Source organism: Granulicella arctica (assembly GCF_025685605.1).
Lineage (GTDB): Bacteria > Acidobacteriota > Terriglobia > Terriglobales > Acidobacteriaceae > Edaphobacter > Edaphobacter arcticus.
Window position 1 is genome coordinate 3,109,189 of record NZ_JAGTUT010000001.1, and the last position, 57,671, is coordinate 3,166,859.

At 57.1% G+C, this 57,671-nt stretch carries 47 protein-coding genes (2 of these 47 only partly in view); 29 read left to right on the forward strand and 18 right to left on the reverse strand.

All coding sequences use genetic code 11. From position 1 onward, the window contains the following. On the forward strand, positions 1-684 hold the 3' portion of the coding sequence (locus OHL20_RS13275) for a tetratricopeptide repeat protein (RefSeq protein ID WP_263383657.1). It extends 60 nt beyond the left edge of the window; 684 of the gene's 744 nt are visible here — the last part of the coding sequence; its start codon lies off the left edge, out of view; it ends in the stop codon at positions 682-684. 54 nt (positions 685-738) lie between these two features. Here the strand turns inward: OHL20_RS13275 and OHL20_RS13280 are convergent, their stop codons facing one another. Continuing rightward, positions 739-1,380, reverse strand: coding sequence for a hypothetical protein (locus OHL20_RS13280; RefSeq protein ID WP_263383658.1), 642 nt, complete (start codon positions 1,378-1,380; stop codon positions 739-741). 472 nt (positions 1,381-1,852) lie between these two features. Between OHL20_RS13280 and OHL20_RS13285 the strand changes: the two genes are divergently transcribed. Continuing rightward, the gene (locus OHL20_RS13285; RefSeq protein ID WP_263383659.1) at positions 1,853-2,200 is read left to right on the forward strand and encodes a VOC family protein; all 348 of its coding nucleotides are present in this window, start codon (positions 1,853-1,855) and stop codon (positions 2,198-2,200) included. Positions 2,201-2,490: 290 nt separating this feature from the next. Here OHL20_RS13285 and OHL20_RS13290 read toward each other — a convergent pair whose 3' ends face one another. Beyond that, complete coding sequence (locus OHL20_RS13290) at positions 2,491-2,928, reverse strand: cupin domain-containing protein (RefSeq protein ID WP_263383660.1); 438 nt, start codon at positions 2,926-2,928, stop codon at positions 2,491-2,493. 186 nt (positions 2,929-3,114) lie between these two features. Here OHL20_RS13290 and OHL20_RS13295 point away from each other — a divergent pair, with 186 nt between their 5' ends. Continuing rightward, on the forward strand, positions 3,115-4,362 hold the full coding sequence (locus OHL20_RS13295; protein WP_263383661.1) for a cation:proton antiporter: 1,248 nt from the start codon (positions 3,115-3,117) through the stop codon (positions 4,360-4,362). 296 nt (positions 4,363-4,658) lie between these two features. Here OHL20_RS13295 and OHL20_RS13300 read toward each other — a convergent pair whose 3' ends face one another. Next, positions 4,659-5,882, reverse strand: a complete 1,224-nt coding sequence (locus OHL20_RS13300; protein WP_263383662.1) for a potassium channel family protein — start codon at positions 5,880-5,882, stop codon at positions 4,659-4,661. A gap of 303 nt (positions 5,883-6,185) precedes the next feature. Here OHL20_RS13300 and OHL20_RS13305 point away from each other — a divergent pair, with 303 nt between their 5' ends. The 4 genes from OHL20_RS13305 to OHL20_RS13320 all read left to right on the forward strand — a co-directional run bounded on the left by OHL20_RS13305 (position 6,186) and on the right by OHL20_RS13320 (position 10,090). After that, positions 6,186-6,554, forward strand: a complete 369-nt coding sequence (locus tag OHL20_RS13305) for a response regulator transcription factor (RefSeq protein ID WP_263383663.1) — start codon at positions 6,186-6,188, stop codon at positions 6,552-6,554. A 46-nt stretch (positions 6,555-6,600) separates the two neighbouring features. Beyond that, the gene (gene xseA / locus OHL20_RS13310; protein WP_263383664.1) at positions 6,601-8,115 is read left to right on the forward strand and encodes an exodeoxyribonuclease VII large subunit; all 1,515 of its coding nucleotides are present in this window, start codon (positions 6,601-6,603) and stop codon (positions 8,113-8,115) included. Further along, positions 8,112-9,470, forward strand: coding sequence for a phosphoglucosamine mutase (gene glmM / locus OHL20_RS13315; RefSeq protein WP_263383665.1), 1,359 nt, complete (start codon positions 8,112-8,114; stop codon positions 9,468-9,470). Before xseA ends, glmM begins: the two co-directional genes overlap by 4 nt. A gap of 167 nt (positions 9,471-9,637) precedes the next feature. Then, positions 9,638-10,090: a rhodanese-like domain-containing protein gene (locus tag OHL20_RS13320; protein ID WP_263383666.1), complete on the forward strand. Its 453-nt coding sequence runs from the start codon at positions 9,638-9,640 to the stop codon at positions 10,088-10,090. Between the two features lie 136 nt (positions 10,091-10,226). Here OHL20_RS13320 and OHL20_RS13325 read toward each other — a convergent pair whose 3' ends face one another. After that, the gene (locus tag OHL20_RS13325; RefSeq protein WP_263383667.1) at positions 10,227-11,321 is read right to left on the reverse strand and encodes a hypothetical protein; all 1,095 of its coding nucleotides are present in this window, start codon (positions 11,319-11,321) and stop codon (positions 10,227-10,229) included. A 118-nt stretch (positions 11,322-11,439) separates the two neighbouring features. Further along, on the reverse strand, positions 11,440-13,506 hold the full coding sequence (locus OHL20_RS13330; protein WP_263383668.1) for a YncE family protein: 2,067 nt from the start codon (positions 13,504-13,506) through the stop codon (positions 11,440-11,442). Positions 13,507-13,740: 234 nt separating this feature from the next. Here OHL20_RS13330 and OHL20_RS13335 point away from each other — a divergent pair, with 234 nt between their 5' ends. Then, a complete protein-coding gene (locus OHL20_RS13335) occupies positions 13,741-14,202 on the forward strand; it encodes a hypothetical protein (protein ID WP_263383669.1) in 462 nt (153 codons plus the stop codon). 81 nt (positions 14,203-14,283) lie between these two features. Here OHL20_RS13335 and OHL20_RS13340 read toward each other — a convergent pair whose 3' ends face one another. The 4 genes from OHL20_RS13340 to OHL20_RS13355 all read right to left on the reverse strand — a co-directional run bounded on the left by OHL20_RS13340 (position 14,284) and on the right by OHL20_RS13355 (position 17,269). Next, complete coding sequence (locus OHL20_RS13340; RefSeq protein ID WP_263383670.1) at positions 14,284-15,327, reverse strand: NAD(P)-dependent alcohol dehydrogenase; 1,044 nt, start codon at positions 15,325-15,327, stop codon at positions 14,284-14,286. A 68-nt stretch (positions 15,328-15,395) separates the two neighbouring features. Further along, positions 15,396-16,406 carry an energy transducer TonB gene (locus OHL20_RS13345; protein WP_263383671.1) on the reverse strand — a complete coding sequence of 337 codons (1,011 nt, stop codon included), beginning with the start codon at positions 16,404-16,406 and terminating at the stop codon, positions 15,396-15,398. Positions 16,407-16,450: 44 nt separating this feature from the next. Continuing rightward, positions 16,451-16,987, reverse strand: a complete 537-nt coding sequence (locus OHL20_RS13350; RefSeq protein WP_263383672.1) for an adenine phosphoribosyltransferase — start codon at positions 16,985-16,987, stop codon at positions 16,451-16,453. Beyond that, positions 16,988-17,269 carry an acylphosphatase gene (locus OHL20_RS13355; protein WP_263383673.1) on the reverse strand — a complete coding sequence of 94 codons (282 nt, stop codon included), beginning with the start codon at positions 17,267-17,269 and terminating at the stop codon, positions 16,988-16,990. Positions 17,270-17,536: 267 nt separating this feature from the next. On the opposite strand from OHL20_RS13355, the gene OHL20_RS13360 reads away from it, so the two are divergent. Next, on the forward strand, positions 17,537-18,157 hold the full coding sequence (locus tag OHL20_RS13360; RefSeq protein ID WP_263383674.1) for a hypothetical protein: 621 nt from the start codon (positions 17,537-17,539) through the stop codon (positions 18,155-18,157). Positions 18,158-18,242: 85 nt separating this feature from the next. On the opposite strand, the gene OHL20_RS13365 is transcribed toward OHL20_RS13360, so the two are convergent. The 3 genes from OHL20_RS13365 to ald are packed head-to-tail and all read right to left on the reverse strand — an operon-like array spanning position 18,243 to position 23,194. Beyond that, complete coding sequence (locus OHL20_RS13365) at positions 18,243-19,616, reverse strand: sigma-54-dependent transcriptional regulator (protein ID WP_263383675.1); 1,374 nt, start codon at positions 19,614-19,616, stop codon at positions 18,243-18,245. Continuing rightward, positions 19,613-22,021: a sensor histidine kinase gene (locus OHL20_RS13370; protein ID WP_263383676.1), complete on the reverse strand. Its 2,409-nt coding sequence runs from the start codon at positions 22,019-22,021 to the stop codon at positions 19,613-19,615. Before OHL20_RS13370 ends, OHL20_RS13365 begins: the two co-directional genes overlap by 4 nt. Before the next feature lie 48 nt (positions 22,022-22,069). Further along, positions 22,070-23,194, reverse strand: coding sequence for an alanine dehydrogenase (ald, locus tag OHL20_RS13375; RefSeq protein ID WP_263383677.1), 1,125 nt, complete (start codon positions 23,192-23,194; stop codon positions 22,070-22,072). A gap of 120 nt (positions 23,195-23,314) precedes the next feature. On the opposite strand from ald, the gene OHL20_RS13380 reads away from it, so the two are divergent. The 5 genes from OHL20_RS13380 to OHL20_RS13400 all read left to right on the forward strand — a co-directional run bounded on the left by OHL20_RS13380 (position 23,315) and on the right by OHL20_RS13400 (position 34,408). Further along, on the forward strand, positions 23,315-24,508 hold the full coding sequence (locus OHL20_RS13380) for an acyltransferase family protein (RefSeq protein ID WP_263383678.1): 1,194 nt from the start codon (positions 23,315-23,317) through the stop codon (positions 24,506-24,508). Positions 24,509-24,513: 5 nt separating this feature from the next. Next, positions 24,514-25,707 (forward strand): acyltransferase family protein, encoded by a 1,194-nt coding sequence (locus tag OHL20_RS13385; protein ID WP_263383679.1) that lies wholly within the window; start codon positions 24,514-24,516, stop codon positions 25,705-25,707. A 96-nt stretch (positions 25,708-25,803) separates the two neighbouring features. Continuing rightward, positions 25,804-26,868 (forward strand): rod shape-determining protein, encoded by a 1,065-nt coding sequence (locus OHL20_RS13390; protein ID WP_317890960.1) that lies wholly within the window; start codon positions 25,804-25,806, stop codon positions 26,866-26,868. A 495-nt stretch (positions 26,869-27,363) separates the two neighbouring features. Next, a complete protein-coding gene (locus tag OHL20_RS13395) occupies positions 27,364-28,743 on the forward strand; it encodes a nucleotide sugar dehydrogenase (protein ID WP_263383680.1) in 1,380 nt (459 codons plus the stop codon). 175 nt (positions 28,744-28,918) lie between these two features. Next, a complete protein-coding gene (locus tag OHL20_RS13400) occupies positions 28,919-34,408 on the forward strand; it encodes a DUF4082 domain-containing protein (RefSeq protein WP_263383681.1) in 5,490 nt (1,829 codons plus the stop codon). 89 nt (positions 34,409-34,497) lie between these two features. Here OHL20_RS13400 and OHL20_RS13405 read toward each other — a convergent pair whose 3' ends face one another. The 6 genes from OHL20_RS13405 to OHL20_RS13430 form a co-directional block, all read right to left on the reverse strand. After that, positions 34,498-35,655 carry a DegT/DnrJ/EryC1/StrS family aminotransferase gene (locus tag OHL20_RS13405; RefSeq protein ID WP_263383682.1) on the reverse strand — a complete coding sequence of 386 codons (1,158 nt, stop codon included), beginning with the start codon at positions 35,653-35,655 and terminating at the stop codon, positions 34,498-34,500. Further along, positions 35,652-36,641: an NAD-dependent epimerase/dehydratase family protein gene (locus tag OHL20_RS13410; RefSeq protein WP_263383683.1), complete on the reverse strand. Its 990-nt coding sequence runs from the start codon at positions 36,639-36,641 to the stop codon at positions 35,652-35,654. The genes OHL20_RS13405 and OHL20_RS13410 overlap by 4 nt, the downstream gene beginning before the upstream one ends. Before the next feature lie 88 nt (positions 36,642-36,729). Further along, positions 36,730-37,410 carry an acyltransferase gene (locus OHL20_RS13415; RefSeq protein WP_263383684.1) on the reverse strand — a complete coding sequence of 227 codons (681 nt, stop codon included), beginning with the start codon at positions 37,408-37,410 and terminating at the stop codon, positions 36,730-36,732. After that, positions 37,400-38,506, reverse strand: a complete 1,107-nt coding sequence (locus tag OHL20_RS13420; protein WP_263383685.1) for a DegT/DnrJ/EryC1/StrS family aminotransferase — start codon at positions 38,504-38,506, stop codon at positions 37,400-37,402. The genes OHL20_RS13415 and OHL20_RS13420 overlap by 11 nt, the downstream gene beginning before the upstream one ends. Beyond that, positions 38,503-39,051, reverse strand: a complete 549-nt coding sequence (locus tag OHL20_RS13425) for an acyltransferase (protein WP_263383686.1) — start codon at positions 39,049-39,051, stop codon at positions 38,503-38,505. Before OHL20_RS13425 ends, OHL20_RS13420 begins: the two co-directional genes overlap by 4 nt. Further along, positions 39,052-40,095: a Gfo/Idh/MocA family protein gene (locus tag OHL20_RS13430; RefSeq protein WP_263383687.1), complete on the reverse strand. Its 1,044-nt coding sequence runs from the start codon at positions 40,093-40,095 to the stop codon at positions 39,052-39,054. Positions 40,096-40,448: 353 nt separating this feature from the next. On the opposite strand from OHL20_RS13430, the gene OHL20_RS13435 reads away from it, so the two are divergent. From OHL20_RS13435 to OHL20_RS13505, 15 genes are all read left to right on the forward strand, one after another. After that, complete coding sequence (locus OHL20_RS13435) at positions 40,449-41,132, forward strand: polysaccharide biosynthesis/export family protein (protein ID WP_263383688.1); 684 nt, start codon at positions 40,449-40,451, stop codon at positions 41,130-41,132. 74 nt (positions 41,133-41,206) lie between these two features. After that, on the forward strand, positions 41,207-42,475 hold the full coding sequence (locus OHL20_RS13440) for a hypothetical protein (protein WP_263383689.1): 1,269 nt from the start codon (positions 41,207-41,209) through the stop codon (positions 42,473-42,475). A gap of 24 nt (positions 42,476-42,499) precedes the next feature. Continuing rightward, positions 42,500-44,038, forward strand: coding sequence for a GumC family protein (locus OHL20_RS13445; protein ID WP_263383690.1), 1,539 nt, complete (start codon positions 42,500-42,502; stop codon positions 44,036-44,038). A gap of 26 nt (positions 44,039-44,064) precedes the next feature. Continuing rightward, positions 44,065-44,805 (forward strand): CpsD/CapB family tyrosine-protein kinase, encoded by a 741-nt coding sequence (locus tag OHL20_RS13450; RefSeq protein WP_263383691.1) that lies wholly within the window; start codon positions 44,065-44,067, stop codon positions 44,803-44,805. Positions 44,806-44,860: 55 nt separating this feature from the next. Then, the gene (locus tag OHL20_RS13455; RefSeq protein WP_263383692.1) at positions 44,861-46,036 is read left to right on the forward strand and encodes a multicopper oxidase domain-containing protein; all 1,176 of its coding nucleotides are present in this window, start codon (positions 44,861-44,863) and stop codon (positions 46,034-46,036) included. A gap of 323 nt (positions 46,037-46,359) precedes the next feature. Beyond that, the gene (gene nusG / locus OHL20_RS13460) at positions 46,360-46,929 is read left to right on the forward strand and encodes a transcription termination/antitermination protein NusG (RefSeq protein WP_263383693.1); all 570 of its coding nucleotides are present in this window, start codon (positions 46,360-46,362) and stop codon (positions 46,927-46,929) included. 447 nt (positions 46,930-47,376) lie between these two features. Beyond that, positions 47,377-48,183 (forward strand): sugar transferase, encoded by an 807-nt coding sequence (locus OHL20_RS13465; protein ID WP_263383694.1) that lies wholly within the window; start codon positions 47,377-47,379, stop codon positions 48,181-48,183. A 98-nt stretch (positions 48,184-48,281) separates the two neighbouring features. Next, complete coding sequence (locus tag OHL20_RS13470) at positions 48,282-49,877, forward strand: O-antigen translocase (RefSeq protein ID WP_263383695.1); 1,596 nt, start codon at positions 48,282-48,284, stop codon at positions 49,875-49,877. Then, the gene (locus OHL20_RS13475; protein ID WP_263383696.1) at positions 49,874-50,890 is read left to right on the forward strand and encodes a glycosyltransferase family 2 protein; all 1,017 of its coding nucleotides are present in this window, start codon (positions 49,874-49,876) and stop codon (positions 50,888-50,890) included. Before OHL20_RS13470 ends, OHL20_RS13475 begins: the two co-directional genes overlap by 4 nt. A 34-nt stretch (positions 50,891-50,924) precedes the next feature. Next, the gene (locus tag OHL20_RS13480) at positions 50,925-52,325 is read left to right on the forward strand and encodes an O-antigen ligase family protein (RefSeq protein ID WP_263383697.1); all 1,401 of its coding nucleotides are present in this window, start codon (positions 50,925-50,927) and stop codon (positions 52,323-52,325) included. After that, positions 52,315-53,577, forward strand: a complete 1,263-nt coding sequence (locus OHL20_RS13485; protein ID WP_263383698.1) for a glycosyltransferase family 4 protein — start codon at positions 52,315-52,317, stop codon at positions 53,575-53,577. Before OHL20_RS13480 ends, OHL20_RS13485 begins: the two co-directional genes overlap by 11 nt. Beyond that, positions 53,562-54,425 carry a glycosyltransferase family 2 protein gene (locus OHL20_RS13490; RefSeq protein ID WP_263383699.1) on the forward strand — a complete coding sequence of 288 codons (864 nt, stop codon included), beginning with the start codon at positions 53,562-53,564 and terminating at the stop codon, positions 54,423-54,425. Before OHL20_RS13485 ends, OHL20_RS13490 begins: the two co-directional genes overlap by 16 nt. A 60-nt stretch (positions 54,426-54,485) precedes the next feature. Then, a complete protein-coding gene (locus OHL20_RS13495; protein WP_263383700.1) occupies positions 54,486-55,253 on the forward strand; it encodes a class I SAM-dependent methyltransferase in 768 nt (255 codons plus the stop codon). Next, positions 55,250-56,347: a GNAT family N-acetyltransferase gene (locus OHL20_RS13500; RefSeq protein WP_263383701.1), complete on the forward strand. Its 1,098-nt coding sequence runs from the start codon at positions 55,250-55,252 to the stop codon at positions 56,345-56,347. The genes OHL20_RS13495 and OHL20_RS13500 overlap by 4 nt, the downstream gene beginning before the upstream one ends. A gap of 13 nt (positions 56,348-56,360) precedes the next feature. Then, positions 56,361-57,671, forward strand: the 5' portion of a protein-coding gene (locus OHL20_RS13505) for a polysaccharide deacetylase family protein (protein WP_263383702.1). Its footprint extends 39 nt past the window's final position; only the first 1,311 of its 1,350 coding nucleotides appear in the window; it begins with the start codon at positions 56,361-56,363; its stop codon lies beyond the right edge, outside the window.

A 57,671-nucleotide genomic window follows, 5' to 3' on the forward strand; every position in this document is an offset into this window, starting at 1 on the left:
CATGGCCTGGAATGGGCGAGCGAAAACCGCAAGTCCGTTATTGTGACGGTTTCGTTGCTACTGCTGGTGATTGTGATCATCGTGCTTGCCGGCGTGTTCTACAACAAGCGTTCGAATGCTGCTTCGGTGGCGTTTGGTTCGGCGATGCAGGCGTATCAGACGCCAATTGCGGCTCCTGGGCAGCAGGTTCCCCCCGGCGTGAAGACCTTCGCTTCGGTTCCGGATCGCGCGAAGGCTGCAAACGACCTCTTTATGGCTTGCGCGAACCAGTACAACATGACGCCCGATGGTAAGGTTTGCCGGTATTTTGGCGGCTTGACGTACATTGAGCAGGGGCAGAATGGACCTGCTGAAGATGCGTTGAAGTCGGTTGCGAGCGGCTGGAACAGCGATCTCGGCGCGTTGGCGAAGCTCTCGCTGGCTCAGCTTTACCGTGGATCGAACCGTGATCCGCAGGCAATCGAGATCTATAACCAGCTTGCCGCGAAGCCGACAACGACGGTTCCTGCCGGACTTGCGAAGCTGCAGCTTGCTGATCTTTACACGTCTGAAGGCAAGGTCGATCAGGCGAAGAAGATCTACGCAGAGTTGAAGGATAAGGACGCTAAAGGCGCAGCAGGGCTGATCGCGGCTCAGAAGCTTAATCCAACGGCGCCTGCTGGTCCGGGGGCTCAGCAGCAGTAGTTTTCCTTTCGATTTTCAGATAGAGAGCGCTCCTTCGGGGGCGCTTTTCTGCGTTCAGCCGTGTGATTCGTAGTCGGGTTCGATGTTGGGTGGGCAGAGGGTGAGGAGTCGGTTGAGTTCGTAGGGGTTGTGGTTGACGGAGGTTCGTTTTCTGGCGGCTCTGGCGTCGATTTCTGCGGTGGCTTTGTCGTATTGGTCGTGTTGTTCCTGCTGGAGGGCGAGGTCCTGGGTGTGGCGGAAGCGGGCGGGGGAGGTGCGTGCCTGGCCTGGTTCGAGGGGTGCTTCGGGGTCTTCGGCGGGGGCGAGGGGGCCGTGGACGGGGTCCATGACGACGTGCTGGACGGGAGTCTTGGTGAGGTCGGGGGTGGTGAGCGGTTCGGGGTCGGGGGGCAGGTTGGAGCCGACGACCTGGAGGCCGTAGAGGAGGAGTCCTGCGGTTTTGGTGTCGATGCGGCCGGCGGCGAGGCGGCGGAGGACTTCGCCGAGGGCGCGGCGGAGGGCGGGGCGGTCCTCGGGGATGTCGAGGTGGAAGTCTTCGGTCTCGCAGGGGGTGCGGCGGGGTGGGCGCGGGGCGGGGATGCGGCTGGTGTGGTGGTAGTAGCAGAAGTTCTCTTCGCGGAGGCTGGGGCTGCCGCACTGGTGGCCCTGGGTGAAGAGGTGGCGGCAGCGGTGGGTGCGGGCTTCGGGCAGACTCATGTGGTACTCCTATCCCCCCGTACCTGAGTACGAAAGTGTTCAAACGAAAGGACTTGGTGGGGTACCTGTCGGTACGTGGCTGGGGTGCATGTTTTGGGGCACGCAAAAAGGCCCGGCTGGTGGCCGGGCCTTTTGCTTTTTACCTCTATTAACAGAATAGCAGGTTGGGGGGTATCTCCCTGCCAACTTTGTTGGCTACATTCTAAAGGGGTTAGGAGGTCTGGGGCTTGACACGCTTTTTGCTGGTGTTTTTGGAGGTTCATTCTTTTCAGGGGCGGAAAGGCCAATGAATATGGGCGAATGCTGGGTCGTTCGGAATGACAGATTTCGCCGACGATTTCCAAGTGTCGCGCATTACACTGTTGTGCCACGAAGTTGCTCAGATCTACGATGAACGTCGGCCGGGTTCTCGCCCCGGCCAAACTTCCGATTTGTGCGAGACCTGGAAACGTCCGTTATCGAAGGTGGACCTATGAAAAGCACTAGCGATATTCGAGTTACTACAATTCCGGCCATTCGGTATACCGATCCTGATCGAGCGATCGAATGGCTTAAGACTGCGCTCGGGTTTACGGAGAAGGTGGTTTATCGCAACACGGCGGGCATCGTCGAGCATGCAGAACTCGCGTTTGGCAACGGCATGGTCATGATCGGGACTGCGGGACGCAACGAACAAACGGCCCACTGGTTTGTGCAGCCGCACTCGGTTGGCGCGGTAACGGCTTCTGTCTACCTGATCGTGGCGGATTGTGGTCCGGCGTGGGTCTCGGCAAAGGGAGCCGGAGCCGAGATACTGCAGGAGATGGAGACCAAGAGCTAGGGAGGAAAATCCTTCATCGTCCGTGACCCTGAGGGGCAGATATGGTCGGTGGGGGAGTATGACCCGTGGTCTTCTGAGAGTGCCTGAGCAGGGGGCTACGGTTGCCTTCTGGAGAGCCCGCTTGCGTGCCAGTCCGTGACCAAGGTCGTGTGCGGCTTTGAGGGAAACGCTGGGATGAGTGGCTTCACGATGAGGTGTCGGCGCATGTTGCTGGACTATCAGCAGGCTCCTGCGCCGGCCGCCGAACGGATCCGACGCAGAAGATAGTTGCTGCACCTTGAGAGGGTGAGTTATCTGAGGATGGGAGGGCCGAGGGGGGTGACATGGAAGCGGGCCGTCAAGGCAGCGAAGTCGATGTCGCCACCTTTCGCGATGATGACCAAGGCCTCTTCGCAGCCGCCGGGCGTGGCGGTGAACAGGAGCCGGACCGGCTTGTCGCTTGCATTGCCCCAGGCGTGCGGGATGCCGCGCTTCATCTCTACGGTTTGACCTGCTGTAGCCTCGAGAGTTGTTTCGCCGAGGACGACTCGGGCAGAGCCTTCGAGGACGAGGAGGTACTCGTCTTCCCGCTCATGAACATGCAAGGGCGTGCTGTCGCCGGGATCGGCTACGATCTCAACGACTGAATACGCTCCGTCGGTCGATGCTGCAGGGACGCGAACACAGAAACGCTCGCCGGGTCTTGCCGTGAGCCACTTGGCTTCGTTGTTATTGGTCGTTTGTTGCATGTCGATTTCAACTTCCTGTTTCGTCAAAAAACCGCCTTTTAGGTACTGGACCAGCCCTTTAAAGTTGCTCGATCCTTGCAAAGGATACCAACCGCCGCTGGTGGAAGGTGTCTTTTGCTTGTCATGGATGCGTTTCGAACGAACAGCTCTCGATGGGTTGGAATCGGGTAGGCTCGGGTTGTAGCTATGACGACGCTTGCACTGATCAGTATTATCGTGACCGCGGCAGCCTTGTTTGGCTGGCTGAGCGTTCGGGTGTGCCGGCTTCCGATCACGATTGGCACGATGCTGCTTACCGTGATCTCGTCCGTGATGATGATCGGGTTAGAGAACACGTTTCCGGGCGTGCATGCATGGGCAGTGACGCTGGTGGGGCGGATTCGGTTCGAGGACCTGATTCTGCATGGGCTGCTGGGGCTGCTGCTGTTTGCGGGGGCGTTCCTGCTGGACCTTGTGTACCTGTCCCGGGAGAAGCTTTCGGTCGGCCTGCTTTCGGTGATTGGAACGCTTCTCTCCACGGCGGCGATAGCCTTTGTGATGCATTGGACGCTGCCGCTTTTTGGGATTGCGGCTCCGTGGATCGAATGTCTTTTCTTCGGGGCGCTGATCTCGCCTACTGATCCGGTGGCGGTGCTGGAGATGCTGCATCGGGTGGGCGTGCCGAAGAATATCCAGGCGCAGCTTGCTGGAGAATCGTTGTTCAATGATGGCATTGGAGCGGTGCTGTTTCTTGCGGTGCTGGAGGCTTCGCGGGGCGCGGCTCCTTCGGTTGGGCATATCGGTGTGCTGCTACTGGTGAAGTCTGGTGGAGGGCTATTGCTGGGCGTTGCGCTGGCGTGGATCGCCTCTGAGCTGATGCGGCGGGTTGAGGCGTACCAGATTGAGATCCTGCTTACGCTTTCGCTGGCTCTGGGAGGTTATGCGCTGGCGGAGACGCTGCGGCTGTCGGCTCCGCTGGAGGCTGTGGCTGCCGGGCTGGCGCTTCGCCGGTTCAACATGAACCATGCGCATGCCGAGATCGCCCATGAGTCGCTGGACCGATTCTGGAGGGTGGTTGATGAGGTGCAGAACGCGGTGCTGTTCGTGCTGCTGGGCTTTGAGGTGCTGGTGATCCCGTTTACGCGACGGACGTTTGAGTCGGGGGGACTGGCGATTGTGTCTGTGATTGTGGTGCGCGTTCTTGTGGTGCTGCTGGTGCTTGGGCTGGTGCGGATGCTGCAGCGTGGGCATAAATCTTCACTGCTCACCTTGAGCTGGGGCGGGCTGCGGGGTGGTCTGTCGATTGCGCTGGCACTTTCGGTGCCGGATTTGCAGAGTCATACGTGGATCCTTGGTACGACTTATCTTGTAGTGGTGTTCTCGGTGGTGCTGCAGGGCGGGACGCTGGATCTGTTTCTCAAACGGGTTGGTAGGTTTGGTGTGGGAGAGGGTTAGCGCGGATCGGTGGGATGAGGCGGATTCGTTTGGATGAGAGCGATCAGGTTTAGATGGGTGATGGCGGCCGGGGCTAGAGCCCCCTATCGTTTGGGAAGTATTTGCAGGACTAAAGCCTGCGCTCCCACCGGTGTGCGGGTCACGGCGAATCGCGAGATGCTCGCTCGGGTGACGGGATTTGTGGTGGGGTGGGGGAGGAGACGCAGGTTCCCTTCGGGAATGACAACCAGAACGGCAAGGGCAAGGGCAACCGCAGGTCCTTCGACTTCGCTCAGGAGGACAGGTTTGTGGGTTGTTTAGTGGTCGTGGTCGCCGGGGTGGAGGGTGGCTGCGGTGGAGTTGCTGCTGATGTGGCTTTGGGTCGCGTTGGGCTGGTGGGGGGTGGAGCGGAGGTTGGCTACGCGGCGCCACTGGTCGGTCTTGCGGGGCTCGGTGATCCAGAGGGGCATGTTGAGGCCGAGATAGTGGCCGAGTGCCTGGGCGTTGGGCTCGTACATGGCGCGGAGCTGGCTGAGTCGGTCGGCTGAGTCGGGGTCGCCGCAGAGCTGGATCTCGGTGGGGCGGAGGGCGGCGCAGAGGCGGCGAAAGTCGTTGGGGGCGAGGCGGTCCTGCGGGGTGGCCGCGAGGAGCTTGATTTTGGGGTCGAGCTTGAAGATGTGGCCGAGGTCGACGATGGCGTGGCGGGCCATGGCGAAGGTGAGTTGGGCCTGACGGGTGGGGACGCGGTGGGCGGCGTCGGGGAGCTGGGAGGCGATGAGGAGGGCGCAGGCGTCGAGGATGGCGACGAGGGCGGAGAGCCAGGACTGGTTGTCGTGCTGGGAGCGGTAGTAGCAAAGGATGGGGTAGGAGACGTGGGATTCGAGGAGTTCGGCGGCCCATCGCTCCCACTCGGCGAGGAGGATGACGAGGGCTTCGTCGCCGCCGTCGAAGCCGTGGCGGGAGAGGAGTTCGGCGGCGGTGGGGGGTGAGCCGGCGCGGGCGTCGAGGAGGGCTACGGAGACCTCGCGGTGGGAGAAGGCTCCGTAGAGGACGGGGAGGTAGCCGACGACGAGGGCGACGAGGCCGAGGCCTACTCCCGACTCGAAGATGATGACGGCGCGAGCGACGGGGAGGCGGGGGACGACGTCGCCGAGACCGAGGGTGAAGAGGGTGGTGCCGGAGACGTAGAGGTCGGTCCATATCTCAAAGCGCATGCCACGGAACTGGGTCATCATGGCGTCGTTGAAGGGGGAGCCGAGGGCGAAGTAGATGAAAGCAAAGCCGTTGATGAGGAGGAAGGCCCAGACGACGAGGAGGAGCAGAAGGGAGAGCGGACCGTAGATGGAGTAGAACTGCTCCCGCTGTTTGTCGTCGGAGATGCGGCGGGCGAGGGCGGCCCATGGGGTCCAGGTAACGATGTAGAAGAGGCTGGTGATGCGAAAGCGGCCTGCGGGGCGACGCGGGAGGATGATGGTCTGGAAGGCGTCGAGCACGACGCCGAGGACGAGCAGGATGCCGAAGATCATGGCGAGAGAGTGCACGGCAACTCCGGGGCAGGTGGTGGGCTGCTGGTTTACCTTATCAAACGGTAGGAAGCAGGGTTATTTGCGATAGGCTGCAGCAAAGTGCGCCGTGATGGCGTGGCGTGAACATGCTGAAAAAATTGTTCGCAATGTGCTCTGCGTCACTGACAGCGGCCCGGGAGATGAGTTTTTATAAGGATATTAGATTTCTTAGTTGAACGGGCCCGGGTTACGATCTACAAAGAAGTGCCTGCTGCCCTGATTCGTTTCGATCCTACCTGCCCTTTTCTACTGAAGCATGTGTGATTTGAGGAGCTATTTATGCAGCGCATTCTTGTGGTGGACGACGAGAGGCTTGTCGCGGATACCCTTACGCTGATCTTCAACAAGCATGGGTTTGAGGCGAGGGCTGTGTATTCGGCAGAGGATGGTATTGTGGCGGCGCGGAGCTTCAAGCCGGAGCTGCTGCTGTGCGATATCAGTATGCCGGGACGGGATGGCACGGAGCTGATGCAGCAGGTCAGCCTGGAGCTGCCGGATTGCCGGATCCTGGTGCTGACAGGGAACTACTCCAACCTGAAGCGGGTGCGGGAGCAGAGCCAAATGATGAGCCGACCAGCGAATATTCTGACGAAGCCGTGCCAGCCTGCGGAACTGCTGCGCCAGGCTGGGGCATTGCTTGCCAGCTGACCCTGCTGATGGTTTGAGCCGCTCGCTGCGATAGACTCGAAGCGATATGGCGGAAGGCGACAAGACTCCGGATACGTTTGCCAGCTTGTACTTCAGCAGCAAGCGGCCACGTGCGAAACAGGCTGATTTGTTTGGACCGCCGGTGCAGGTGCCGGTGGTGCCAGCTGCGCCTGCTGTGACTCCGCGTGAGGTTGCGGTGCCTGCGTCTCCGATCAAGGCTGCGGTGGTGGAGCGACAGCCGGTGACGGTGCGGGCGCTGGTGGCTTCGATCCGGTTGCAGCTGGAGCGGCAGCATGTTGCGGTGTGGGTCGAGGGGGAGATTTCTAACTGTCGTCCGGCGGCTTCGGGCCATCTGTATTTCACGCTGAAGGATGGTGAGGCGCAGCTTGGGGTGGTGATGTTCCGGCGGGAGGCGCAGCTTTCGGGGGTGCGGCCGAAGGATGGCGACCAGGTCGAGCTGCGGGGGCGCATCTCCGTATACGAGTCGCGGGGCCAGCTGCAATTGATTGCGGAGACGATGGAGCTGCGGGGGGCGGGTGCGCTGGAGGCGGCGTTCAAGCGGCTGAAGGCGAAGTTGAAGGCTGAGGGGCTGTTTGAGGAGGCGCGGAAGAGAGCGCTGCCTGCGTTTCCGAAGTGCATTGGTGTGGTGAGCTCGCGGCAGGGCGCGGTGATCGAGGACATTGTGCACGTGGTGCGGCGGAGGCATGCGCGGCTGAACCTGCTGCTTTACCCGGCTGCGATGCAGGGGGCGCGGTGTGCGGCTGAGGTGGCGGCAGGGATTCAGTGGTTCAATAAACACCCGGAGCGGGTGGACCTGATTATTCTTGCGCGGGGCGGCGGGTCGATTGAGGACCTGGCGGGTTTCAACGATGAGGGGCTGGCGCGGGTGATTGCGGCTTCGGCGCTGCCGGTGGTTTCAGCAATTGGGCACGAGGTGGACTTTACGATTGCTGACTTTGTGGCGGACCTGCGGGCGGCGACGCCCTCGGCTGCGGCGGAGATGGTGACGGCGGCGCAGCATCGGATCGAGGAGCGGGTGCTGGGGCTGGAGCGGCGGGTGCAGCGGGGGATTCAGTTCCAGATGATGCAGGCGCGAGCGAGGTTTGGAAGGCTGTCGGCGGAGGCTGTGCTGCGGCGACTGCGGGATGCGGTGAGCCGTCGGGACCAGCGGATCGATGAGCTTACGGTGCGGCTTGAGACGGCTTTGGAGCGGCGGATGCGGGGGCGGCAGGCTAGTCTTGGCGCAGTGCTCGAGCGGCTGCGGCGGCAGGGGCCTACGGTGCGGCTGGCTGCTTCGCGGCGAAGGCTTGAGCGGGCGGATGAGGGTTTGGGACGCGTGAAGGTGGCGATGATTGCGACGCGGCTGGGCAGGGTGGAGCGAGTGACGGCGCGGCTGCAGGGACTTTCGCCGGTGGCGGTGTTGAGTCGAGGGTATGCGCTGGTGTATTCGGCGGAGGGTGTGTTGTTGCGGGATGCGGGCGAGGTTGCTGCGGGCCAGGAGATTCGGGCGCGGCTGGGTAGGGGAAGCATCAGAGCTAAGGTTGAGGACATTACGAGATGAAGAAGCTGTTTGGTACGGACGGGATTCGCGGTGTCTCGGGTGTGTATCCGCTGGATGCGGCGACGATTTATACGGTGGGTTTGGCGTTGGCGCATCACCTGGGGGACTCGCCGCGCGTGGTGATGGGGATGGATACGCGGGAGTCGAGCGAAGGCATTGCGGCGATGCTGACGGCTGGGCTGGTGGCTGGCGGGGCTACGGTCGAGAGCGCGGGGGTGATAACGACGCCTGCGGTGGCGTACCTGGCGGCGGCGCATGGGTTTGCGGTGGGGGTGGTGATCTCGGCTTCGCATAATCCGTGGGAGGATAACGGGATCAAGCTGTTTGGGCCGGATGGCTATAAGCTGCCGGATGCTACGGAGATGGCGATCGAGGCGGAGATCTTTCGGCGGATCGAGGGTGGGGCTGGGTTCGATCCCACCCTTCACGGTGAGGCTGTAAAGGATGGGGCACCCGAAGTGAATGAGGGGGATCGGGCGGAGTACGTTCGGTTTCTGCTGGCGGCTGTGCCGGGGTTGTCGCTGGATAACAAGAGGATTGTGATTGATTGCGCGAATGGGGCGGCCTCGGCGGTGGCTCCGCAGTTATTTGCGGGGCTTGGCGGCGAGGTGGTGATTACGCATGCGAGTCCGGATGGACGGAATATCAATGAAGGGTGCGGTGCGCTGCATGCGGCTGTGGTTGCGGCTGAGGTGGTGAAGCACAGGGCCGACCTGGGGATTACGTTCGACGGCGATGCGGATCGGGCGCTATTTGCGGATGAGCATGGGGTGGTGGTGAACGGGGATGCGGTGCTGCTGCTGGCGGCTCGCGATCTGCAGGAGCGGGGGCTGCTGGTGGGGGCTACGGTGGTGGCGACGACGATGTCGAATATGGGGCTGGAGGCGGCGCTGAAGCGCAGCGGGATTGCGATGCTGCGCGCTCCGGTGGGGGACAAGTATGTGCTGGAGCAGATGCTGGCTACGGGGGCGGCGCTGGGTGGGGAGCAGTCGGGGCACATTATCTTTTCGGGTCGGTCGACTACTGGCGATGGGTTACTGACGGCGCTGCTGCTGCTGGATATTATTCATCGCTCGGGCAAGTCGCTGGGGGCGTTGACGGCAGATCTGAAGACGTTTCCGCAGGTGATTGTGAATGTGAAGGTGCGGGAGAAGCTGCCGCTTGAGGCGATGCCTGCGGTGGTGACGGCGATTGGTGCGGCTGAGGATGCGCTCAAGGATTCGGGGCGGGTGGTGATCCGTTACTCGGGAACGGAGAAGCTGGCGCGGGTAATGATTGAGGCGGAGTCGGAGGGGCTGATGCGGGAGCATGCGGAGGCAATTGCGGGGGCGATTCGCGAGGAGATTGGGGTGTAGTGGAGGCACGGATGTGGGTGTGCGAGATCAGGCTAGAGGCTTATCGCGGATTGTCGCGGAGGAACGCGGATAAGTGTAGAGGCCTAAGAAAGATAAGGGCCAGGGATTAGAAGAAGAATCGTTTTTGGGTAGGGCTGCTCCAATGGTGTGAACCCCGGAGGATGACAATGCTTATCTGGATCGTGGTTGGTGCGGTGGTGGGTGCGCTGGTTTATGGCGCGATATGGTGGCGTCGGCGAGAGCAGGGACGCTTGTTGCTGGCGAAGCACTCCATCGAGGCGGAGGAGCTTCATGGGATTCTTGCGGGGGAGTCGCGGCCCCGGCTGTATGACGTGCGGCAACCGCTTGATCTGCTGGCTTACTCGGAGATTATTCCGGGGTCGGAGCGTATTTCGCCTAAGGACATTCGGGCTAATCCGTCGTTGATTCCAATGGATGTGGATGCGGTGGTGTACTGCACGTGTCCAGATGACGAGACGGCGCGGGAGATCGTGAACAAGGCACTGGCATTGAGTTTTACGCGGGTGCGGATTTTGCGGGGTGGGCTGGCGGCGTGGAAGGCTGGCGGGTATCCGGTGGAGCGGTATACGACGGCGTTCCATCTGGATACGCCGGTATAGATGAAGCTCTACCGCGGATTTCCATGGATGAACGCGGATCAGGTGCAACGCTTCATGCAGATTAGAGCAACTCAGGCAAACTGCTGTACCTAATCGCACCTTATCCGCGTGACTCCGCCACGATCCGCAGTGGCTCTTAGGCTGCTTGTGAGTAGGCGGGGTGGTGGGGCTCTTCGGCGTGGAGTCGGGTGGTGCGCTGAATGAGGCGTTCGGCTATGGACTCTTCGGTGATGAGGATGGCGGCGCAGGCCATGTAGGGGATGAGTTCGCCAAAGATGCGGGTCTCGATGAGAATGCCGTAGACGAACATGAAGGCGAACCAGATAGGCAGTACCCAGAGCCAGGCGCGGAGTTCGGTGCTGCGGAGGTGGCGGCGCAGAATGAGGACGATGGGGAAGAGGTAGCCACAGGCTCCAAGCATCTGCGGCCACGCGCGCGGGGAGATGAGGAAGCCTAGATTTTGCGGGATACGTGAGTAGAACTCTGAGGGATTGTGCGCAAAGATGTGGCGGACGGCTACCTGCCAGGAGAGCCAGTAGAGGGCGAGCGGGATGACGACGGCGAGGACTCTTGCGGAGTAGAGGCGAGTCCAGTCGGGACGATTATCGCGGCGTTGGTTGTGGAAGAGTTCGGAGATGGCGTAGATGGGGAGCAGGAGCAGGGTGGTTTCGCGGTTGAGGGTAGCGACGAGGAAGACGGCGGCAAAGATCCAGACGGGCTTGTGGCAGTAGATGAGCCAGAGGGCGATGGAGAAGAAGGCGAGTGAGGGCAGGTCGTAGATGAAGCGGAAGTTCTGGATGGTGTGGAGGATGTAGGTCGTGACGCAGAGGACGAGGACCATCGGGTAAACGAGCGGGGTAAGCAGGTGAAGTCGGCTGGCTCGTCTGTAAATGCTGGTGGCGACGAGGCCTGCGGTGACGATGCAGGCGAAGTCGATGAGGGCCTGGACGAGGACCTCGGGCTGCATGGGCCGCGGGAACCAGTAGATGTTCGCGTGCATGAGGGTGGAGATGTGGGTGACCCACTGCTGATTGTGCGCCCAGCGCATGACGGGCATCATGAGGAGGCGTCCCTGGAAGGGCATGCGCTCCGTGCCTTGTTCGTAGGCGCTGGTGAGGACGTAGGGGCGGACCTGCCAGAGGTAGCACCAGACGAACTGGACTGTCGCGAGGAGGTATAGGGCGACCATGCCGAGGCGCTTGTACCTTGCGATCTTGAGCCCATTGCGCATCGCTCTGTAGGATGCGGATCTTACGAATTTGTTGGAGCTGCAGGCGCGTGGGTTTTATGTGGTGAACATGTAGGCGGGCGAAGGAGAGATCTCCTTCGCCCGTTCTGTTGAAGGCGCGTTAGGGGGCGAGGACGAAGGCTATGGCGGCCGAGGCGTCGTACTGGGTCTGGCTGCCCCAGCCGTTCTGGGTGGTGGCGGCGACGTAGACGTACTCCGCGAAGCCGGCTACGGAGCAGTTGCCGAGGAGGGTTGCCGCCGTCTCGCTGATCGGCGAGACGAGGGTGCTGACGGGGCCGCTGATGCTGGGCGGGGTGAGAGTAGCTACTCCCTTGATGAGGGTGAAGGAGTAGTTCGCGAAGTTGTTGGGGTGGGAGCCGGTGAAGGCCATGACGACGGGAAGGGCGTTGAAGCCGGTGTATTTGAGGATGCCGCAGGTGGGGTTGGCGGGATTGCCGTTGAGGGTGGGCTGGCTGATGCCGGCGACGCAGGGGTTGTTGTCGACGAGGATGGTGAGGGCCGGCGTGGTGGCTACGGCTGCGCCGGTGGCGGTGATGAATTCGAGGACGATGGTGTTTTTGCCGTTGGGCAGAACGGTGGAGTCGAGGAAGGCTCCCAGGGAGGGGTTGTACCAGAGGAAGAGCTCGCTGACGGGGTGGACGGGGAGGTAGCCGGGCTTGCCGTTGATGACGGTGGTGGGGGTGGTAACGGCGGTGTACTGGGTGCCGTTCCAGTGCTCGTCGGTGATGGGTGCGGTGTCGATGAGTTCGAGGGTGGTGAGGGCGGCGTCCTTGTAGACGAGGACGCGGTAGAAGGCTGCGCCGTCGTTGGCGGCGAGCTGGTGGTTGACCATGAGGGGCAGGGTTCCGCCGAAGGGGACGTTCTTGACCTGGTAGAAGTAGGTCGGATCGACGGTGGTGTCGGCGAGGCCGGTGGGCTGGACCTTGTCGAAGGGGACGAAGCCGATGCCCATGAGGAGCGGGCCGCTGGCGAGGAAGGGTGCAAGGGCTACGCTCTGGAGGTCGGAGTTGCAGCAGACGAGGAGCTGGCTCGGGTTGGCGAGGGCTACGCTTGACGGCCGGAAGGCGAGGCCAGTGACGACGACGGTCGATGTGGCGGGCGTGGCGGTGAGGTCGATGCGGGAGATGCGGTTGGCGGGGTCCCGCTCGGCGATGAAGAGTGCGCTCTGACCGGCGTCGGCCCAGGTGAGATGGAAGGGCGCGATGAGATTGGAGGCGACGAGCTTGCGGGTTCCGTCGGCGAGGGTGATGCGAGAGATGGTGCCGGTGCCGACGGTGCCGCCTGCGTTCTGCTCGGCGACGTAGGCGTACTGGAGGTCGGCGGAGAGGACGAGCCCGGTGGCTCCGTGGAGGGTGTTGAGGACGGAGTGCTTCGGCGAGGACGGAGTGAGGGCGAAGCGGTAGAGGTTGCCGGTGCCCGCGGGGCTGAACTCGACGACGTAGGCGTTGTTGTGGGCCTCATCGAGGGCGAGTTGCTGCGGGTTGACGAGGCCGGTGGCGATGACGGTAGCGGCGGAGCGGTTGGCGGAGGTGAGGGCGATCTTGACGAGATCGCCGGACTCTTCGAGGACGTAGGCGTGGGTGTCATCGGCGGCTACTTCTATGTCTTCGGGAAGGCTGTAGCCGGTGCCGATGACGTTGTAGGCCTGGGCGAGCTTGTAGGTGACCCACTGGATCTGGAGGTCGTAGCCGTAAGCGACTACGAGGACCTTGGCAAAGTTGCCGGCGTTGGTGTGGACGGCGAAGACATCGCCGGGGACGAGCTTATTGGTTGGATCAGCGTTGGCTGGGATCGGTGTGGTGCCATAGGTGAGCGACTGAAGGCTGCTGGCCGTGACGGAGGCGAAGGGAACGACGCCGAGGTTGACGATCTTTGCGCCGTCGTATGGGTTCATGCTGCGGATGACGGTGGTTTGCTGGTCCCAGAAGAGGTCCCATGTGGTGCCGACGATGGGGCCGGTGACGGATTCTACGCCGGCATCGAGGTCGAAGAGGTAGGTTCCTTTGAGGACGACGGTGCCCTGCGAGACGATGGTGGCGTTGGGGAAGAGGTCGAAGGTGGAGAGTTTGCCGCCGTACTCGACGAAGACGAGCTGGTTGTGGGACTGGCGGAAGTCGGAGCCGATGGCCGCGGCGAGGCCACCGACAAGTTCGATAGGGGTAGGCATGGTGGTGCTCCAATCTGGATGAGGCGAAGGTGTCTGCGAGAGGCGCGGAGCGGTGCTGCTTCCTTGTAGGAGCAGGGCGTCCGGCTTCGTTCAGATTTGTAGGTGGGGGCCCGTGGCCTGGCGTTGCGTGCGAGCACGATACACCCGATCCGTTACGTGTGGATAGTGGGTTGGGGCGGGGAATCGTTACAGGGGTTGTTGCGGGGGTGGGGTGTATCCGATACGCTAAAGGATATGTATGAAGACTTCACGGTAACTGACCGCTGGACTGATGAATCACTCCGCATTATGTGGAAGGGAACCGTGGTGGCCATTGCCACGCGGCATGCCGATGCGACCGATGTGCGCTTCTCCGTCAACGGACGCCCGGTGTGGATCGCGATGCCGAACGTGGCCTGGGTCGAGCAGAAGCGGCGTACCGGCAAGGTGATTACGGACTATCTGGCGGCGCAGACGGCTGGACGCTATCTGAAGATGGCGGTGGAGTCCGGCTACGACAATGGGCGTGAGATGTACACGATGACCGTGGACGAGGTTCTGGACCATGCGGCTGCCGTGGTGAAGGAGGCTGGTGGGACGATGCAGCTTCCGACGCTGCCGGTGATCAACGAGAACATCGAGCCCGAGGTGGAGCTGGGACGGCTGCCAGCGGATAATCAGGGCGCGGTGAAGCCGGTTGACCACATGGTGCTTTAGAGCGCGGTGTTTCGCAGAGGTCAAAAGTGACTGGGTTTATGGATGCCCCTATCTCGAGTGGAGATAGGGGCATCTTCAGGTTTAGGCGTTTAGGCTTGCCATGTCGATGACGAAGCGATATTTGACGTCGCTCTTGATGACGCGCTCGTAGGCTTCGTCGAGCTTCTGGACTGTGGTGAGTTCGATGTCGGAGACGATGTTGTGCTCGGCACAGTAGTCGAGCATCTCCTGCGTTTCTTTCATGCCGCCGATCATGGAACCCGCCAGAGAACGGCGGTTGGTGACCATGGCGAAGGGTGAGATGGGGAGTTCGACCTCGGGGAGACCGACAAGGCAGAGGGTTCCGTTGAGGCGCAGGAGCTTGAGGTAGTCGTTGAGGTTGTGGGGGGCCGAGACGCAGTCGACGATGAAGTCGAGTGAACCGGCGTGCTTCGCCATATCGTCTGGATTTTTGGTGATGACGACCTCATCGGCACCGAGCTTTTTGGCGTCAGCGACCTTGCTCTCCGAGGTGGTGAACTGGACGACGTGCGCGCCGAGGGAGTGGGCGAACTTGAGGGCCATGTGGCCGAGGCCACCGAGGCCGACTACGCCGACTTTGCTGCTGGGACCGACGTTCCAATGGCGCAGGGGCGACCAGGTGGTGATGCCTGCACAGAGGAGCGGGGCGACGGCTGCGAGGTTGAGCTTGGGAGAGATGCTGTAGACGTAGTGCTCGGGTGCGACGATGTTGTTGGCGTAGCCGCCGTAGGTGGGGTTACCGGCGTAGTCCTTGGCGTTGTAGGTGCCGACCATGCCCTTGGTGCAGTAGGGCTCGGCTCCGGCGAGACAGTTCTCGCAGGCCATACAGGTCTCTACAGTGACGCCTACACCGGCGAGGTCGCCGACTTTGAACTTGGAGACTTCATTGCCGACTGCAGTGACCTTGCCGACGATCTCGTGGCCGGGAACCATGGGGTAGATGGAGCCGCCCCACTCGTCGCGGGCCTGGTGGATGTCAGAGTGGCAGATGCCGGAGTAGAGGATCTCGACGACGACGTCTTTGGGGCCGGGCTCGCGGCGCTCGAAGTCGAAGGGGGTGAGGGAGGAGGTCTTGGTGAGGGCGGCGTAACCTTTGGATTTCATGGGGCTCCTGATGAGGTGGCGTGTGAGAAGAGTGATATTAGAAAGATGCTCAACGATGCAGGATCGACTTATCCCGGTCCAAATGAAAAGTTGACTTTAATCGTCGTGTCGACGCTGACGCGCTGTCCGTTCAGAACGTAGGGTTTATAGGTCCACTGCCTAACGGCCACAAGCGATGCAATGGCCAAATCTGCATCCGGTGTGGAGATGATCTTGAGGCGATGAACACGCCCGTCCCGACCGATCAACGCTCCTAAGGTGACTGTGCCGGAGACGTGGTTGAGCTTTGCCCGGGCGGGATAGAACGGGGTTACCTTCTTAAGATTGTTGCCGGCTATAACGCTCCCAGCTATTGAAGGAGTCGTTTCTTCGATCCTGACGAGTTCCGAGGCAGCCTGAAAATCAGAGGACGTCAACGCTTCAGTATTCAGCTTTTCGATGTGAGCCTTGATGACTGGAAGATTATCGAGGCTAATCGTTTGATTGGTGGCGACATGTTTTCCTTGAAATGTACCGATGGTGTTATGCGTCACGACAATTGTTCCGCTGTCGATTCTCAAGCGAAGAGAGGTCTTGTCTCGATCCAGACAGACCGTAGGAAAGAGGCCTAAGGGCGGATAAGCCAGATTTGTAAGTGGCTGATCGAGCATGATGCAGTCAAGGGGAACCTTTGACATATCCAGCTTGCGGAGATCAGGTTTAGATCCCTCGACTTCTTCAGAGTCGGGCATCGGATGTACTGTCTGCGCTTGAACTGCCTCCATCATTTCGGGCGGAAAAATATCCGGCGATGCTTTGTAGAAGCCCTGCTCCTTGAGTAGTTCCGTGTTGTTGTAGGACTTGCTGGTGTAGACGATTCGATGCAGGCTCGGGCTTGCCCACCACTCTTCGATTGTTCCAGCTTCCATGGACTGTCCCTGAGCATCCAGGAGCTGGAAGCTGAGGAGCAGGTGCCACGGCTTAAGACCCGCCTGATCGAGAGAGCTTTCGAGACTCGCCTGACGCAGACGTTCCCGTAACTCTTGCGGGCGCTGCGCTGCGATTGTTGAAGCGAGCAAAGGCAGGGCGAAGGCGAACATAAGTTTCAGGCAAGACGAACGCTGAGATGTCATTTGCGACAATCTTACTCGTCGTAGTGGAGGAGGCTAAGGACATCGTACTCCTGGAATTTTGCGCGGCCTTTGAGGAAGTCGAGTTCGATGGCGAAACCGAGGCCTACGATCTCTCCGCCTAGCTGGCGGACGAGCTGGACGGTGGCCTGCATGGTGCCGCCGGTGGCGAGGAGGTCGTCGACGATGAGGACGCGCTGGCCGGGTTCGATGGCGTCGAGGTGGATTTCGAGGGCGTCGGTGCCGTACTCGAGATCGTAGGAGACGCGGGCGGTCTTGGCGGGGAGCTTCTTGGGCTTGCGGACGGGGACGAAGCCTGCGTTGAGGCGATAGGCGAGGGCGGGTCCGAAGATGAAGCCGCGGGCTTCGATGCCGAGGACGAGGTCGATATCCTTGCCGATGTAGTAAGCGGCGAAGGCGTCGATGAGCTGGGCGAAGCCTGCCTTATCTTTGAGCAGGGTGGTGATGTCGTAGAAGAGGATGCCCTCTTTGGGGAAGTCGGGGACGGTTCGGACGAGACTCTTTAGTGGCTCGCAGTTGATGGCACTCATTTACCAGGCTCCTTCTATTTCGAACGGGCCGAGGTTCGCGCCTTCGTTCTCTTCAAGTTCATGTTCGAGCACGCGATCGACGCGGCTTCCGCGGGATCCTTTGTGCAGCGCTGTCTTCAGGTCGTTCAATTCTTCCGGCTTGCCTGCGGCGACGATCTCGACGTGTCCATCGGCGGTGTTGCGGACCCAGCCACGCAGGCCTATCTCAGCGGCCTCGCGATGGACGAACCATCGGAACCCGACACCCTGCACGCGGCCTTTGACGAGGAAGTGGAGGACCATACCAATAATCAGTGTCGCAGAGCCGCAGCGCTCATGCAAGGTGAGGCAAAACGGACAACCTTACAGGCTGATTCATGCGTCTGTCTATAAAAAGCTACGGTGATCGGAACAAATATAACCAGCACCGGAAACTTTCTACGTAGCAGGCGTACGCAGTAGGCAAGATGTCGTCATGCTGTAATCCGTAATGCGAGGTATTGAACTGTCAGGCCGCGATATCGGCGTGATGAGTCGATTTCCTCCCTTTTACTCAGGAGATGGGTCCCCATGTTGAAGTCCAAGTCGTCGATGATGAAGTGCGTTCTGAACGTGTGCCTTGTTGCTGCCGCCTCTGCGGTTGGCCATGCACAGATCTACAAGCTGCACAATGCAGACGTCGGCATTGCTGCTACTGGCCAGTTCACTACGCCGCTGACGAGCAATGGAATCGTGAACCAAAATACAACGATGTCGCCGGGGCTGGTGTTCACGCTACGCGATCATCCAGTGGCATGGGCAGGCGTGGAGTTGAACTACGGCTTTACGCGTTATTCGCAGCGTTATACATATACCAATGGTGGAGCGACGGGAACAATCGGCGATTCGAATAGTGTTCATGAAGCGACCGCAGCGTACCTGTTTCATCCGCACTTCCGCCATCTGCAGCCCTTTGTAGGGATTGGTGGCGGCGCACTGGACTTTATGCCGACGCAGGGACAGAACCAGTGGCGTGGTGCCGGACTGCTTGAAGCTGGATTGGATATTCCTACGCGCAACCCACACTTCGGCTTTCGCGTTCAGGGACGCAGCCTTTATTATCGTGCTCCTAATTTCGATATCAAGGGTGGATCCTCGCAGAGCTGGGTGGTAACGACGCAGCCTTCGGGCGGTGCGTATATCCGCTTCTAAACATGGCGGACTGTAGGGCTGCCTCTAGGCAGAGAAACGGGCAGCGTCTTTCGACTCTGCCCGTTGTATTTTGTGCAGGCGATCGTTACTCTTTCACGCTTACGCCAAGAGCTTTCATCTTGCGATAGAGGTGGCTGCGCTCCAGGCCCAGGCCTTCGGCGGCGCGGCTTACGTTGCCGTGACACTCGTCGAGTTTCTTGAGGATGTAATCACGCTCGTAGGCTTCGCGTGCTTCGAGGAGGGTGGCGAACTCTTCACCACGGCCAGCGGCTTTTCCTGCGTCGCGAAAGACGAGGACGGGAAGGTGTTTCTTCTCGATGCGCTGAACCTTGGGGTTGAGGATGAGGACTCGTTCGACCAGGTTGCGGAGCTCGCGGACGTTGCCGGGCCAGTGATACTGCTTGAGGGTGGCGAGGGCGTCGTCGCTGATCTCGACGCGGGGACGGCCGTACTGCTGCCCAAACTCGCGCAGGAACTCTTTGGCGAGGAGGGGGATGTCTTCCTTGCGGTCGCGCAGGGGTGGGACGAAGAAGGGGATGACATTGAGGCGGTAGAAGAGGTCTTCGCGGAAGTTGCCGCGGGCGATCTCTTCTTCAAGGTCCTTGTTTGTGGCGGCGATGACGCGAACGTCGACGTGGATGGGATTGCTGGCGCCGACGGGCAGGAAGCGTTGTTCGTCCAGCGCGCGGAGGACCTTGGCTTGCGTCTTGAGGCTCATGTCGCCGACTTCATCGAGGAAGAGGGTGCCGCCATCGGCTCGCTCGAAGGTGCCGCGCTTCTCGGAGGGGCTGCCGGGACCGGCGGGACCTGCGCCATGGCGGTAGCCGAAGAGCTCGGTTTCGATGTAATCCTCGGGGATGGCGGCGCAGTTGAGTTCGACGAAGACGCGATCCTTGCGGAGGCTTTCGGCATGCATGGCGCGACCGATGAGTTCTTTGCCGGTACCGCTTTCACCGTAGATCAGGACGCGGCCGTTGGTGGGGGCCATGAGCTTGATCTGCTGGCGGAGGGCCTTCATGGGGACGCTGTTGCCGGTGACGGTGCCCTTGACGGCAAGCTGGCGGGAGAACTCCTGGTTGTCTTCGCGCATCTGGCGAGCCTTCATCGCGTTCTTGAGCACGATGAGGGTACGGGCGAGTGAGAGAGGCTTCTCGAGGAAGTCGTAGGCCCCGAGCTTGGTGGCTTTGACGGCGGCCTCGATGGTGCCGTGGCCGCTGATGATGACGACCTCGGGGACGTGCGCACTCTCCATCTGTCGGATCTCGGTGAGGGCATCGAGACCGTCGCGGTCGGGGAGCCAGATGTCCAGGAGGACTACGTCGTAGGCTGCGTCGCGGAGGAGTTCAAGCGCTTCGCCTGCGGTGGCGGCGCTGGTCACGATGTAGCCCTCTTCGCGAAGGATGTTTTCGAGGGACTCGCGGATCTCTGCTTCGTCGTCGACGATGAGCACGTGATTCAAAGGGTGCTCCCAACGGTGAGGGCTGGTTGTGATTCGGTGGTGTCGGCGAGGGAGGCGGTGCGGAGTTCGAGGATGAACTTTGCGCCTGCGGGGACATTCTTCTCGGCGCGGATGGTGCCTTCGTGCTCCTGGATGATCTTGCCGGCGATGGCGAGGCCGAGGCCGGTGCCGCGCTGCTTGGTGGAGAAGTAGGGGAGGAAGAGGCGTTCGCGCATCTCGTCGGTGAGGCCGGAGCCGGTGTCGGCGATGGTGAGCTCGACCATGCCGCTGTCGAGCAGCGAGGTGGTGATGCGCAGTTCGCGGAGAAGGCTTTGCTGCATGGCCTCGGCTGCGTTGTCGATGAGGTTGCCGAGGGCTCGCTTGAGTGCTTCGGGATCGGCCATCACGAGGGGCAGGGCAGGATCGAACTTCTTGACGAGGCGCAGGTTCTGGAGGCGTCCGGCGAACATGGCGAGCGAGTTTTCGACGATGGTGTTGAGGTCGGCGGGGCGAGGGCGTGCGGTAGGGAACTCGGCGAGGGCGGCGAACTGGTCGACGAGCGAGCGCATGCTCTCGACGGAGGAAGTAATGACCTCGCTGCAGCGGCGGATGACTGCGATCGACGTCGACGTGGTGCCATCGGCGACCATGACATCTTCCATGCGGCCGATGTGCCGATGGATCTGCTCGGCGCTGAGAGAGATCGGGGTGAGGGGATTCTTGATCTCGTGAGCGACGCGGCGGGCGACCTCTTTCCATGCGGATTGCTTCTGGGCCTGGAGAAGTTCGGTAGCGTTTTCGAGGACGACGACGTAGCCGAGGTGGACGCGCTCGCCGGTCTCGAGGAGGGCTACGGTGGCGAGGAGGTTGAGGACGCCAGTGCCGTTTCCGTTGGGCTTACTCATCTCCATCTCGCCTGACGCGGAGCCCATACGGTGGCTTCGCTTCATAAGGCGGTCGAGGGCTTCGGTGACCTCTGCGGGGAAGACCTCTTCCATGGGCATGCCGAGGAAGGGGCGCTGGCCACCGGGGTCCATCATCTCGCTGAGGGCCCGGTTGGCGAGGACGACGTTGCGGCTGACGTCGAGTGTAGCGACGCCGTTGGGGATGGTCTGGAGCATGGTTTCGAGCTCGCCGCGACGAGCTTCGAGGGCAGCGTTGGCGCGGCTTAGCTGGATGGTGGACTCTTCGACGGCGTGGCGGCTGCCTTCAAGGTCGGCGGCCATGTGGTTGAAGCTGCGAACGAGTTCTTCAAGCTCTTCGGTGGCGCTTTCGCCGACGCGGTGGGCATAGTCGCCGGCGGCTATGGCTTCCATGGCGTCGGCAAGGGCTTCGACGGGGCGGGTGACTTGTTTTGAGAGATGGAGGGCAAGCCAGCTTGTGGCGAAGAGGGCGAGGCTGGTCATCATGAGGAGCAGCCACATATAGGTGTTGCGAATGAGGCGCCGGCTGCGGAAGAGCTTCCAGTAGTCGTCGGCTGCCTTGCGGAGGCGGGTCATGGTGTCGGACATGCCATAAGGCATGGGCAGGCCGACGACGACGGAGCCGCCGGTGTTGAGGACCGAGGCGCCGAGGGCGTAGTCGGTCTTACCGAGCGAGAACATGGGCTCGTCGCTGCGTTGGGCCGCAGTGAGAATTGCGGCGTCTTTGGCGGTACTTAGCTCGAGGGTTGCTGCGTTTGAAGCGTCGGCTACGTCCGGCTTGGGGGCAATGTCGTTCTCGTCGGAGGTGTCGGAATGCTCGGGGAGCCAGGGTTTGAGCCTGGCGGTGGTTCCGGGCTGCTCGGGTAGGTGGAAGGCGGCGATGGCCTGGCCATCGTGATAGACAACGACGAAACCACCTTGCAGTGTGCCTTCGTGATGGCGAAGGACTTGAAGGATATCGGATAGAGTGTCGGGGGAGATACCGGCGGTGCCGACCTTCTGGCCTTTCGTGCCCATCAGCTTGAGTGCGGGCAGACTGGTGGCGATGGAGTCGGCTTCGACGCGGGCGTTCGCGGCGGTGTATTGCGCGAGTTCGAGGGCCATGCGGTTGCTATCGTCGCGCATCTGGGTGACGGGTTGCGAGAACCAACGATCGACGGCGCGGTTCATCAGATCGTAGCTGAAGGCGAACATGAAGGCGATGGGGATGAGGCTGACGAGGACGGCTCCCCAGAGCATGCGGGTGCGAAGACGCTTGCCCATAACGCGGCTGCTCTGGTCGGCGTAGAGCTTGAGGACGTTCCGGACGAGCAGCACAAGAACGCCGACGAAGAGCACGAAGGCCATGGCTGAAAGGCCGGTGAAGACGACAATCTGCTCAGTTGTGGCGGGATTGAGGAAATTCTTGAAGGCGTTCATCGACGCGAGGACGAGGAACAGCACCAGCAGGCAGGTCCCGAGCAGGATGACTGCGACCTTCCGTTGATGCGCGCTTGCCGTCATGCCGTCTCCATAATGCACCGATTATAGGACGCGGCATGACGGCTGGTGTCACTTTGCGGCGCTAAGCAGATCGCTGACGGGGGTCCAATCTCGCGATTGTGCCTGGGCCACAGCTTCGTAGGTAAGAACGCCGTTGTAGGTGTTGACGCCCTCAGCGATGCCTTTGTCTTCCTGGATGGCTGCGACGGCTCCCATGCGGGCGAGTTTGAGGAGGTAGGGGAAGGTGGCATTGGTGAGCGCAAGCGTGGAGGTGTTGGGGACGGCGGCGGGCATGTTGGTGACGCAATAGTGGACGACGCCGTTGACCTCGTAGGAGGGGTCGCTGTGGGTGGTGGGGCGTGCGGTTTCGATGCAGCCGCCCTGATCGATGGCGACGTCAACGATGACTGCGCCTTTCTTCATCTTTGCGACCATGGCCTTGGTGACAATCTTGGGAGCAGCCGCGCCTGGAATGAGGACGCCGCCGATGACGAGGTCGGCTTCGCAGACGGCCTTCTCGACGTTGTAGCTGTTGCTGTACACGGTGTAGACGCGGCCACCGAAGATGTCGTCGAGCTCGCGGAGACGGTTGAGGCTGTTGTCGAGCAGGGTGACCTTCGCGCCCATGCCGAGGGCGATCTTCGCTGCGTTGGTGCCGACGATACCGCCGCCAATGACGCAGACGTTGCCGGGTGCTACGCCGGGGACGCCGCCGAGGAGGACGCCGCGACCGCCGTGCTCCTTCTCGAGATAGGCCGCGCCGACCTGGACGCTCATGCGGCCGGCGACTTCGCTCATCGGAATGAGGAGTGGGAGGGCTCCGAAGCGATCGCGAACGGTCTCGTAGGCGATGCCGGTGACCTTCTTCTCAAGGAGCGCGTTGGTGAGATCGACGATGGGTGCGAGGTGGAGATAGGTGAAGAGGACGAGGCCTTCGCGGAAGTGACGATACTCTTTTTCGGTCGGCTCCTTGACCTTGACGATCATGTCGGCGAGACGCCAGACGTCGTAGGCTGAGCCGACGATCTCTGCGCCGGATGCCTGGTATTCGTCGTCGGGCATGGCGGAAAGAGCGCCTGCGTTCGTCTCGACCAGCACCTTATGGCCTGCCTCTACCAGAGCTTTTGCGCCTGCCGGGGTTACGCCCACGCGGCTTTCGTGATCTTTTACTTCCTTGGGTACACCGATGATCATTTTCAGTCCCTCAGTCTCAATTGTATGAGAGGTTTCGATTTGTCATGGTGTGAGACGGCGTGGGTATACTTCGATTACTAAAGACCAGCCGATTGATGGGCAGCGGAGCCCGGTACCCGTATGAGTTCGCCAGCACGCTTCTTCTCTCCAATCAATTTCAGGATGCGGTTCCCCGCGCTGGATGGGATGCGTGGGTTTGCGCTGATTATTGTGTTTCTGACCCACTACAGCGGCGGCCTGGGGCAGGGAGCCGTCGGCCACATCATCAAGCGGATGCGCGATATGGGCTGGGTGAGTGTGGATCTGTGGTTCGTGCTGTCAGGCTTCCTGATCACGGGCATTCTTTTTGACACGCGGGGCGATTCTCATTTTTTGAAGCGATTTTTTGCTCGGCGTGTGATTCGAATCTTGCCGATTTTCTACCTCGTGGTGGTGATCGTTCTTCTGTTGACACCGATTTTGCACTACCGGCTTCGGTGGCCGCAGAGCATGTTCCTCATCTATGTTGGCAACTTCTTCACGATCTACGATCCGACGCTGATGCTAATTCGGAGTTCGATTTCGCCGGTGTTCAACGTGTCGTTCGGTCACTTCTGGTCGCTGTGTATTGAGGAGCAGTTTTATCTTGTTTGGCCATTTTTCGTGCTTTGGATACCGAACCGGGTGAGGCTGATCCAGACGGCTGCCGGCATATCGGTGTTGACCCTGCTGGTGCGTACCTATGTAGTGTGGGTATACCGTAGTCCGATCGCAGAGACGTGGACGTTTCATACCCTGCCGTTTCGGCTGGATACGATGCTGATGGGCGGTGTGCTTGCGCTGGTGTTGCGAGGGCAGATCGTGGATGGCTGGCAGCGAGCCTGCAGATGGGTTTTCCTGACCGCGTGCTTCCTTCTGGCGGTTATCTTGATGCTGCCGCAGCTTTATCGCTCGTTGATGATTCAGTCTGTGGGGCTGAGTATCGTTGCGCTTGCGTGCGTGGGATTGATCGGCGGCACGTTGCGGGACGGCTCGCTGCCGTTTCGACTCTTCTCGAACAGAACGCTGCGGTACCTGGGCAAGTATAGCTACGGCTTCTATATTTTTCACGTGCTTTACTCGACCGCCTGGAGTTCCTTGCGGATCTACATGTCGCGGCGGCTGCACTCGGTCGACCTGGCCATTTTGTTTTGCATCTTTGCGTGCTTTCCTATGACGCTGATGCTGGCGAAGTTGAGCTATGACCTGTTCGAGGTTCGATTTTTAAGGCTCAAGAAACACTTTGAATATGATTCAGAGATGGCGACGCATCAGCACGCGTTCACGACGGAGTGAGTCTTTTGGCTGCACCTGCACGCTATTTCGAGCCAGTCGATTTTCGGACTAACTTCCCGGCGTTGGGAGGAATTCGCGCATTTGCGCTGACGCTGATATTTTTTGTCCACTATGGCGGCGGTTTTACGGGAGGCAGAGCCGTCCGGCTGCTGGAGTGGGTTCGGGAGCAGTGCTGGTTCTCGCTCGACCTTACGTTTGTGCTGTCGGGGTTTCTGATTACGGGGATTCTCTACGACACGCAGGCGGACTCACATTTCTTCAAACGCTTCTTTGGGCGGCGGGCGATCCGTATCCTGCCGATCTTTTACCTGGTCGCTATTGTGCTTTTGCTGCTGACGCCGATTGTGCACTACAGGTGGCGATGGATGCAGTTGACGTTCCTGATCTATATCGGGAACTTCTTTGCGACGAGCAACTTGAGTTTGTATGTGATTCCGAGTGCGGTGCATCCGAGGGCCTCGGTTTTGATCAGTCATTTCTGGTCGCTGTATGTAGAGGAGCAGTTTTATCTGTTCTGGCCGCTGATCGTCTGGTGGGTGCGGGACCGGGCGCGTGTGCTTTGGATCGCGATTGGGCTATGCGCGATTTCGTTTATTGCCCGAACGATTGTTGTCTATAGCCTTCATAGCGTTGTGGCGGAGCGTTGGACGAACCATACTTTGCCGTTTCGGCTGGATACGATCCTCATGGGCGGGATACTGGCGCTGCTGCTGCGAGGGGAACGGGCGGATCAGTGGCAGCGTGCCTGCCGGTGGATATTTCTGGCTGCGACGATGGTGGTGATGACGATCCTGCTGCTGCCGTCGGGGTTTGGGGCGGCGCTGACGCGATCGGTAGGGGTGCTCTTTGTGGCGGTTGCGTCGGCCGGGCTGGTGGGATGCACGCTACGGGCGGGGTCGGTGGCCTACCGGTTCTTCGGGATGCGGCCGCTGCGCTACTTTGGCCGGTACAGCTATGGGTTTTTTATCCTGCATATCCTCTTCTTTGAGGAGTGGATACGGCTTCGCCTCTACCTTGCGCACAAACTGGATTCCGGGAATCTCGCTGTCGTTGTCACATTTCTGATTACGTTCGCCTGTGTCTTTCTAGCGGCAAAGCTGAGCTACGACCTCTATGAGGTCCGGTTTTTGAGGCTGAAGCGACATTTTCCTTACGATCTGGAGTCAGCTGCCCATAAACATGGCTACCGGCTGAAGTGAAGGGAGTCGTCTTCGGGAGGTGAAATCCCCGAGATTTTCCTCTACTCGGAGGCGGTACACTAATCGAAGCGCCCTAGTCAGGAATCGAACCTTCTCATGTCATCGAACGGCTTTCAAATGCGGTACTCGCGCATCCACAACATGCGCTCGCTCTTCAGCCTTTTCTCCAGCGATCTTGCCATCGACCTTGGCACCGCGAATACGCTTGTGTTTGCCCATGGTAAGGGCATTATCGTCAATGAGCCGTCGATTATCGCGGTGAATAAGATCACGAACGAGGTTGAGGCTGTCGGTAAAGAGGCCAAAGAGATGCTTGGGCGTACGCCGGGCAACATTGTGGCCATTAAGCCGATGAAGGACGGCGTTATTGCTGACTTTCGGCATACCGAGAAGATGTTGAACTACTTCATCCAGAAGGCGCATAACCGCAAGATGATGGTGCATCCGCGGATCGTGATTGGGGTTCCATCCGAGATTACGCAGGTAGAAAAGCGTGCTGTTATGGATTCGGCTTACCGGGCCAAGGCCTCCGAGGTGCATCTCGTGGAGCAGGCTATGGTCGCGGCGATTGGGGCCGGGCTGCCGATTACGGAGCCGGGCGGCAACATGGTCGTCGATATTGGTGGCGGCACGACGGATATCGCGGTGATCTCGCTGGCGGGCATCGTGTATTCGCGGTCGGTTCGTATGGCTGGAAATCAGATGGACGAAGCCGTAATGACGTATCTGAAGCGGAAATACAACCTGCTGATCGGTGAGCGGACGGCAGAGCAGATCAAGATTGTGCTGGGTTCGGCGTATCCGCTGGACAAGCCGATCCACATGGAAGTGAAGGGCCGGAACCTGATCGAAGGCGTTCCGAAGACGATTACGATTGAGGATTCGGAGATCCGCGAGGCCCTGGGTGAGTGCATTGCGACGATTATCAATGCGATCCGAGTCGCGCTTGAGCGGACGCCGCCGGAGCTTTCGGCCGATATTTCTGATCGCGGCATCGTGCTGACGGGTGGTGGAGCGCTGATCAAGAATCTGGATAAGCGGATTCGTGAGGAGACAGGCTTGCCGGTATCGATTGCGGACGATCCGCTTGCAAGCGTGGTGCTTGGTACAGGCAAGATGCTGAGCGACTTCAAACTGCTGCGCAAGATTTCGATTGACTAGATCGTGGTTTGTTGAGTCTGCTCGATGCGTTCGGCTGTTCGCTTTACCCTGTTTTGAGTAGGTTAGCAGGCGGAATGACTCTGTTAGCTACGGCTGGTCTGACCGGTGCGGCGGACCTTTCGGCGCGCTAAACTCATTTTCCAGATGGGAAGTGACGCGACTTGTTGTCGCTTCGCTGGACAGGTCCAGCCGCTTGTAGTCTCGGTGCCTTTGCGTGTGAACCCGGTTGGGCGGGTGGCGCGGAACGCGGCGAGCCTTGTTGGAATCTACTTCTGACTGGTGCCGTTCCGACAATCTGGGTTTGCGTCAATGATGCCAGAACTGTGACGCATGCGTTTTCTGCATGGCAAGGTTATGCAGAGGTTTGCACATATTGCACTGTGCCGCGCTGAATATTGCCTGCAAAGTGCCTCTTGAGGCGCTTTTTCGATTTGGTACGCAACGTGCAAATTGGGTTTCAGGTGCGAGTTGCTGCATCGCATTCGGAGCCCTCCCATGATCTGTGCATCACCTTTGCTGGAAAATACCAGCCTGCCGATTAGTACGCAGAAGCGCCTTGAGCGTCTAGAAAACCATACCGCGAAGGTCGGTGTGATTGGCCTTGGCTATGTAGGACTTCCACTGTCGATGTTGCTTGCCGAAGCGGGCTTCAAGGTTACCGGGTTCGATATCGACATGACGAAGGTCGAGGACCTGACGGCTGGTCGAACTTATATTCGGCGCATCCCGCAGGAAGAGATTCAGTGCGCGCTCGGGCGCGGTTTCAAGGCCACGAACGACTTCGCGCATATCTCGGATATGGATGCGGTGATCATGTGTGTGCCGACGCCGCTCCGTGAGCATCGGGAGCCGGACCTGAGCTTTGTTGAGGAGACGTCGCGTTCGATTGCGCCGTGGCTCCGTGAGGGGCAACTGGTCATTCTGGAGAGCACGACGTATCCAGGGACGACGGAAGAGTTGGTCATCCCGATCCTCGAGGCGGAAAACCTACGCGGACTGAAGGCGCAAGGACCCGGAGTGCCGGAGGAGCAGGAGGTCTTCTACGTCGCGTTCTCACCAGAGCGGGAAGACCCAGGGAACGATACGATTGCGCGCCGAGATATCCCGAAGGTGGTTGGCGGGCACGAGGCGATCGCAACGGAGATGGCAGCGGTTTTGTATGAGGGGATCTTTACGCGAGCGGTTCGTGTGTCGTCGACGCGGGTGGCGGAGATGACGAAGCTGCTGGAGAATATCTATCGCTGCGTAAACATCGCGCTGGTGAACGAGCTAAAGCTGCTCTCGTTGAAGATGGATGTGGACATATGGGAGGTGATCGACGCTGCGGCTACGAAGCCGTTCGGCTTTCATCCCTTCTTTCCGGGACCAGGGCTTGGTGGCCACTGCATTCCGATTGACCCGTTTTACCTTAGCTGGAAGGCGAAGGAGTTCGACTTCAATCTGCGCTTTATTGAACTTGCAGGTGAGGTGAACGAGGCGATGCCGGGTCATGTCGTTAACTACGTGGCGGAAGGTCTAAACAAGCACAACAAGGCGATGAACGGGGCGAAGGTCCTGATGTTGGGAATGGCGTACAAGCGCGACATTGACGACCTGCGCGAGTCGCCCTCTTTGCGGACGATGGAGTTGCTCCGGGAGCGTGGCTGCGATGTCGTTTATAACGATCCTTACGTGCCGATGGTGGGTAAGGGGCGCAAGTACAACCTGAACATGAGAAGTACACCGCTTGAGAATCTGGACCAGTATGACTGCGTTCTGATTATGACGGACCACTCAGACTACGACTACAAGCAGATTGTCGAGAGTTCGGTGCTGGTGGTCGATACGCGAAACGCTACGAAGGGCATTCGCTCAAGGAAGATTGTTCGCTGCTGAAGCACTGATCGTGGAGCAGTGAAAGATCAGCCGGGCCGTGCAAGAGATAGATCGAGCGTTGACGCTTAGGGATGTGAGAATCATGCTGAATTTAAAGAATGTACTATCGCGCCGCAACTCGTGTGGGATGGCGTTCCTCTTTGTTTTCGCGCTGTGCTGCGTTGGCAGAGCCGGGTTGGCACAGTGCAGTGCTCCTGCGAATGCAATCGTGGCGGAGAACTGTCTGACCGGTAATCCGTCGAGCGAATGGGACCTGAATACACCGGATGGTGGAGACCCGACGATTCAGGGTTTTGCCACGGACATCAGCGTGAACCAAGGCGGCACAGTTACGTTCAAAATTAATACGACTGCGCTTGCGTATACGCTCTCGATCTATCGGGTGGGCTACTACGGTGGGCTCGGAGCACGCAAGGTGGCCAATCTCTCCGTGTCCCTTCCGCAGGCGCAGAGCCAGCCAGCCTGCATGACGGATGCCAGCGTTGGCCTTGTGGACTGCGGTAACTGGGCGGTGTCCGCGACGTGGCAGGTGCCGGCGACGGCTGTCTCCGGCGTCTACTTCGCGCACTTAGTTCGAACCGATACTGGCGGCGACAGTCATGTCGTCTTCGTCGTGCGTAACGATACGAGTCACTCAGCCATTCTTTACCAGACCTCGGATGAGACGTGGCAGGCCTACAACTACTATGGCGGAGGAAGCCTGTATGGTCCTGCGTCTCCGAATTTTAATCTGAGTGCGCGTTCGTACAAGGTGAGCTACAACCGGCCATTCTTGACGCGCGGTTTCGCGCAGGAGTCGGACACGTGGCTGTTCGGTCCCGAGTTCCCGATGATTCAGTGGCTTGAGCAGAACGGCTACGATGTGACCTACTCTACGGGCGTCGATGCGACCCGGAGCGGGACGTTGATCCAGAATCACAAGCTGTATATGGACTCAGGCCATGATGAATACTGGGCTGGTACTCAGCGAACGAACGTCCAGGCGGCGCGCGATGCGGGTGTAAACCTGGCGTTCTTTAGCGGCAACACTATGTTCTGGAAGACGCGTTGGGAAAACAGCATTGATGGGACGAATACTCCGAATCGAACACTGGTCTGTTACAAGGAGACGCTTGCATTTGCAAAGATCGATCCGAGCGACCCTCCCACGTGGACGGGAACCTACCGTGATCCGAGCTTCAGTCCGCCTGCTGATGGGGGTATTCCGGAGAATGCGGTGACCGGTACGTTGTTCGTAGTCAACGGGACCGGTGCTGACAACGACGGAAGCCTGACGATGAAAATTCCCGCGGCTGAAGGCGCGATGCGCTTCTGGCGCAACACTGCTGCGGCGACCCTTGGTACGAATGCGACCCTCACCTTGCCTCCTGGTTCGATTGGATACGAATGGGATACGGATGCTGATAATGGTTTCCGTCCTGCCGGTCTGTTCGACTTGTCGAGTTCGTCGTACACGCTAACCTCGGACCTGTTGCTTGACTATGGTGCAACCTATGGGGCGGGTAATGCTGTGCACCACATGACGTTTTATCGTGCACCGAGCGGCGCGCTGGTGTTCAGTGCAGGGACGATCAACTGGTCGTGGGGCCTGAACAGCAATCATCAGAATCCATTCAACTTCACGACGCCGGCTCCTAGTGCGACGATGCAGCAGGCAACGGTAAATCTTTTTGCTGACATGGGCGTGCAGCCAACAACGCTGCAGGCAGGTATTGTGGCGGCAACGGCGTCTACAGATGTGACGCCGCCTACCTCTAGCATTACATCGCCGGCCGCTGGTGCCGCTCTGAATGCGGGAAGCACGGTGACGGTGACGGGAACGGCGCACGATGTCGGGGGCGTGGTTGCAGCAGTGGAATTCTCCAGTGACAATGGAACGACATGGCATCCTGCAACTGGACGAGCGACCTGGACCTATACCTGGACGCCATCGGTAGTCGGTTCGACGACGCTTCTGAGCAGGGCAGTAGACGATAGCGGCAATCTTGAAGCGCAGCACAACGGACAGCTCGTAACGGTATCCCCGCAAGTATGTCCGTGCGGCGGCTTCAATGCTTCCGCTGCTCCCGTAAATGCTGACAGTGGTGATGGAACAGCGGTTGAGGTTGGGATGAAATTCCGAGCAGACTCAAACGGTTCTGTTCTGGGTGTGCGGTTTTACAAGGCTGCCGCAAACACGGGACAGCACGTAGGGCACATCTGGTCGAGCAGTGGAACGCAGCTAGGTACCGCCAACTTTGTCGGCGAGAGTGCCTCGGGCTGGCAGGCGGTGAACTTCTCGGCACCGATACCGGTTGTTGCGAACACGACCTACGTAGTGTCGTACTTTGCACCAGCGGGGCACTACTCCGCTGACCAATATGCGTTCCAGCAAACAGGCATCGACGATCCACCGGTCCATATCCTGGCGAACGGGGTCGACGGTCCGGATGGTGTGTTTACTTATGGTACGACCGGCGGATTTCCGTCGTCCGGCAACCTTGCGACGAACTACTGGGTTGATGTGATTTACACCTCGTCCAACACGTATAACATGTCCGGAACGGTGAGCGGCTATGGAGGCGTGGGGGCCACGTTGACCCTGAGCGGACCAGAGTCTTCGGCCGCCGTCGCAGATGCCAATGGTGCGTTTACCTTCAGCGGCCTGGTCAATGGAACGTACAGTGTTACACCGAGCAACCCTGGTGTCACGTTTACCCCAGCCGCTCAGACGGTGGTGATCAACGGGGGTGTTGTTACCGGGGTGAACTTTACAGCCGTCGTAACCAATCCGCTGAGCATCGCAGGAACGATAAGCGGCGGCGGCGGTGTGACAGTCAACTTGACTGGATCAACGACCGCAACGACGACTACAAACGCTTCCGGAAATTATTCCTTCACGGGTTTACTTGGTGGGACGTTTACAGTAACGCCTATCCTTACGGGTTACAGCTTTACTCCGGGTTCGCAGACCGTGACGCTGTCTGGAAGCAGCGCCAGTGCGGTGAATTTTGCTGGCGTGCTCTGTAACTGCTCGTCCATCTGGCAACCCTCCGCCGTGCCGGGTTTGATCGATGCAAACGACGCGACACCGGTTGAACTGGGAGTCAAGTTCCGGGCTGATAGTGCGGGGCTGATCACCGGCGTGAGGTTCTACAAGGCTGGCGCGAACACAGGAACACATATTGGACATTTGTGGACGAGTGCGGGTGTGCAGCTTGGCAGCGCAACATTCACGAATGAGTCAGCGTCTGGCTGGCAGAGTGTCACCTTTGCATCACCGATTTCAGTGCAGGCCAATACGACGTATATTGCGTCCTACTTTACGCCGACTGGCCACTACTCCGCCGACACCAATTATTTTGCAACAGCAGGAGTCGATAGCCCGCCGCTGCATGCGCTAGCCAACGGAGTTGATGGCGCGAACGGGGTATATCTCTATACGTCGAGCGGTGCATTTCCGACAAACACCTATGCTTCTACAAACTACTGGGTCGATGTTGTGTATGTGCCTGCGCAGGCCTATCCACTTACAGGGACGGTAGCCGGTGGAGCGGGGGCAACGGTCGCCCTTATGAGCACGGCAGGTGCGACGGTTGCAACGACCGTGGCGGATGGTTCGGGTAATTATTCCTTCACCGCGTATTCGGGAACCTATTCAGTCATCCCTTCGCTTAGCGGCACTGTCTTTACTCCCGGCAATCAGAATGTCACGGTAGGGTCGGCTGCGCTGACGGGCGTGAACTTCTCAGTGCCAACGATCTGTCCCTGCACCACGATCTGGCCGGGATCGGTGCAGCCTGGCACAATCGATTCAGCCGATACACAGCCGTACGAGCTGGGCGTAAAGATCACCGCCGACTCGGACGGATACATTCTCGGAATACGCTTCTATAAGAGTGCAGCTAATGCAGGAGCGCACCTGGGTAATCTCTGGTCGACGACCGGAACGCTGCTTGCGTCGGCGAGCTTCACGAGTGAGAGCGGTTCAGGCTGGCAGCAGGTCTTCTTTGGAAGCCCTGTGGCGGTGACAGCAGGGACGACGTATGTCGCTTCCTACTTTACCCCGGTGGGACGTTACTCTTCCGACTCTGCATTCTTCGCTAGTGCCGGAGTCGACACGCCACCACTGCATGCTCTTTCGAACGGTGCGGGCGCTGGAGACGGAGTCTTCCTGAACGCTGCGACAAGCGGCTTCCCGACATCGTCCTATAACGCCACGAACTACTGGGTGGATGCGATCTACGCGAAGCCTTCGACACACAGCATCGGTGGGACGATCACCGGAGCCGTTGTATCAGGAGTGAGCGTGGCACTGAGCGGAGCGTCGAGTGCTACGGCGGTTACCAATGCGTCGGGCTCTTATAGCTTCAGTGGATTGGTTGACGGCAACTACACGGTAAAGGCAAGCGGTGCAGGGCTGGCGTTTACTCCTGCAACGCAGGCGGTTACCGTGAGCGGGTCTCACCAACTCGGTGTAAATTTTGTGGATACTGCTGTGACGGCGTCTTACGTGGTGTCTGGCGTAGTCACCGGCGGTGCAGGAGTGACGGTCGCGCTGACGGGCGCGGCCACGGCGAGTACAACTACAAACGCTTCGGGAGCCTACAGCTTCCCCTCAGTGGCGAATGGATCGTATGTAATCACGCCATCGAGCACGCTCTACACAATAGCTCCTGCGAGTGAGTCGATCATTGTGAACGGGGCGAATCTTACGGCCGCTGCATTCAAGGCGACGTTGATCACTTACTCGATTAGTGGAACGATCACCTCGGGATCTGGAGCTACGGTCAAACTGAGTGGCGCGGCTACCGCAACAATGACAGCGAGCAGCACGGGCGCTTACAGTTTTGCGGGCCTTGCTAATGGTAGTTATACGGTGACCCCGACGAAGTCTGGCACCACGTACCTGCCAGCCAGTACGGCGATCACTCTAAACAATGCGAATGCCACGGCAAACTTTGCACCGGCATTTACCATTTCAGGTACGATCAGCGGCGCAGGCGGATCTGGAGCTACGGTTGCTCTGAGTGGTGCGGCGACCGCAACGACGACAGCGAGCAGTACCGGGGCGTATAGCTTTCCAGGTCACGTGAACGGTTCCTATACGGTCACGCCGAGTAAGACGGGTTACACCTTCACTCCGGTGGCCACGACAGTGACCGTCAATGGCGCGAATGCCACGGCGAACTTTACGTCGGCGGTGAAGACCTACACGATCACGGGCACTATCAGCGGTGCTGGTGGTTCGGGAGCCAGCGTCAAACTGACCGGCGCTGCAACGGCGACCGTTACGGCAACGAGCGCTGGTGTCTATACCTTCACGGGAGTGGCGAACGGCAGCTACACGGTGACACCAACGAAGGCGGGCTTTACGTTTACGCCTGCGAGCACAGCGATCGTCGTCAACGGAGCGAACGGCACTGCGAACTTCACGGCCGTGGCACAGACGTTTACGCTCTCAGGAACGATCTCGGGAGCAGGCGGGTCTGGGGCGACGGTCAAGCTGAGTGGCGCCAGCACTGCGACCGTGGTGGCCAGCGCGTCGGGGGCGTATAGCTTCACCGGCTTGGCAGCCGGTGCGTACACCGTTACGCCAACAAAGTCCGGTCACATCATCCTGCCATCGTCGCAGTCCACTACGATCAAGACCGCAAACGTAGCACTTAACTTTCTCTCATTCTAGCTTTCATAATTTCAAATGATTGGGGCACTGCGGCCCTTGCCGACTAAGGTAAGGGTCGTAGCGCCGCAAGAGCCTGATATCGAGACGAGTTACAGGGTGAAGTGCTGGATGGTCTCGATGATGTAGTCCTGGTCGGCCTCAGTCATCTGGTGAAAGAGGGGAAGGATCAGGCCAGTCTCGGTCGCGAGATTTGTGCGGGGTAGAGCTGCATCATTCGAGTCCGAGCGGTACGGGAGTTCGCGGTGGATTGCCATAATGGATCGCCTGGTGGAGATCGATCGATCGAGGAGGTACTGCATCAAGTGATCGCGCTGTGCGGCGACAGGCGGGAGAAGCCTGACCATGTAGGACTGGTAGTTCGGATTTGATTCTGCTGGAGTAGCTGGTGTGACCAGCCATGGAAGCATGCGCAGGCTTGCTGTGTATCGCTCCGCAAGGTGACGACGCCGCTGAAGGAAGGTATCAAGTCGTGCGAGTTGAATGACCCCAATGGCGGCCTGCATGTCGGTCATGCGGAAGTTGAATCCTACTTCGTCGTAGGTCTCCGTGCTGATGCTGGTGGCATTATGACGTGTCACATCGGAGAGGCTCATGGCGTGCTGGCGAAGTCGGCGCAGGCGCTCGGCGAGAGCGGGATCGTTGGTCGTGATCATGCCGCCCTCGCCAGTGGTCAGGATCTTCCGTGGATGGAAGCTGAAGCACGTGAGGTTTCCGAGATTGCCGATATGCGCGCCGTTGTAGGTCGCCCCGATGGCACAGGCCGCGTCCTCAATGACGGGCAGGTCGTATCTCGCAGCGACCTCCATGATCGCGTCCATATTTGCTGGTAGACCAACCTGATGGACAACGAGGATCGCCTTCGTGCGAGGGGACACCAGCTTTCCTATTTCGTCGGCATCGAGATTGTAGGTGGCGAGATCAATATCGCCAAAGACTGGCGTTGCGCCTGTGTGTACGATTGCATTCGCCGTTGCGATGAAAGACAGACTGGGGCAGATGACATCATCGCCACTGCCGATGCCGAGTACGAGGAGAGCGAGTTGCAGGGCCGTGGTGCAGGACGAGACGGCCACAGCGTGCTCGCATCCGACGTAGGCAGCGAACTGTCGTTCGAACTCGATAACGCGCGGACCCTGGGTAACCCAGCCGGAGCGGAGGACGTCGAGTACGGCTTGCTCTTCTTCAACGCCGATGTAGGGTCGAGCTACGGGGATCATGGACTGCGGTGGTGCGATGAGTGTGCTCATACGGAGGCTCCGACGCAGGCGGCCGTATCTGCTTTGGCAGTGTGACGCCAAGCTATGAGAGAGCGAAGTCCGGCCTCGAGATCAGTTTTTGCTCGGAAGTTGAGCAGACGTTCGGCCTTGTCGATCGCAGCGAGTCGGGTCTGGACGTTGTTTACCTTGCGGCTCACGTGATACTCCGGCTGTAATGAAGAACCGGTGACCTTTAGGAGGAGATGACAGAGTTCGTTGAGTGTGGTCTGAAGACCGAATCCGACGTTGAAGACTTCGTCGGTGATATCGGCAACGAGGCCGGCGACATTGGCCCGGGCGACGTCCTCTACAAAGACGAAGTCCATCGACTGCTTTCCATCGCCAAAGATCTTTGGTGGCTGACCTGCTTCGATGGCGTCGATCCAACGGATAAGTACTTCTGTATAGAAGCCGTCGAGGTCCATGCGAGGTCCGTAGATATTGAAGTAGCGGAAGGCGACGTAAGGTAGTTGGAACATCTCGTAGTAGGAACGGAGCATCTGCTCGTTTGCGATCTTTCCAGCTCCGTAGAGAGTCCGGTTATTAAAGGGATGCGCCTCGTCCATCGGAAGATAGGAAGGATCGCCATAGACGGATGCTGACGAGGCAGCGACGATCTTTTTGACGTTATGGCGAACCGCACTTTCGAGGACGTTGAGGGTGCCCCCCATCAAAACCTCGACGGCCTCGCGGGGAGCTTCGGCGCAACGAGTGATGCGCAACGCTGCCTGGTGAAAGACGTAGTCAACGCCGCGCGTCGCTTCGTCTACAGCTTCGGCGTCACGGATATCTCCTTCCATCACGACGACACGACCTTTGCGGCGCGTTTCTTCCAGGTTTCGTAGATTGCCGCGAACGAAGTTGTCGAGAACGCGGATCTCTGCGGCACCGGCATCAAGCAGAAGGTCGGCCGTGGTGCTTCCGACAAATCCTGCTCCGCCTGTGATGAGTATGGTTGCTCCGTGTATTGGGTTCATCGTTTCTCTTTCTGGGTTTCTGAATAAATTGTTCTACATGGCATCGTGCCCTGATGCTTGCCGTCGGAATGAGTACAGTGGGTTGAACTTACTGGCGATACCGTATGATCCGCGCCGGGACTCCCGCTACGACCGCATATTCAGGGACATCCGACGTCACAACAGCGCCTGCGCCGACGATGGAATGCGCACCGACATGAACTCCGGGAAGAATGGTTGCGTTGGTGCCGATGTCGGCGCCAAAGCCGATGACGACCGCCTTGATCTCGAGATCGGTTTTAATGATGGGCGTGTCGAGTGGCAGACCAGTATGTGACGATCCGAGAACTTTGGCTCCGGGGCCCCATCCAACATAATCCTCGATAACGAGGTTTCGAGCGTCGAAGTAGGATTGAGGTCCAATCCAGACGTGACTGCCGATTCTGCAGGTGCCATCGAAGCGCCCCTGAATCATGGTCTGTGCGCCGAGGAAGACGGCATCTCCAATCTCGAAGGTTTCAGGGTGCTTGACGACGACATCAGCTTCTACTCGCAGCCCGTGTCCAACGGAGGCGCACATGGCCTGGTAGATGCTTGTGAGTTGAAGGGAATCAAATGAAGAGGCCGCGCCTCGATAGCGAGCGTGCATCGCCAGGAGTTCAGTCAGCGTGAAATGCGCTCTTAGATGAGCGGCGTAATCGCGCTGCCACATGGGATCTTTGGTGATCTCGGCGCTTCCGAAGACGGCCTGGACCGTCCGCAAACCGATCTCTTCGAGGCTAGCAGGCATGGCAACTCTCCATCAGTTCGAGGGCGATGTGCGAGATAGCCTCGGTGCGAAGTCCAGGGTACATAGGCAAGGAGATAATGCGGTCCTTGAGGCGCTCGGTGATGGGAAGATCGCCGAGGCTATAGCCAAGCGAACGGTATGCCTCCTGGAGGTGGAGCGGGGTGGGATAGTGGAGACCAGTCTCGATGCCTGCATCGGTGAGTTGCTGTCGCAGTAGGTCGCGATTATCAGACTGAATAACGTAGAGATGATAGACGTGGTGGGCACCGCTTCGTTCAGAGGGAAGTGTGACGTCCAGATCTTTGAGCGCGTGGGTGTAGGTTGCTGCTGCTTCGCGGCGCTGATCGTTCCAGCGGTCGAGGTGCTTCAGTTTTACGGAGAGAAAACCACCCTGGAGACCATCCATGCGCATGTTCAAGCCTGGGAAGATATGCTCGTAGCGCTTTGAAGAGCCATGGTCACGCCACAGGCGAATCTTCCGGGCGAGCGCGTCGTCGTTCGTGGTGACTGCGCCACCTTCCCCACAGGCACCGAGGTTCTTACCTGGATAGAAGCTGAAGCACCCGGCAACTCCGAATGAACCTGCCTTCTGCCCGTTGTACTCGGCGCCGTGAGCCTGGCAGGCATCCTCGACGACCGCAAGACCATGGCGATCTGCGATAGCGATGATTTGGCTCATGGCGGCGACTTGGCCATAAAGATCAACCGGAATGATGGCGCGAGTTCGTGGGGTAATGGCGGCTTCGATGAGGTCGGGATCCATCGTGTAATAGACCGGATCAATATCGATGAAGACCGGAGTGGCACCCACAGCAGTGATCGCCTCCGCGGTGGCGATGAAGGTGTGTGCGACTGTGATCACTTCATCGCCAGGTCCAACACCAAGCGAGGCGAGGACAAGCTGAAGCGCTGCTGTGCCGCTATTCAGTGCGATGCAATGCGTGGTGCCGGTATAGGCTGCGAACTCCTGTTCGAAGCGAACGACCTCCGGTCCGAGAACGAACGTAGAGTCGCGAAGCACTCTCTCGAAGACGCTGCGCAACTCATCCTCGATTCCAGAGTGGAGACTATGCAGGTCGACAAACGGGACTTTCATGACCTCTCCAATCGTCGTACGTGGCGGGCGGGATTTCCGGCCACAATGGTATTTGGCGGAACGCTGCGGGTGACGACGCTTCCGGCACCGACGATCGCATCTTCACCGATGGTGATGCCGCACAGGATAGTGCTGCCGGTGCCAATGGATGCGCCACGTCTGACCTCCGTGCCGACGACCTGCCAATCAGCCTCGGTTTGAGACCGGCCCGAGGCAGTGGTGGCGCGGGGATAGCGATCGTTGATGAACGAGACATTGTGGCCGATGAAGACGTCGTCTTCGATTTGCACGCCTTCGCAGATAAAGGTATGACTCGACACCTTCACGTTTCGTCCAAGGGTGACGTTCTTCTGAATCTCGACGAAGGCGCCTATTTTGCTGTTATCGCCGATCGAACAACCGTAGAGATTAACGAAGGCGAAGAGACGAACGTTTTCACCCAGGATGACGTCGTTTGCGATCCGGCTGTACTCCGGCATCGCCGCGGACCGCGATTGGAGAGCGAGGGCGGAGAGTTCGGGGCCGGCTTCCAGAGTCTGAGGCATCTAGGCGGCTCCCTGGCTCAGCATGAGATCGGAGGCCTCGAGTTCAACAAGCTTGCCGCGCTGCTTCATGGAACGCGAGGCGCACTCTAAAATTTCAACGATGCGCAGACCTGCCTGGCCGCCAGTAAGCGGTTCTTTGCCGGTCTGGATGCAGTCGAGGAAGTGTTGTATTTCGACCTTCAGAGCTTCAGAGACGTCAAGTTGCGGAGCAAACATATCGCCAGATCGATAGCCTACGAGGGCTTTGTAGAGGGAATCGGTGCCGCTATTAAGAGTGATGCCCTTGTCGTAGATCTTGACCTTCTCACTCGGTTCCATATCGTCGTAGACGATCATCTGCTTGCTGCCGCCGACGAGAGTGCGGCGAACTTTGACCGGCGAGAGCCAATTGACGTTAAGGTGCGCAATAAGATTGCCCTCAAAAAACATGGTGATGTAGGCAAGGTTTTCGGTGCCGCCGAACTGGTGGTTGATACCTGTAGCGGAGACGGCGCAGGGACCGGAGGGAAGTATGTAGTCCATGATTGCGAGGTCATGTACGGCAAGATCCCAGATGACATCGACATCCCTCTGAAAGAGCCCGAGATTGATGCGGGTGGAATCGTAGTAGAGGATGTCGCCGAGCTTGCCAGAGGTGACAATCTCCTTCATCTTGCGAACGGCCCCAGTGTAGACAAAGGTGTGATCTACCATGAGCGTCAGGTTGCGGCGTGCCGCTTCATCGATGAGGCGCCGAGCCTGCTCTGAGGTGGAGGTCATCGGTTTTTCGAGCATGACATGCTTGCCGCTGCGCAAGGCCCGGAGCGCAAGATCGAAGTGGGTCGAGACGGGGGTCGCAATCGCGATCGCATCAATCGCTGGGTTATCGAATAGATCTTGAACATCCGTAGTTGTCTCAACGGACGGATAGCGGCTGGTCACTTCAGCCAGTCGTTCTGTTCGCATGTCGCTGACTGCAACGACGCGAGCTTGAGGAACTTCAAAGAGATTTCTTACGAGGTTTGGCCCCCAGTAGCCGTAACCGATTACGCCGAACTTGATCATGTTCACTCCAATAGCTACGAAAGCAGAGGTGGTCCACAGAAGGTCGGGATCGCTCAGTCTGCATCCGTGATGGCTGGAGTTGAAGCACGTCTGTGACCAAAGTCCAAAGAGTCACTGGTAGCGCTGATTCGGTCGCGACGAGCGCAACTCTTCGGTTGTTCTCACTTTTATCGCCTGGGGTGGTGCGACCGAAAGATGTCGTTTCACGAGACAACGACTTGCACAGTGCGCAAAACGGTGCAGAATCTGCAGCAGCATCTGGGTCACGCCGAGAAGTTTCATTCGTTGGAGTTCCGGAGTTAAAGCCCGAGTCGCGCAACCATCTCCGCATTGGCCACTCATGTGCACTGTATTTGAGCGAGGTCCTGGACGAACGAATGATTTTCTTGGCTAAACAACGGTTGAGCATGCTGGCGGCTCTTCTATTTGCTGCGGGAACCTGCTGCGATGCACAAAATGCAGCGATCGCCACAGCAGATTCTTCACAGCCAGTAGAGGCCAGTCACCGTGCTGAGCCGTCAACTGACAGCGGTCCTACGATCCCGAGCCAGTTGTTTTCCGGAGAGACGTCACACTTTGCCTTGGGAATCGCGGATGTAATTCATGTGAGCGTATGGAAGAACCCGGAGCTCTCACAGAGCGTGATGATCGGTCCGGACGGATTCGTGTCATTACCACTTCTGGGCGACATCCACGTCGCCGGGATGACGGCGGATGCACTGGCGCGCATGTTGACGACCCGGCTCTCCGCCTACGTGGTGAGCGCCCAGGTAACGGTGAGCGTTGTCGATATTAGAAGCCGCCAGGTGTTTGTAACCGGACAGGTTGGAAAGCCGGGTGGCTATGCATTGATCGTACCGACGACAATTCTGCAATTGATTGCAGAGGCAGGCGGCCTTAACGCCTTTGCCGAACGCAAAAATATTCTCATCCTAAGAAAGAATGAGCGATTGAAATTCAACTATGTAAGTGCGATCCACGGAGACCTAAAGCAGAATATACCTCTACAACCCGGTGATACGGTCATCGTTCCATAGGAGGAACAGTGCATCACCTATGTCGTAGAGTTCTTCTCTTACTTGGCTTCTTAGGCTGTTTCTGTAACGCCGTTGTGTCTGGGCAGCAGACAACACAGACGTCGACGAGCACGACTGTGGCGGATGCCGATGAGCATCTGACTGCAGCTACAGGCCCAGTAGACGTGATCCAAGGGAATGAAGAGTACCAGCCACCGGTATACGCGACGGCTCTGGACGGAAGCGGCTTGATCTCCATGCGAGACTCCCAGCATGTCCGCTTGTTCTATGGCGCGACGGTTGCGGGCGGGTGGGATAGTGCGCCAAGTGGCCAGGCAGGGGACACGCCTCTGGCGTTCTACACGGTGAGTCCCTCCGTAGGCTTGCAGATCAACCGTGCTCGCCTGCAGACCGTTATTCAATATCAAAGAACGATGACTGGCTATAGCTCGAGTTCCTATACCAATCAAGCGGTGAATGTTGCGTCAGTCAAGCTGGTCGGTACAGAGAGTGAACGTCTGCAGTGGGGATTCAAGATGTCGGAAAGCTCTGGCAATGACGCAACACGCTTCCTGGCCCCACAGCAGACCGTAGCGGTGGGTGGTGTATCTGCTGTAGATCCAGGTTCTTCACTCTATCTGCAGAACGCAGGAAACACGACGTACCTGGATGCGGGCGCAGATGTTCGGTACCGCACCAGCGAACGCGGCGCACTGGTTGCGCAAATCGACAGTGTCTACAGCCGCTACTCCGGGCTCCAGCAGACCAATGGGCTTACGTCGGCTATCTTCAGCTACGAGCGGACTGTGAGACCAGCCCTGACGATCGACGGTTATGGGCAAGTATCGCGCTACTACGGCAACATCAGTTGTTCGAGCTTTGGCATCGGGATGGGACTGAAATGGGAGCGGAATCAGCGAGAGTCGCTCACGCTGAGTGGAGGACCCCAACTCAATACCACTGCCTGCGAGAAACAGCAGGGCGTCAATTTCAGTGCTAACTTCAGTATGGCTCTGACGGGTCGCTCCCACATGTATGTACTAGCATCTCGCCAGCCAGCTACTTCCTATATCGGCCCGGGCTTATGGCAGACCAGCGTTGCCGCGGGCTACCAGCGCCAGATTGGAAATCGGGGATCGTTAAATGTTGATTTGGGACGATTGGATAGTGAGGCCTCTGCTTTGACTTCTTCGTACCGAGGGACGTACGTGGCGTGTGTCTACAACCGCCAGCTCAGGTCGGAGCTGAACGCCTCGCTGAGCTATCGCGGTTATCTCGGCGAGGGCGACGGAGCTAACGTTCAGCGCAATGTAGTCCTGCTATCCCTCTCCTGGTCACCTACGACGGGGCACATCTTTCGTTAAGAGATAAGTTGCACGGAGCACTCTATGGATCATCGACAAGCATCGGACAATCCGCCTGGCCTCTCTCTTGGGCAGCATATGGCCACGATCAAGGACGCTGGGGCGATGCTGATCCTGGCATCCAGCGTAATGGCATTCATCGGCACAGTCGGCGTTTCGCTGGTCCCCAACGTCTATCGAGCGACTACGACGATCCTTGTAGATCCACAGAAGATTCCGGAACGTTATGTTTCTTCGACGGTGACCTCTGATCCAAATGGCAGGATGAATACCTTATCGCAGCAAGTATTGAGCACCTCACGGCTTCAGGAGATTGTCGACAAAGATAATCTCTACCCGCAATGGCGGGCGACACACTCCCGGGAGGAGGTTCTGGACTACATGCGGGAGCACACGAAGATCGAGCTCAAACAAAGCCCCGAACCGGAGCAGGGCCTGAGCAGCTTCAGCATCGCATATGAGGACAAAGACAGGGCCTTAGTTGCAAAGATTGCGAACGATTTGGCAAGCAGCTTCATCGACTGGAACCTTAAGGCGCGTCAACAACAGGCACTTGGGACGACGCAGTTCCTCTCGAGCGAGTTGGAACAAGCCAAGGAGAGCCTGGAGAAGCAGGAAGCACAACTCGAGCAGTTTCGGAGAGGACATGCAGGGGCGACTCCGGATCAATTGGGCGGAAACATTCAGGCACTCTCACGTCTGCAAACTGAGGAGCAGGCCAACCTTGATGCGATCAGCCGGCTTGATCAGGAACGCATCATGCTCACACAAGCCAAGCCCCCGGAGCAGCGCGATCCGGCCGCCCTGACAGAACGCGGTCGACTGATGGTTGAACGACGCCGTCTTGAGACAGAACGATGGAACTTGAAGAGGCAGTTCACCGATACCTATCCTGATGTGATCGCAGTCAACGCTCAGCTAAAGGCATTGGATGTCCGGCTGGCTGGCATGCCTGAAGATCCGGTCGGCACGGCGTCTGCGCTAGACCCGAACGCGGAGCTTCGACTCTCCCTGATCGACAAAGAGATGCAGAGACGCCGCGAGATGGAGGCGTCGATGAGCAGCCAGGGTAACTCGTATCAAGCTAAAGTCGATTCTGTTCCGGTGCTCGAAACACAGCTTGCGGAGCTAACGCGAAACTATGAGGCGTCGCGTCAGAACTACCAGTCCCTGCTCGACAAGACCTTTTCGGCGGGAATGTCGGAGCAGTTGGAGCGGAAGCAGCAGGCCGAGCGCTTTACGGTTCTAGACTTTGCGAAGGCACCCGAGAAGCCCATAAGGCCGAAGCGCCTTCCGCTGTTCGCAATTGTCCTGCTGGCAGCGCTGATCATTCCTGCAGGAATCACTGTCGGGTTACAAATACTGAACGGGACAGTGAAATCCGAGGTCGAGCTGAAGACTATGCTGCCCTTCAAGATTCCAGTGTTGGGATCCATTCCGCCGATTGACAGCCATTTTGATATTCGTCATCGACGACTGCGGAGCATTCAATTGCTGACGGTCTCCGCACTCACGTGCGGATTGCTGGTGATATTCCTTCTAAAGACGAGGCCAATCCTGTGAATTCCGCGATAGAGATTACGCGTGGTATGTCTGAGCGTAGAGTTGACGGCATGGCGTTTCCTGTCCTTGGCTGGCACGACATCAAGCTGGAGCCTGCTAGAAATTCCAAGCTGGTTTATGTTACCGAGCCTGAGGGTCTAGCCGTCGAACAATACAAAATTCTTCGCGGGCGACTCTGCACCATGCGGCCCAAGGGTGGTGTGATGCTTGTGACCAGCCCGGGGCCGGGGGAGGGAAAGACGCTGACCTCCGTCAACTTAGCTTGGAGCCTTGCTGCGGCCGGACAGACGACGTGCCTTGTAGACCTTGACTTCAGGGCGCCAGGGGTTGGCCGCACTATAGATTATGTGTTCGAGGTCGACGGCGTTGAAGATGTGCTTCTTGGCAGACGCAGTGTGGCGCAGTCTTTGCGTCACTTCGGCCCAGCGTCGCCCTACATTCTAGGGATCGTGCAGCGTCGTGCATCGCCGGGACAGTTCCTGTCTCCTGCGCTGCTCACCCCACTCTTCGATGAGCTTCGGACGATGTTTCAGTGGGTCATCCTGGACTTTGCCCCGGTGATTCCGATGGCCGATGTTGCCGAGGTCATCTCCGCGGTAGATGGAGCGTTGATGGTGGCGCGTGTAAAGAGGACGAGCAAGGCTCTTGTCGATCCGGCCCTGGAGGTGCTCGGATCTAAGCTCTGGGGAGTAGTTGTCAACGACTCGCCCATCGATGGCAGCTCATACTACGGGTATTATGGCAAACAGTCCTCATCGAAACTATAGGCCGCCGTGTCCTTTTGACACGACCGCAGTTCCTTTCAGGCGAGGGAGAGAACACATGTCCTACCTGGGACTGCGATATGTCACTATGCTTTCTCTTATATTTGCAAGTTTCCCGGCCATGTCGGTTCGTGCGCACGCTCAGATGCACGCCCACTCGGCTCCCCCAGCGGTGAGCGCCAGTCAGTCCAGGGATGCAGTCGCTACAAAGGACGTGCCTCCCGGAGTAATTCGGATCTACTTCATTGCGGCGGAAGAGGTGGACTGGGACTACTCCCCGAAGGGCAAGAATCTGGCCGGGGTACCGCATACCGAGAATGAGGATGATGAGTCCGGCGGCAGCGTTCACCGCGTGTACCACAAGGCTGTGTACAAGGAATACACGGATGCTACCTTCAAGACTTTGAAGACGCGGCCGCAGCAGTGGGAGCATCTTGGGCTGCTCGGGCCCCTGATCCGCGCGGAGGTCGGCGATACAGTTCGTGTGACCTTCAAAAACAACACACACCTGTCGGTAACCATGCATCCGCACGGGCTGGAGTACAAGAAAGATGCAGAGGGCGCACTTTATCAGGACGGAACGCCACAGTCGGCAAAAGCCGATGACAAGATCACTCCGGGTGGGACTTATGTATACCTATGGACAGTCCCGGAGAGCAGTGGCCCGGCAGAGATGGATGGAAGCTCCGTACTGTGGATGTACCATTCGCACTTTGTTGAATCGACAGACATCAACACTGGGCTGGTTGGTCCTATTATCGTGACGGCACGTGGAAAAGCTCGCCCGGATGGCTCTCCTAAGGATGTAGACCGGGAGTTCATCACAGATTTCTCCATCTTCGATGAGACGAATAGCTGGTTCTCTGAGAAGAACACCTCAAGACAGCCCAACTTTCGGAACTCAGCCAACGACCCCGTTTTTCTCAAACAGAACACGCTCTACAGCATCAACGGCTATATCGAAGCGAATATGCCGTTAGTGACGATGCGAAAAGGTGAACGGGTGCGATGGTATCTACTCTCCAACAGCAATGAAAACGACATTCACATGGCTCACTGGCATGGGAATACTGTTGTCTGGAACAAAATGCGAATGGACTCCGTTTTTCTTGGTCCGATGGCCATGGCAATCGCCGACATGGTTCCTGCCAATGAAGGGATTTGGCTCTTTCACTGCCATGTCGGCGAGCATTTTCTGGGTGGGATGGTCGGGCGATATCAGGTTCTTCCGTAAGACTGCTAACCGATGTTAGTTTCCGTCAACTATATGCAGGCTCTTGCACATGCAACAGGCTGATGCAGTCGAGATGCCACATGGGACGAACGGCGCTCCGTTGAAATTGACAGCTATTTCGAAATACGACAAGACCCTTACAAAAACGGGCTGGCCATTGAATTGCTTAGTGAATACCCGAACACCTTAGTTTGAATTGCTTTGCCTTGATGCATAAATGCAAAGCCTCACACGTAGGTACTTAAATTATCCACAGTGACTCGATGTGAGTCACGATCGCGGAGTGTTGCCAGAATCGGCTCTGGCCCGCGTAAGGAACAATCATGGTTCGCCAAGTAGCGACAACTTCGGAGATCTCCCCACCCTACTTTTGCGAAGTCCGCGGATGGTATGCGGTCTATACCTATCCAAAGCATGAAGCTCGGGTGGCAAAGGAACTTAGCTCGAGAGAGATCACTAATTTCCTTCCTACGTTCGTGACGACCAGCCGCTGGAAGGACCGCACGGTTCAATTGGCAACACCTTTGTTTCCAGGGTATGTCTTCGCGCAGATCGAACCAGCGGAACGAAGCAAAATTCTGATGACGAATGGTGTCGTACGAATACTTTCGTACAACGGCAAGCCTGCCCTGATTCCAGACTCGGAGATTGATGCCATTAAGCTCTGTCTCCGTACTGGTAGCGCAAGGTCTGTGGTAGGCCCTATCGCCGTCGGCGAGCGCGTCCGCGTCCGATCCGGACCACTTGCAGGTCTCGAAGGCTTCATCTCACGATCTAAGACCTCGCGGTTGCTGCTCGTACCGATCTCGCTGCTCCATCAATCCGTATCAATCGAAGTTGATGCAGAGCTAATCGAAATTTTGCCTCCACTGCTGAAGGTTGGACAAGGTTGACAAGGTGGCGGGCAGATCACTGCTGGCCGAAAAGCGAATAAGGCGATCAAGTCCGAAGTGGAACGACCATCACATGCACTATCAAGCAGAACAAAGGATCGTTGAATGTCTACTCTGAAGTCGTTGTCTGCAAATCCGACGAGGAGGGCCTATGTACAGGAGGGTCGATCCATCGTTTCCAGAAAGAGTGCTCCAGCGCTCATCCTGTCAAGAGAACTCTTTTTGCAAATGTTGCGCGTGGAGCATCGTCGCACGGAACGATCAGGCCGCAATTTCATGCTTCTCCTCATAAGTAGTGTGGACTTCAGGCATGATCTGAAGGAAGTCTTCAGCCAGGGCATCGCTTCGACGGTTGCAAACAGCACCCGTGAGACGGACATCATCGGCTGGTACGAGACTGGCAAGACCTTAGCGATCCTTGCAACAGAAATCGATCATTCCAAGGGGATGGCGATCGTAACGATACTACAGAAGGTCCGTAGCGCTCTTCAGCATGGTATGACGCAAGAGCGGTATGAACGACTTGATCTCTCGTACGAAATCTTTCCCAAGAACGCTGAGGAGCAGTCGAAAAGCCGAGGGGAGATTTCCAGGTTCCCGTTCATTCCGGGGAAAGATGGAGAGAAGTGGAGCAGGATGCTTAAACGCTCTGTAGACATAGCAGGGAGTTGTGCTGCTTTGCTTCTGCTCTCACCTGTGTTGCCGGTCATCGCTGCTTTAGTTAAGATCTCGTCGAAGGGCCCGGTTCTCTTTTGTCAGAAGCGCATTGGGCAACATGGCAGAGAGTTCATGTTCTATAAGTTTAGAACGATGTATGTGAACAATGATCCACGCATTCATGAGGACTACATTGCAAAGCTGATTTCAGGAGAGATCGAAGATAAAAGTAATGGAACCCTGTTCAAGATAGTCAATGATCCGAGGGTGACGCGTTTCGGCAGCTTCCTGCGAAGAACCAGCCTCGATGAACTCCCACAGTTCTTCAATGTGTTGCTGGATGACATGTCACTCGTTGGTCCGAGACCGCCGCTGCCCTATGAATTTGGACGGTATCAGGCGTGGCACCGACGAAGGGTACTCGAACTAAAACCTGGACTTACAGGATTATGGCAAGTGCAAGGAAGATCGACAACAACCTTTGACGAGATGGTACGCATGGATCTTAGATACGCACGAAGCCGCTCCTTCTGGGTTGACCTGCACATTCTGTGTCAGACTCCGGGCGCAATGCTTTCAGGCCGCGGAGCCTGCTAAGAAGCTCTTTTTCTGTTACGAGTTCCAGCGAGGCTTCTCCATCAATACCTCTAACGGACACTTTAGAACAACGTAGTAGCGGCTCGTAAGCGTTTGCAATGAAGGAAGGTTATTTTGGGGTTAGCGCGATGCCGGCGATAGCAACGGAGATACAGGAAGGCCTGCAGGCGTCAGAGCCAGGTACCGGCAGTTCGTATGGCCGCATATTGAAGTCTTCTGCTCTGGTAGGTGGGTCATCGGTATTAAACATCGCCATCGGCGTGGTTCGCACCAAGGTGATAGCGAGTCTACTTGGCCCGGCGGGATTCGGACTCTTCGGTCTTTACGGCTCTATCACAGGCTTAGTGCAAGCGGTTGCGGGCATGGGTGTTAACAGCAGCGGTGTCCGACAGATTGCTGAAGCTGCCGGCTCTAGCCAAACCACGGACGTCGGTCACATCGCCATGGTCCTTCGGCGCGTGTCACTCATCTCCGGCATTCTGGGTGGAGCAGTGCTGCTCGTGTTCGCGAGAGAGATATCAAACATAACTTTTGGGAATGATCACCACGCAAGAGCAGTCGCGGGCCTGTCGGTTGTAGTGTTCTTCAGTCTGATCTCCGGCGGTCAGAGTGCTCTTATTCAGGGCTTACGTCGCATCGGTGACCTTGCCAAGGTAGGCGTACTGGGCTCATTGCTCGGAACTCTCATCAGTATTCCCCTTGTCTACTTCTTCAGGGAGCGCGGTGTAGTTCCATCGCTCGCGTCAGTCGCAATCATGATGACTGCAACGTCCTGGTGGTATAGCAGAAAAGCCCGGACTCGGATACCAACCTCGCGGTTCGCCACTCTGACAAAAGAGGTCGGAAGCCTACTCAAGCTTGGGTTTGCGTTCATGGCCAGCAGTCTCCTGACACTCGGCGCTGCCTATCTGATTCGCATCATGCTTGTTCGGCGTGTCGGTTTTGAGGCTACTGGGCTGTATCAATCAGCCTGGACACTTGGCGGCTTATATGCGGGATTCATCCTTCAGGCAATGGGAGCCGACTTCTATCCTCGACTCTCGGCACATGCTTCAGATAATACGATCTGCAATCGCCTTGTAAATGAGCAGACACATGTAGGGCTCCTCCTGGCCGGACCAGGCGTGCTCGCTACGTTGACATTCGCACCACTGGTCATTGCACTCTTCTACAGTGCTAAATTTGGGGGAGCTGTTCCTATACTTCGTTGGATATCTCTTGGCGCAATCCTTCAGGTGATGACCTGGCCGCTCGGCTTCATTATCATCGCAAAGGCGAGACAAGCCATCTTCATAGGATGCGAGATTGCCTGGACCATTGTGAGCCTTGGATTGGCGTGGATCGGCATAAGTTTCTTCGGCGCGGTGGGGGCGGGGATCGCCTTTTTCGGATCCTACGTTGTTCATGCAATCTTGCTGTATATGATTACATCGCAAATGAGCGGCTTCCGTTGGTCTTCCGCGAACAAGAAGATCAGCATCGGATTTACTGCCGCAATCGCAGTCGTATTCTTCGCGTTTCACCTAGCACCCTTCACTGCTGCCGTGACCATCGGAGTAGTAGCAACACTTGGGAGTGCCATCTACTCCACTCGGGAACTGATCGGTCTCGTCGATCTTGCAGCGCTTCCTGCTGCTCTTAAAAATATTCTCCGCTTCACTGGTCTGGGGCGTATGCCAGGAGGCATCTCTTGAGAGGATATGAATTATCCGCATGCACCAGTCGTTTAGCGGAGACGGAAAGTGCTGCAGGAGTGGTTGTTCTCTCGATCATCATCATCAATTGGAACTCTTGTAAGTATCTCAGATCCTGTCTCAACAGTATTCGGAGTACAACAAGCGATTTAATCTACGAGGTTGTGGTTGTCGATAATGCTTCGTTTGATGGCTGTGCTGCAATGCTGGCATCAGAATTTCCCGAAACCATTTTGATTCAGAGTGAGCAAAATCTTGGTTTTGCAAAGGCCAATAATTTAGCTGTGAGCAAGAGTTCTGGCCGTAATCTACTTTTCTTAAACCCAGATACAGTTGTGATGGGATCTGCAATCAATAACTTAGTTATGGTTCTCGAGAATAGCCCAGAGATAGGAATGGTTGGCCCTCGCATTCTCAACTCGGATCTTTCTTTACAAACAACCTGCATCATGCCCGTGCCGACAATCCTTAATCAGTTCCTGAATATCGATGTGCTTCGTAAATTTTATACCTGGCGAAGACTTGGATCCAGATTCGCACAAGGGAATGGCCCTATCAGTGTTGCTGCGATTTCAGGTGCCTGCATGATGGTCAAGCGGACTGCAATGGAAGAAATAGATCACTTCTGTGAAGACTATTTTATGTACGTTGAGGATATTGATTTGTGTGTCCGAGTGAGGCAGGCAGGTTGGAAGGTCCATCACATTCGGTCGGCAGAGATCATTCATTTTGGAGGAGGATCAAGTGCACTACAGACATCTAATCAATTCAGTAGCATTATGATTTGTGAATCCGTATTGCAATTCTTTCTGCTAAGGCGGGGGCGATGGTATGCAGCGCTTTACCGGCCGACAATCGCTGCAACCGCACTCCTTCACATCATCATCCTTACACTTCTAGGCTTTTTCAGCCGGGAGCAACCACGCATGACTGTCCCAAAAGCGAAGTGGAGGAATTTACTTAGCTGGTCTCTTGGCCGAAGTGCATGGTCGACGGGCACAGGTGTTTCATGATCGATAGATACTCACCTTTCTTACTAGCCAAAGTATGATCCTCATTGTCTGTTTTCAAATGTTTATCGTTTACAGTCTGATTGCCACGAGTCGTCGTGGTCTGGAAAACGCCCTACCATTGTTTTGTTTTTACCTCACGCTGATGCCTCTCGAATCGAGATTAATTATTCCGGGCGTCTTCGATCTCAACACAATGAGAATTTCCCTAACAACCCTTTTCCTACTGTTCCTGATACAAAGAAAAGGGACTGCAAGGAAAGTGATTCCCCTGAAGAACCTCATGGTCCTTCACGGGACTTGGGCAATTTTCTCCGTATCCTACTCGATCTCCTCAGCGACCAGTGCCAAGCAGATCATTTCTCAGGTTGTCGAGTACTACTTGATGTACTACATCTTCGTAAAGACGATATCGAGCAAACAGACCCTACATTCGATCGTGTATGCCATGATGATGGCGGTTGGTGTGTGCTGCATCTTCAGCGTGATTGAAGTGTATGCAAAATGGAGTATCCTCCGAATTTTTCCATCCGATCTCTGGATCACCTATAACGGTGGAATCGACCCGCTCTATGTGGAGTGGGGTCGCGGCTTGCGAGTTCGCTCTACATTCCCTCATCCCATTCTCTTTGGGGATGCTTTAGCCATGAGCATTCCGCTTACGCTCTATCTGATTAGCATTTGGCAGGATCGGTTCCAGAGGAGAGTGCTGTGGGTCACACTGGCCCTGATGTTCTGGTCCCTCTACAAGACCACGAGCCGGGGTCCATGGATCGCTACGATCCTATGTTGTGGCTTGTTGTATTGTCTAATCCACAATCGGGTGCGGCGATATCTTCTAGTGATCATGGGAGTCGCAAGCTCGGCTCTTCTGGCGCGTCCTGGAGTCTTACAAACAGTCAAGGGTCTCTATCAATCATCAACCGATCCATCAAGTCCTGTCGGAGCTTCTTACCTATACCGTGATGCGCTCCTGACCTCCATCATCGAAGCTGTTGGGAAGGATCCGGGGCGGATGCTTCTCGGATTTGGTCTCGGAACATTTCGCGAAAAGGGACTTGACATACTCTTCCTAGGCTCCCTGCAGCATTGGTATACATGCGACAACAACTGGGCGGCGTTTCTGTACGAAACAGGCTATGTAGGACTAATCCTGATCGGTCTGCTGTTGCTCGCAGCGCTAAACATAGCCTTCAAAAGCTACCGACAGCGAAGTGGTCTGGATTGGCAATTGAGTGGTGTGATCTTCATATCACTCTTAGGGTTTTACATTCTGCTCTACAGTGTTGCTGGATATAGCTGGGGTCAGCAGGGTTACATGGCTTGGATACTGATTGCGCTTGCAGGCAGCGCTCAACAAGGCGTTCGGATGGAGCGGTTTGCCGCCAAGACAAATTCGGCAAGCGTTGATGAGGAGATGATGCTTTATGCCACATGAAATATTCCCAAATACAGGAATTCGACCGATGCGGGTATGCATGCTCGCCTATACGTTTTACGAGAGCGACACTCGAATCCTTCAGTACACAGCCGCACTTCGCGAGCAAGGGCATATCGTAGATGTCATTGCCCTCAAGCGAGATGCAAGCTTACCTTTATTTGAACCGCTCAACGGCGTCAACGTCCATCGTATTCAAGTCCGGAATGTGGACGAGCGTGGACTGTTCAGTTACGCCTTTAGGGTTGTGCGCTTTTGTTTTCATGCGGCATCTTATCTTCGAAAAATGCATTCTGAGCATGCATACGATCTCGTTCATATCCACAATGTCCCAGACTTTCTCGTTTTTTCGGCTCTCCCTCTCAAGATGGACCGTGTCCCTGTGATCCTGGACATCCATGACCTTCTTCCCGAGCTCTACGCGAGTAAGTTCAAGGCGAGCCGCACAGGGATGCTGTTCAAACTTCTAGTGTTGGTGGAGCGGATGTCAGCATCGTTAGCCAATCATGTAATTGTCGCAAATGACATTTGGTGCCGACGGCTGGCACAGCGCTCTGCCAATAATGAGAAATGCAGTGTCGTCAGGAACAGGCCTGATATGAAGATCTTTGTAGCGCAGCGTTTGCGCCAGAGGTCTGTATCTGGAAAATTCACTATGATGTATCCGGGCTCCCTGAGTGATCATCAAGGCCTTGATGTGGCTGTTAGAGCATTTGCAGAGATAGCGAAGGAATTAGCCGACTGTGAATTTCACATATACGGAGAGGGCTCTGCAAAGAAATCTCTAATAGAGCTGACAGCGTCTTTTGGTTTGTCGAATCAGATATTCTTCCACAATCCTTTGCCAAGCTGCGAGATTGCCAAGATCATGGCCTCATGTGATCTGGCTATAGAGCCGAAGCGTACAACATCCGCTTTCGGAAACGAAGCCCTAAGCACAAAAATCATGGAGTTCATGGCACTCGGAGTTCCGGTGATCGCCTGCCGAACAAAGATCCATACGCACTACTATGATGACTCTCTCATCGAGTACTACAGCAACGATGACCATGTAGAACTTGCCCAGTGCATGCTCCGGCTGAGACGAGATGCTGAACGGCGAGCAGAGTTAGTCCAAAATGCTCTTCAATACGTTGAAGTGAATACCTGGGACGCCAAGAAATATCAATACCTTGATCTGGTAGACAAGCTGTGTGGTTCGACTGAACTGGACTACAACGTGACGGTAGGTGACCAATGCCAAAATATGTAATTATTACACCGGTTCGTGACGAAGAGGAATACATCGAGCGGACGATTCTCTCCGTAATTCGGCAGACCATCCTTCCGATCGAATGGATTATCGTGAACGACGGGTCGGTTGATGGTACCGGTGCAGTGATCGATCACTACGGAGCCGATTTCCCATGGATCAAGGCAAGGCATCGTCCAAATCGTGGTTATCGTGAGGCGGGCGGAGGTGTCATCAACACGTTCTATGATGGGTACGATCATCTGGAAAGTGAGAGTTGGGACTTTCTCGTGAAGCTTGATGGTGATTTAAGCTTTTCTGCAGATTATTTCGAACGCTGTTTTGATTGTTTTGAATCAGACAAGCGTCTCGGCATAGGCGGCGGCGGGATATACCACGAGGTGGATGGGAAAGTGAAGTTGGAGTCACACCCGATGTTTCACGTGCGCGGAGCTACCAAGATTTATAGACGTGAGTGTTGGAAGCAATTAGGAGGTCTTCTTCGGGCGCCGGGTTGGGACACGATCGACGAAGTCAAAGCAAATATGCTCGGCTGGAGAACGAGAACATTCGCCGAGCTCCGGGTGTCACATTACCGCTTTACTGGAGCTGCTGAAGGGGCTTGGAAGGATTCGGTGAAGAACGGTCGCGCTAATTATGCCACGGGCTACCATCCCCTGTTCTTTCTGCTGAAGTGTGTTCGTCGAATCTACAAGAAGCCCTACCTGTCTGGCACCTTCGGACTTATGTGGGGTTTCCTGAGTGGTTACATTAAGAGCATTCCACGTGTGGAAGATGCAGAGCTCATCGCCTACACAAGAAAGCAACAATTGAGACGTCTCTGCCTGCTTGAAAGCATATGGAAGTGATCTGCTCCATCTTTACATTCTCGAGTTGCACAAGGTCGGATTTATATGAGTAGTCCTGCAATGATTAATAAGAAGGTGGTCCTTTTTGGGCAGACCGATTCCCGTAGCGAAAAGGTCCGGAAAGTCTTTGAGAACACCCCAAAGTATCTAGATCAACGTGGTGTGGATGTGCGCTGCCGCATGCACGCAGTGAACAACTTCTCCCGGAGAGTTCCGTGGACGGATCTTCTGGATATCGGTTGCGGTGATGGTTCTATCTCCCTGCAACTGCAGAACGCGGGGAAGCGCCTTACGCTCATGGATCTTTCGAGCGGGATGGTTCAGGCCGCGCAAAGGCACGTGCTTCCAGAGTTTGCCGATAATGTAAAGATCTACAACAAAAACTTCCTACATGCTGATCTCGCCGTTCACTCGTTTGACTTGATTGTCACGGTTGGTGTTCTTGCTCATGTAGACTCACCCGAAGAATTCATGGCCAAAATTAAGAAAGTCATTCGGCCGGGTGGTCGCATCATTATGGAGTTCACAGATTCTCGTCATCCAGTCGGTTGGCTGGCAAGACTGTGGGGTCGTTGCCGAGAGGTGTTTGCGCCGGCCGTGTATGCAACTAATCTGTTCGAAGCTGCCGACGTCTTCTCCCTGTGGGCACAGCACGGCTTTGAAGTTGAGCAATTGTTTCGCTATGCACGAATTCCACTTCCTGGCCTTCATCGACTACTTGGAAGTGCTCTCGAGTACAAGCTGGTACAGCTTGTTTTCGGCACGAGTTCTCAGAGCCGCTGCGGCTGGTTAGGCAATGAATATATTTGTTACTTGAAGGCAGAATGAGCAATCCCACCTTAGAATGTTCCGATGTGGACACTGAGCTTTCCCCAGCTTTAACCGTGCAGGAATTCTCTCCTTTGAGCGATCCACGATGGCCCAAGTTCCTCGCTAGACATAACGAGGCTTCTGTTTTCCATACGCGAGAGTGGTTAGCCGCACTCAAACACAGCTATGATTACGAACCAGTAGGTTTCACAACCTCACATGGTCTCGAGCTGGAGAACGCCATTGTGTTTTGTAAAGTAAAGAGCTGGCTCACGGGCCACCGACTCGTGTCCCTTCCGTTCTCCGACCATTGTCAGCCACTTGCGGTGGGCCGTGATCTTCGGGAAATACTGAAGCATGTTTGTAACATTCGTTTGGCCACAAGGGGCAAATATTTGGAAATGCGGCCTCTATCTCGTGATGTTGAAGTCGAAACAGCGTCTCTATTACAGCCAAGCCAGGCATTCCTAATGCATCGGATTGACCTTCAACCTCCCCTTGAAGTGCTCTACAAAGGGCTGCACGATAGCTGTGTCCGCCGTAAGATAAAGCGAGCTGATCGTGAGGATTTAAGATACGTGGCGGGCAGAAATAAAGAGATTCTCGCAAACTTTTATGACCTCTTTCTACGTACTCGTAGAAAACACAAGCTGCCGCCTCAACCACGGTCCTGGTTTGAAAATTTAATTGATCAGCTCGGGACAATGCTCACAATTCATGTTGTTTCAAAAGACGGAACTCCGATTGCGAGCATCCTTACTCTTGAATACAAAAGAGTCGTTATGTACAAGTATGGCTGCTCCGACGAGCGCTTTAGTGCTCTCGGCGGCACTCCGTTTCTGTTCTGGAAGGTCATCCAGCAAGCAAAAGGGTTGGGCGCGAACTGCCTTGAACTTGGCCGATCCGATACTCATGAGCCTGGTCTCAGTACTTTCAAGGAGAGACTCGGCGGGTTGCCCTCAGAGCTTTGCTATCTACGCGATGTGTCTACACAGAGAAAGATGAAGCAGCCTCGGTCAAAGGCCCTCCTTTGCGCAAGGGAAGTACTTTGTCGTATGCCCGACCCAGTTTTGATTGGTGTCGGAAGAATGATGTACAGACATATGGGTTAGCGGTCATCAGTCTATGAAAAGTGCATTTGTTGATTATTATTGCTGCCCTGAAGAGCTCATTGATCTTCGACCATTGAACCCCGCAACCGCTGAAAAGCATGCAGGTTTCTTTCGTTTTGGCACGGGGCTAATCTGCTATGGGCGTGCAGGGGTGCCCGTCTGTGAGAAGGCATCTGACAACTTGTCTGACGCTCTACAAGGTATGCAATTTAAGGACGGACACTGTCTCTTGCCTTTCAATCCCAGCGAAGTAGCCGCAAATCACCGGTACGAACGCTATGTAAGAGATGTAGATCAAAACAAACTTAAGTCCATCCTTCATTTCATGTACTACACCGTCCGACCGATGCTACCTGTAGCCGTGCGGCGACATCTACAAAAGCTATGGCTTGAGAGAAGACAAATTGAGGCTTTTCCCAGTTGGCCTGTAGACTGCACGGTGGATAAGATGTTTGCAACGATAATGCACTCCCTCCTGATGGCTTCTCCGGAGAGGAAGATCCCATTTATCTGGTTCTGGCCTGAAGGCAAGTCAAGTTGCGCGATGATGACCCATGACGTCGAAACATCCGTTGGTCTCGATTTCGTAGATGAGCTTATGAACATAGACGATTCATTTGGGATTAAGAGTTCGTTTCAACTTATCCCGGATGCACGATACTCAGTAACTCAAAAGCGGCTTGAGCAGATCAGGTCCCGTGGTTTCGAGGTGAACTGCCATGACTTGAAACATGACGGCCATCTTTTTGAAGATCATGCGCGGTTCCTGATTGCCGCCGAGGTGATCAATAGCTTCACCAGAGATTTTCAGACGCAAGGTTTCAGGTCGGGAGCTCTCTATCGCAAGCAGGAGTGGATGAGCGCCTTGGAGGTGTCGTACGACATGTCCGTCCCGAACGTCGCACGTTTTGATCCTCAGGCGGGAGGATGCTGCACTGTGATGCCCTATTTCGTGGACGACATATTGGAATTGCCCGTTACCACGATCCAGGACTACACGCTGTTCCATGTGCTTGAGGATTACTCTATGAAAATATGGGATGAGCAAATCCAGTGCATCATGCAGCAGAATGGTCTCATCAGCTTTATTGTTCATCCAGATTATCTAAAATCAAGAGCAGCACGGGCGAGCTATGAGGCATTGCTGGCTCGCTTGGATGATCTACGAGCCAAAGCTAATCTTTGGGTGGCGCTTCCGGGAGAAGTGAACAAGTGGTGGCGGGAACGAGCTGCAATGAAATTAGTGCGACGTGGCAACCATTGGGCGATTGAGGGACAAGGATCAGAGCATGCATGTATTGCTCACGCCGTTCTTAGCTCGAAC

What these genes read in the sequence shown, in the direction of transcription:
- OHL20_RS13345 (WP_263383671.1), bottom strand. Translation starts at nt 16,406, where the DNA reads ATGTTCGCCTTCGCCCTGCCTTTGCTCGCTTCAACAATCGCAGCGCAG.
- OHL20_RS13445 (WP_263383690.1), top strand. Translation starts at nt 42,500, where the DNA reads ATGGATCATCGACAAGCATCGGACAATCCGCCTGGCCTCTCTCTTGGG.
- OHL20_RS13370 (WP_263383676.1), bottom strand. Translation starts at nt 22,021, where the DNA reads ATGACGGCAAGCGCGCATCAACGGAAGGTCGCAGTCATCCTGCTCGGG.
- OHL20_RS13500 (WP_263383701.1), top strand. Translation starts at nt 55,250, where the DNA reads ATGAGCAATCCCACCTTAGAATGTTCCGATGTGGACACTGAGCTTTCC.
- OHL20_RS13485 (WP_263383698.1), top strand. Translation starts at nt 52,315, where the DNA reads ATGCCACATGAAATATTCCCAAATACAGGAATTCGACCGATGCGGGTA.
- OHL20_RS13290 (WP_263383660.1), bottom strand. Translation starts at nt 2,928, where the DNA reads ATGCAACAAACGACCAATAACAACGAAGCCAAGTGGCTCACGGCAAGA.
- ald (WP_263383677.1), bottom strand. Translation starts at nt 23,194, where the DNA reads ATGATCATCGGTGTACCCAAGGAAGTAAAAGATCACGAAAGCCGCGTG.
- OHL20_RS13480 (WP_263383697.1), top strand. Translation starts at nt 50,925, where the DNA reads ATGATCCTCATTGTCTGTTTTCAAATGTTTATCGTTTACAGTCTGATT.
- OHL20_RS13355 (WP_263383673.1), bottom strand. Translation starts at nt 17,269, where the DNA reads ATGGTCCTCCACTTCCTCGTCAAAGGCCGCGTGCAGGGTGTCGGGTTC.
- OHL20_RS13465 (WP_263383694.1), top strand. Translation starts at nt 47,377, where the DNA reads ATGGCGATCGTAACGATACTACAGAAGGTCCGTAGCGCTCTTCAGCAT.
- OHL20_RS13350 (WP_263383672.1), bottom strand. Translation starts at nt 16,987, where the DNA reads ATGAGTGCCATCAACTGCGAGCCACTAAAGAGTCTCGTCCGAACCGTC.
- OHL20_RS13455 (WP_263383692.1), top strand. Translation starts at nt 44,861, where the DNA reads ATGTCCTACCTGGGACTGCGATATGTCACTATGCTTTCTCTTATATTT.
- glmM (WP_263383665.1), top strand. Translation starts at nt 8,112, where the DNA reads ATGAAGAAGCTGTTTGGTACGGACGGGATTCGCGGTGTCTCGGGTGTG.
- OHL20_RS13305 (WP_263383663.1), top strand. Translation starts at nt 6,186, where the DNA reads ATGCAGCGCATTCTTGTGGTGGACGACGAGAGGCTTGTCGCGGATACC.
- OHL20_RS13495 (WP_263383700.1), top strand. Translation starts at nt 54,486, where the DNA reads ATGATTAATAAGAAGGTGGTCCTTTTTGGGCAGACCGATTCCCGTAGC.
- OHL20_RS13335 (WP_263383669.1), top strand. Translation starts at nt 13,741, where the DNA reads ATGTATGAAGACTTCACGGTAACTGACCGCTGGACTGATGAATCACTC.
- OHL20_RS13490 (WP_263383699.1), top strand. Translation starts at nt 53,562, where the DNA reads ATGCCAAAATATGTAATTATTACACCGGTTCGTGACGAAGAGGAATAC.
- nusG (WP_263383693.1), top strand. Translation starts at nt 46,360, where the DNA reads ATGGTTCGCCAAGTAGCGACAACTTCGGAGATCTCCCCACCCTACTTT.
- OHL20_RS13380 (WP_263383678.1), top strand. Translation starts at nt 23,315, where the DNA reads ATGAGTTCGCCAGCACGCTTCTTCTCTCCAATCAATTTCAGGATGCGG.
- OHL20_RS13390 (WP_317890960.1), top strand. Translation starts at nt 25,804, where the DNA reads ATGTCATCGAACGGCTTTCAAATGCGGTACTCGCGCATCCACAACATG.
- OHL20_RS13340 (WP_263383670.1), bottom strand. Translation starts at nt 15,327, where the DNA reads ATGAAATCCAAAGGTTACGCCGCCCTCACCAAGACCTCCTCCCTCACC.
- xseA (WP_263383664.1), top strand. Translation starts at nt 6,601, where the DNA reads ATGGCGGAAGGCGACAAGACTCCGGATACGTTTGCCAGCTTGTACTTC.
- OHL20_RS13295 (WP_263383661.1), top strand. Translation starts at nt 3,115, where the DNA reads ATGACGACGCTTGCACTGATCAGTATTATCGTGACCGCGGCAGCCTTG.
- OHL20_RS13470 (WP_263383695.1), top strand. Translation starts at nt 48,282, where the DNA reads ATGAAGGAAGGTTATTTTGGGGTTAGCGCGATGCCGGCGATAGCAACG.
- OHL20_RS13395 (WP_263383680.1), top strand. Translation starts at nt 27,364, where the DNA reads ATGATCTGTGCATCACCTTTGCTGGAAAATACCAGCCTGCCGATTAGT.
- OHL20_RS13410 (WP_263383683.1), bottom strand. Translation starts at nt 36,641, where the DNA reads ATGAACCCAATACACGGAGCAACCATACTCATCACAGGCGGAGCAGGA.
- OHL20_RS13405 (WP_263383682.1), bottom strand. Translation starts at nt 35,655, where the DNA reads ATGAGCACACTCATCGCACCACCGCAGTCCATGATCCCCGTAGCTCGA.
- OHL20_RS13320 (WP_263383666.1), top strand. Translation starts at nt 9,638, where the DNA reads ATGCTTATCTGGATCGTGGTTGGTGCGGTGGTGGGTGCGCTGGTTTAT.
- OHL20_RS13285 (WP_263383659.1), top strand. Translation starts at nt 1,853, where the DNA reads ATGAAAAGCACTAGCGATATTCGAGTTACTACAATTCCGGCCATTCGG.
- OHL20_RS13415 (WP_263383684.1), bottom strand. Translation starts at nt 37,410, where the DNA reads ATGCCTGCTAGCCTCGAAGAGATCGGTTTGCGGACGGTCCAGGCCGTC.
- OHL20_RS13325 (WP_263383667.1), bottom strand. Translation starts at nt 11,321, where the DNA reads ATGCGCAATGGGCTCAAGATCGCAAGGTACAAGCGCCTCGGCATGGTC.
- OHL20_RS13420 (WP_263383685.1), bottom strand. Translation starts at nt 38,506, where the DNA reads ATGAAAGTCCCGTTTGTCGACCTGCATAGTCTCCACTCTGGAATCGAG.
- OHL20_RS13450 (WP_263383691.1), top strand. Translation starts at nt 44,065, where the DNA reads ATGTCTGAGCGTAGAGTTGACGGCATGGCGTTTCCTGTCCTTGGCTGG.
- OHL20_RS13360 (WP_263383674.1), top strand. Translation starts at nt 17,537, where the DNA reads ATGTTGAAGTCCAAGTCGTCGATGATGAAGTGCGTTCTGAACGTGTGC.
- OHL20_RS13430 (WP_263383687.1), bottom strand. Translation starts at nt 40,095, where the DNA reads ATGATCAAGTTCGGCGTAATCGGTTACGGCTACTGGGGGCCAAACCTC.
- OHL20_RS13330 (WP_263383668.1), bottom strand. Translation starts at nt 13,506, where the DNA reads ATGCCTACCCCTATCGAACTTGTCGGTGGCCTCGCCGCGGCCATCGGC.
- OHL20_RS13280 (WP_263383658.1), bottom strand. Translation starts at nt 1,380, where the DNA reads ATGAGTCTGCCCGAAGCCCGCACCCACCGCTGCCGCCACCTCTTCACC.
- OHL20_RS13425 (WP_263383686.1), bottom strand. Translation starts at nt 39,051, where the DNA reads ATGCCTCAGACTCTGGAAGCCGGCCCCGAACTCTCCGCCCTCGCTCTC.